Source organism: Pseudohongiella sp., from assembly GCF_011050365.1.
Taxonomy (GTDB): Bacteria; Pseudomonadota; Gammaproteobacteria; order Pseudomonadales; family Pseudohongiellaceae; genus Pseudohongiella.
In genome coordinates, this window is record NZ_DRFV01000011.1 from 114,046 (window position 1) to 165,784 (window position 51,739).

51 protein-coding genes (1 of these 51 cut by a window edge) are annotated in these 51,739 nt (G+C 56.8%); 31 read left to right on the plus strand and 20 right to left on the minus strand.

Annotated features, from left to right (window positions below):
- On the minus strand, positions 1–213 hold the beginning of the coding sequence (locus tag ENH71_RS10125) for a chemotaxis protein CheW (protein WP_294133919.1). The gene continues 273 nt to the left of window position 1, outside the view; the window shows 213 of its 486 coding nt (coding positions 1–213); it begins with the start codon at positions 211–213; its stop codon lies beyond the left edge, outside the window.
- Positions 214–390: 177 nt separating this feature from the next.
- Between ENH71_RS10125 and ENH71_RS10130 the strand changes: the two genes are divergently transcribed.
- Positions 391–573 (plus strand): hypothetical protein, encoded by a 183-nt coding sequence (locus tag ENH71_RS10130; protein ID WP_294133915.1) that lies wholly within the window; start codon positions 391–393, stop codon positions 571–573.
- A gap of 26 nt (positions 574–599) precedes the next feature.
- On the opposite strand, the gene ENH71_RS10135 is transcribed toward ENH71_RS10130, so the two are convergent.
- Positions 600–779, minus strand: a complete 180-nt coding sequence (locus ENH71_RS10135; protein WP_294133909.1) for a hypothetical protein — start codon at positions 777–779, stop codon at positions 600–602.
- An 87-nt stretch (positions 780–866) separates the two neighbouring features.
- On the opposite strand from ENH71_RS10135, the gene ENH71_RS10140 reads away from it, so the two are divergent.
- The 4 genes from ENH71_RS10140 to ENH71_RS10155 all read left to right on the plus strand — a co-directional run bounded on the left by ENH71_RS10140 (position 867) and on the right by ENH71_RS10155 (position 3,753).
- Positions 867–1,727 (plus strand): S1 family peptidase, encoded by an 861-nt coding sequence (locus ENH71_RS10140; RefSeq protein WP_294133906.1) that lies wholly within the window; start codon positions 867–869, stop codon positions 1,725–1,727.
- A gap of 99 nt (positions 1,728–1,826) precedes the next feature.
- Entirely contained in the window at positions 1,827–2,306 is a 480-nt protein-coding gene (locus ENH71_RS10145) for a peroxiredoxin (protein ID WP_294133904.1), read from the plus strand.
- A gap of 29 nt (positions 2,307–2,335) precedes the next feature.
- Positions 2,336–3,082 (plus strand): dienelactone hydrolase family protein, encoded by a 747-nt coding sequence (locus ENH71_RS10150; protein ID WP_294133902.1) that lies wholly within the window; start codon positions 2,336–2,338, stop codon positions 3,080–3,082.
- Positions 3,082–3,753 (plus strand): GGDEF domain-containing protein, encoded by a 672-nt coding sequence (locus tag ENH71_RS10155; protein ID WP_294133900.1) that lies wholly within the window; start codon positions 3,082–3,084, stop codon positions 3,751–3,753. The genes ENH71_RS10150 and ENH71_RS10155 overlap by 1 nt, the downstream gene beginning before the upstream one ends.
- Positions 3,754–3,776: 23 nt before the next feature.
- Here the strand turns inward: ENH71_RS10155 and ENH71_RS10160 are convergent, their stop codons facing one another.
- Both ENH71_RS10160 and ENH71_RS10165 read right to left on the minus strand, forming a co-directional pair.
- On the minus strand, positions 3,777–4,418 hold the full coding sequence (locus ENH71_RS10160) for a CoA pyrophosphatase (RefSeq protein WP_294133898.1): 642 nt from the start codon (positions 4,416–4,418) through the stop codon (positions 3,777–3,779).
- Positions 4,419–4,547: 129 nt separating this feature from the next.
- Positions 4,548–6,689: a TonB-dependent receptor family protein gene (locus ENH71_RS10165; RefSeq protein WP_294133895.1), complete on the minus strand. Its 2,142-nt coding sequence runs from the start codon at positions 6,687–6,689 to the stop codon at positions 4,548–4,550.
- Between the two features lie 165 nt (positions 6,690–6,854).
- On the opposite strand from ENH71_RS10165, the gene ENH71_RS10170 reads away from it, so the two are divergent.
- Both ENH71_RS10170 and ENH71_RS10175 read left to right on the plus strand, forming a co-directional pair.
- The gene (locus ENH71_RS10170) at positions 6,855–7,649 is read left to right on the plus strand and encodes an SDR family oxidoreductase (RefSeq protein WP_294133890.1); all 795 of its coding nucleotides are present in this window, start codon (positions 6,855–6,857) and stop codon (positions 7,647–7,649) included.
- A 120-nt stretch (positions 7,650–7,769) separates the two neighbouring features.
- Positions 7,770–8,255 (plus strand): FKBP-type peptidyl-prolyl cis-trans isomerase, encoded by a 486-nt coding sequence (locus ENH71_RS10175; protein ID WP_294133888.1) that lies wholly within the window; start codon positions 7,770–7,772, stop codon positions 8,253–8,255.
- Positions 8,256–8,608: 353 nt separating this feature from the next.
- Here ENH71_RS10175 and ENH71_RS10180 read toward each other — a convergent pair whose 3' ends face one another.
- The 3 genes from ENH71_RS10180 to ENH71_RS10190 form a co-directional block, all read right to left on the minus strand.
- Positions 8,609–9,013: a VOC family protein gene (locus ENH71_RS10180; RefSeq protein ID WP_294133887.1), complete on the minus strand. Its 405-nt coding sequence runs from the start codon at positions 9,011–9,013 to the stop codon at positions 8,609–8,611.
- On the minus strand, positions 9,010–10,437 hold the full coding sequence (locus ENH71_RS10185) for an aldehyde dehydrogenase family protein (protein WP_294133885.1): 1,428 nt from the start codon (positions 10,435–10,437) through the stop codon (positions 9,010–9,012). The genes ENH71_RS10180 and ENH71_RS10185 overlap by 4 nt, the downstream gene beginning before the upstream one ends.
- A gap of 173 nt (positions 10,438–10,610) precedes the next feature.
- Entirely contained in the window at positions 10,611–11,429 is an 819-nt protein-coding gene (locus ENH71_RS10190) for a UDP-2,3-diacylglucosamine diphosphatase (protein ID WP_294133883.1), read from the minus strand.
- Positions 11,430–11,672: 243 nt separating this feature from the next.
- Here ENH71_RS10190 and ENH71_RS10195 point away from each other — a divergent pair, with 243 nt between their 5' ends.
- The 5 genes from ENH71_RS10195 to trhO all read left to right on the plus strand — a co-directional run bounded on the left by ENH71_RS10195 (position 11,673) and on the right by trhO (position 17,274).
- Positions 11,673–12,806 carry a hypothetical protein gene (locus ENH71_RS10195; protein ID WP_294133881.1) on the plus strand — a complete coding sequence of 378 codons (1,134 nt, stop codon included), beginning with the start codon at positions 11,673–11,675 and terminating at the stop codon, positions 12,804–12,806.
- A gap of 42 nt (positions 12,807–12,848) precedes the next feature.
- Positions 12,849–13,400, plus strand: coding sequence for a peroxiredoxin (locus ENH71_RS10200; RefSeq protein WP_294133879.1), 552 nt, complete (start codon positions 12,849–12,851; stop codon positions 13,398–13,400).
- Between the two features lie 121 nt (positions 13,401–13,521).
- Entirely contained in the window at positions 13,522–14,376 is an 855-nt protein-coding gene (locus tag ENH71_RS10205) for a DUF3014 domain-containing protein (protein ID WP_294133878.1), read from the plus strand.
- A 6-nt stretch (positions 14,377–14,382) separates the two neighbouring features.
- Positions 14,383–16,203 carry a DNA helicase RecQ gene (recQ, locus tag ENH71_RS10210; protein WP_294133876.1) on the plus strand — a complete coding sequence of 607 codons (1,821 nt, stop codon included), beginning with the start codon at positions 14,383–14,385 and terminating at the stop codon, positions 16,201–16,203.
- Positions 16,204–16,278: 75 nt separating this feature from the next.
- Positions 16,279–17,274 (plus strand): oxygen-dependent tRNA uridine(34) hydroxylase TrhO, encoded by a 996-nt coding sequence (gene trhO / locus ENH71_RS10215; RefSeq protein ID WP_294133875.1) that lies wholly within the window; start codon positions 16,279–16,281, stop codon positions 17,272–17,274.
- On the opposite strand, the gene ENH71_RS10220 is transcribed toward trhO, so the two are convergent.
- Positions 17,271–17,486, minus strand: a complete 216-nt coding sequence (locus tag ENH71_RS10220) for a DUF1653 domain-containing protein (protein WP_294133873.1) — start codon at positions 17,484–17,486, stop codon at positions 17,271–17,273. The two genes, trhO and ENH71_RS10220, sit on opposite strands and share 4 nt — an antisense overlap.
- Positions 17,487–17,577: 91 nt before the next feature.
- Between ENH71_RS10220 and ENH71_RS10225 the strand changes: the two genes are divergently transcribed.
- Positions 17,578–17,928, plus strand: a complete 351-nt coding sequence (locus ENH71_RS10225; RefSeq protein WP_294133869.1) for a hypothetical protein — start codon at positions 17,578–17,580, stop codon at positions 17,926–17,928.
- A 101-nt stretch (positions 17,929–18,029) separates the two neighbouring features.
- Here ENH71_RS10225 and ENH71_RS10230 read toward each other — a convergent pair whose 3' ends face one another.
- Entirely contained in the window at positions 18,030–19,283 is a 1,254-nt protein-coding gene (locus ENH71_RS10230) for a hypothetical protein (protein ID WP_294133866.1), read from the minus strand.
- 334 nt (positions 19,284–19,617) lie between these two features.
- On the opposite strand from ENH71_RS10230, the gene ENH71_RS10235 reads away from it, so the two are divergent.
- The 11 genes from ENH71_RS10235 (at position 19,618) to ENH71_RS10285 (ending at position 32,719) form a co-directional block, all read left to right on the plus strand.
- Positions 19,618–21,336, plus strand: coding sequence for a peptide ABC transporter substrate-binding protein (locus tag ENH71_RS10235; RefSeq protein ID WP_294133864.1), 1,719 nt, complete (start codon positions 19,618–19,620; stop codon positions 21,334–21,336).
- A gap of 6 nt (positions 21,337–21,342) precedes the next feature.
- Positions 21,343–22,275: an ABC transporter permease gene (locus ENH71_RS10240; RefSeq protein WP_294133862.1), complete on the plus strand. Its 933-nt coding sequence runs from the start codon at positions 21,343–21,345 to the stop codon at positions 22,273–22,275.
- Between the two features lie 24 nt (positions 22,276–22,299).
- Positions 22,300–23,694 carry an ABC transporter permease gene (locus tag ENH71_RS10245; RefSeq protein ID WP_294137783.1) on the plus strand — a complete coding sequence of 465 codons (1,395 nt, stop codon included), beginning with the start codon at positions 22,300–22,302 and terminating at the stop codon, positions 23,692–23,694.
- On the plus strand, positions 23,691–24,722 hold the full coding sequence (locus ENH71_RS10250; RefSeq protein WP_294135592.1) for an ABC transporter ATP-binding protein: 1,032 nt from the start codon (positions 23,691–23,693) through the stop codon (positions 24,720–24,722). Before ENH71_RS10245 ends, ENH71_RS10250 begins: the two co-directional genes overlap by 4 nt.
- Positions 24,719–25,678: an ABC transporter ATP-binding protein gene (locus ENH71_RS10255; RefSeq protein WP_294135594.1), complete on the plus strand. Its 960-nt coding sequence runs from the start codon at positions 24,719–24,721 to the stop codon at positions 25,676–25,678. The genes ENH71_RS10250 and ENH71_RS10255 overlap by 4 nt, the downstream gene beginning before the upstream one ends.
- A 161-nt stretch (positions 25,679–25,839) precedes the next feature.
- The gene (locus tag ENH71_RS10260; protein ID WP_294135595.1) at positions 25,840–26,859 is read left to right on the plus strand and encodes an ABC transporter permease; all 1,020 of its coding nucleotides are present in this window, start codon (positions 25,840–25,842) and stop codon (positions 26,857–26,859) included.
- Between the two features lie 8 nt (positions 26,860–26,867).
- The gene (locus ENH71_RS10265) at positions 26,868–27,935 is read left to right on the plus strand and encodes an ABC transporter permease (protein ID WP_294135596.1); all 1,068 of its coding nucleotides are present in this window, start codon (positions 26,868–26,870) and stop codon (positions 27,933–27,935) included.
- 19 nt (positions 27,936–27,954) lie between these two features.
- The gene (locus ENH71_RS10270; RefSeq protein WP_294135597.1) at positions 27,955–29,904 is read left to right on the plus strand and encodes an extracellular solute-binding protein; all 1,950 of its coding nucleotides are present in this window, start codon (positions 27,955–27,957) and stop codon (positions 29,902–29,904) included.
- 5 nt (positions 29,905–29,909) lie between these two features.
- A complete protein-coding gene (locus ENH71_RS10275; RefSeq protein ID WP_294135598.1) occupies positions 29,910–30,911 on the plus strand; it encodes an ABC transporter ATP-binding protein in 1,002 nt (333 codons plus the stop codon).
- Positions 30,908–31,894: an ABC transporter ATP-binding protein gene (locus ENH71_RS10280; protein ID WP_294135599.1), complete on the plus strand. Its 987-nt coding sequence runs from the start codon at positions 30,908–30,910 to the stop codon at positions 31,892–31,894. The genes ENH71_RS10275 and ENH71_RS10280 overlap by 4 nt, the downstream gene beginning before the upstream one ends.
- Positions 31,895–32,002: 108 nt before the next feature.
- On the plus strand, positions 32,003–32,719 hold the full coding sequence (locus tag ENH71_RS10285; RefSeq protein WP_294135600.1) for a DUF3450 domain-containing protein: 717 nt from the start codon (positions 32,003–32,005) through the stop codon (positions 32,717–32,719).
- A 96-nt stretch (positions 32,720–32,815) separates the two neighbouring features.
- Here the strand turns inward: ENH71_RS10285 and rimK are convergent, their stop codons facing one another.
- Both rimK and ENH71_RS10295 read right to left on the minus strand, forming a co-directional pair.
- Positions 32,816–33,736: a 30S ribosomal protein S6--L-glutamate ligase gene (rimK, locus tag ENH71_RS10290; protein WP_294135601.1), complete on the minus strand. Its 921-nt coding sequence runs from the start codon at positions 33,734–33,736 to the stop codon at positions 32,816–32,818.
- 252 nt (positions 33,737–33,988) lie between these two features.
- Positions 33,989–34,210: a hypothetical protein gene (locus ENH71_RS10295; protein WP_294135602.1), complete on the minus strand. Its 222-nt coding sequence runs from the start codon at positions 34,208–34,210 to the stop codon at positions 33,989–33,991.
- A 245-nt stretch (positions 34,211–34,455) separates the two neighbouring features.
- Here ENH71_RS10295 and ENH71_RS10300 point away from each other — a divergent pair, with 245 nt between their 5' ends.
- Genes ENH71_RS10300 through ENH71_RS10330 form a run of 7 tightly spaced genes read left to right on the plus strand, consistent with a single transcriptional unit; the run spans position 34,456 to position 42,890 of the window.
- Positions 34,456–36,156 (plus strand): hypothetical protein, encoded by a 1,701-nt coding sequence (locus tag ENH71_RS10300; RefSeq protein ID WP_294135603.1) that lies wholly within the window; start codon positions 34,456–34,458, stop codon positions 36,154–36,156.
- Positions 36,157–36,162: 6 nt separating this feature from the next.
- Positions 36,163–37,170: a glycosyltransferase family 2 protein gene (locus ENH71_RS10305; protein WP_294137784.1), complete on the plus strand. Its 1,008-nt coding sequence runs from the start codon at positions 36,163–36,165 to the stop codon at positions 37,168–37,170.
- Positions 37,167–37,526: a DMT family transporter gene (locus tag ENH71_RS10310; RefSeq protein WP_294135028.1), complete on the plus strand. Its 360-nt coding sequence runs from the start codon at positions 37,167–37,169 to the stop codon at positions 37,524–37,526. Before ENH71_RS10305 ends, ENH71_RS10310 begins: the two co-directional genes overlap by 4 nt.
- Positions 37,527–37,581: 55 nt before the next feature.
- On the plus strand, positions 37,582–39,099 hold the full coding sequence (locus ENH71_RS10315; protein WP_294135025.1) for a M16 family metallopeptidase: 1,518 nt from the start codon (positions 37,582–37,584) through the stop codon (positions 39,097–39,099).
- Positions 39,096–40,526, plus strand: a complete 1,431-nt coding sequence (locus ENH71_RS10320; RefSeq protein ID WP_294135023.1) for a M16 family metallopeptidase — start codon at positions 39,096–39,098, stop codon at positions 40,524–40,526. Before ENH71_RS10315 ends, ENH71_RS10320 begins: the two co-directional genes overlap by 4 nt.
- A gap of 1 nt (position 40,527) precedes the next feature.
- On the plus strand, positions 40,528–41,313 hold the full coding sequence (locus ENH71_RS10325; protein ID WP_294135020.1) for an SURF1 family protein: 786 nt from the start codon (positions 40,528–40,530) through the stop codon (positions 41,311–41,313).
- Positions 41,314–41,351: 38 nt separating this feature from the next.
- On the plus strand, positions 41,352–42,890 hold the full coding sequence (locus ENH71_RS10330; RefSeq protein ID WP_294135017.1) for a RimK family ATP-grasp domain-containing protein: 1,539 nt from the start codon (positions 41,352–41,354) through the stop codon (positions 42,888–42,890).
- On the opposite strand, the gene ENH71_RS10335 is transcribed toward ENH71_RS10330, so the two are convergent.
- The 9 genes from ENH71_RS10335 to ENH71_RS10375 form a co-directional block, all read right to left on the minus strand.
- The gene (locus ENH71_RS10335) at positions 42,847–43,998 is read right to left on the minus strand and encodes a GNAT family N-acetyltransferase/peptidase C39 family protein (protein ID WP_294135015.1); all 1,152 of its coding nucleotides are present in this window, start codon (positions 43,996–43,998) and stop codon (positions 42,847–42,849) included. The genes ENH71_RS10330 and ENH71_RS10335 overlap by 44 nt on opposite strands.
- 45 nt (positions 43,999–44,043) lie before the next feature.
- Positions 44,044–44,688: a YiaD family glycine zipper/OmpA-like lipoprotein gene (locus ENH71_RS10340; RefSeq protein WP_294135012.1), complete on the minus strand. Its 645-nt coding sequence runs from the start codon at positions 44,686–44,688 to the stop codon at positions 44,044–44,046.
- 124 nt (positions 44,689–44,812) lie between these two features.
- Positions 44,813–45,814 carry an NAD(P)/FAD-dependent oxidoreductase gene (locus tag ENH71_RS10345; RefSeq protein ID WP_294135009.1) on the minus strand — a complete coding sequence of 334 codons (1,002 nt, stop codon included), beginning with the start codon at positions 45,812–45,814 and terminating at the stop codon, positions 44,813–44,815.
- A gap of 5 nt (positions 45,815–45,819) precedes the next feature.
- The gene (locus ENH71_RS10350) at positions 45,820–46,380 is read right to left on the minus strand and encodes a lipocalin family protein (RefSeq protein WP_294135005.1); all 561 of its coding nucleotides are present in this window, start codon (positions 46,378–46,380) and stop codon (positions 45,820–45,822) included.
- Between the two features lie 14 nt (positions 46,381–46,394).
- Positions 46,395–47,138, minus strand: coding sequence for an SDR family NAD(P)-dependent oxidoreductase (locus tag ENH71_RS10355; RefSeq protein WP_294135002.1), 744 nt, complete (start codon positions 47,136–47,138; stop codon positions 46,395–46,397).
- The gene (locus ENH71_RS10360; RefSeq protein ID WP_294134999.1) at positions 47,138–48,667 is read right to left on the minus strand and encodes a cryptochrome/photolyase family protein; all 1,530 of its coding nucleotides are present in this window, start codon (positions 48,665–48,667) and stop codon (positions 47,138–47,140) included. The genes ENH71_RS10355 and ENH71_RS10360 overlap by 1 nt, the downstream gene beginning before the upstream one ends.
- Entirely contained in the window at positions 48,664–49,047 is a 384-nt protein-coding gene (locus ENH71_RS10365; RefSeq protein WP_294134997.1) for a thiol-disulfide oxidoreductase DCC family protein, read from the minus strand. The genes ENH71_RS10360 and ENH71_RS10365 overlap by 4 nt, the downstream gene beginning before the upstream one ends.
- 42 nt (positions 49,048–49,089) lie before the next feature.
- Entirely contained in the window at positions 49,090–50,601 is a 1,512-nt protein-coding gene (locus ENH71_RS10370) for a methyl-accepting chemotaxis protein (RefSeq protein WP_294134995.1), read from the minus strand.
- Positions 50,602–50,790: 189 nt separating this feature from the next.
- A partial coding sequence (locus tag ENH71_RS10375; RefSeq protein WP_294137786.1) for a hypothetical protein occupies positions 50,791–51,739 on the minus strand: 949 nt, incomplete at its 5' end.

Consider the following 51,739-nt stretch of genomic DNA (forward strand, 5'->3'; position numbering starts at 1 on the left):
GACGACATTGCCGCGCAGGTTGATGATGCCCAGAATGAACGCTGGCGCCCCGGGCACTGGCGTAACCTCGGTATATCGCAGCACTTCGTTCACCCGCGCGGCATTGATGGCGTAGGTTTCATTGCCCAGAGTAAAACTGACATGTTTGATCAGATGCACGGAAACATCTTCCGCATCTGCGTGTTTGTGCTCTGCGACGAGTGCGTTTGTCATAAGGTGATTTCCTGTCCTGCTCACAACGGATCTTGCTGGTCTGTATGCTCTAGCGGCAGCTTTGGCAAAAAATTGAGCGTTGTCGCATTTGGTCGGTACTGGCCAATGTATCGGGCTTGCCGCATAATAATGGCAAATTGTTAACAGTCATCGAAAGCAGTAGCGGGAGGTTGTGAAATGTCGGAAGTGTGGACAAGCCCGGGCACCTGGACTCACGAGCAGTGGCTGGTGGTGAGCATTCTTGGATTCATTGTGCTCGCCGTTGTCGTTGTTGTCTATCGACTGGCCAAAATTCTTCGTAGCGTCAATACCAAGCGCGAGCTACCCAACCTGCGCCCGGGGCGCCGTCCGCGCCGCTGACGTTGTCCCTGTCTGCTGCGGCCCGATTACAGAAGTATCATATCCAGTATTGCCGCAGCGCCTGCCAGGCAAACCACAACGACGCCCAGCCAGCCAAGCAATGCCAGAATACGGAAAGGTTTTTCGTTTTCCGGGTACAGCCCGGATTTTTCGTATTCGCGCTCTTTTGCGTCTGGTGTCGGTTTCGATTGCTTGATATCGCTCATGACAAACTCCTGCCCGGTGCATTGGGCCCAGAAATGCTGGACCCAGAGGGTTTGGTTCAAGGTACGTAGAATGAAAAAGCTCCGCGAATGAAACAGCTCAGCCTCACCAGACCGTCCGCGCTCTGGCTCGCACTGATATATTTTGTGCTGGTGCCTGCTGACGCTATCGTTATCCGTCATGATACCGGATATACCCGTCATATCGCCAGTGAAGCAGACTATCCGGGTGTGTTTCCGCTGGCGCAACAAGGTCGTCGGAAAGTCTGCGTGGCGACACTGGTGGCGCCTCAGTGGGCCCTGACCGCAGCGCATTGCGTAGCCGAAACACCCATACGGGAAACGCTGGCAGACGGCAGGAACTATGCTGTCGAGATCAACCGTCAAGCCCATGCCATTGACGCGCTGCATCTGCACCCGGGCTGGCCCGGCGACACCCCGGCACGTCTGCAGCCGCAACAGATTGATCTGGCGCTGCTGCATCTGGCAACCCCGGCCAGCGCGGCAGCGGCGCTGGCGCCCTATCGCGGCGATAGCGAAATGGCGCAGGCCATGATCTTTCTTGGCTGGGGTTATACCGGAATAGGTACAACCGGGCCCTCGGTCGACGATGGCCGGCTGCGCTTTGCGCACAACACGGTCATGCGTGCCGACGAACGTCTGCGCTTTGAGTTCGACGATCCGCGCCACAGGGACAGTCAGGCGTTGGAGTTTGAAGGTATACCCGGGCTCGGTGACAGTGGCGGCCCGGCCTTGATCCGGGAAGACGGTGCTTTGTGGCTGGCGGGCATCGCTGTCGGTGAATTGTCGCAAGGGGCGGGCAATGCTGGCGGCAGTCGTTATGGTGCCGTTGTTGTGTATGAGCGTGTCAGCCGCCACCTGGACTGGATCGACTCCGTTATCAGTGCTCGCCAGCCGGACCCTGCCCGACCTGACTTGGCAGTGAATTGAACAAATTGCGATCCGGGAGCGTAAAGCATGGATGTATATTCGTGCAGTTTTGATACTATCGGGTAACTCAGTTAATCAGTTCAAATCAAAGGTGATTTCATGTCAATTAAAGTCGGCGATACTATTCCAGCAGCTACGTTCAAGATTATGGGCAAGGAAGGGCCGGAGAACATCACCACCGATGATATCTTTGTCGGCAAGAAAGTTGCGCTGTTTGCGGTGCCGGGTGCGTTTACTCCGGGCTGTTCGGTCACGCATCTGCCCGGTTTTGTAGTGAATGCGGATAAAATCAAAGCCAAAGGTGTGGATACCATTGCCTGCATGGCGGTCAATGATGCCTTTGTGATGTCTGCCTGGGGCAAGTCACAGAATGCAGAGGAACTGTTGATGCTGGCCGATGGTAACGCCGAATTCGCCGATGCCCTGGGCCTGGCCATGGATGCCAGTGGCTTCGGCATGGGCAAGCGTAGCCAGCGTTTCGCGATGATTGTGGATGACGGCAAGGTGACGTACCTGGGTGTTGAACCTGCCGGCGGCATTGACGTCAGCTCGGCTGACAATGTACTGGCGCAGCTTTAGTCGCCCCGCAGAATCAGGAGAAAGGTCCGATGTTGAAAACCGAATACCTTGAATACCGTGACGGTGACACTGTGCTGGAAGCCTACATCGCCTACGATGAGGATGCCACGGAGAAAAAACCATGTGTGCTGGTCGGTCACGATTGGACCGGTCGGCGCGATTATGCCTGCGCCGCCGCCGAACGGATGGCAGATCTGGGTTATGTCGGCTTTGCGGCGGACGTATACGGCAAAGGTGTATTTGGCAAGGAAGGTGATGCTGAGGGCAATACCGCTCTGATGATGCCTTTTGTTGAGGATCGCGCACTGTTGCGACGTCGCATGCAGGCAGCACTGACAGCGGCGCGCGCGTTGTCGCAAGTGGATGACAGCAACGTTGGTGCCATTGGCTACTGTTTTGGTGGCATGGCTGTGTTGGAGCTCGCCAGGTCCGGGGCTGATGTCAAAGGTGTGGCCAGCGTCCATGGATTATTGGGACAGGGCAGTGAGCCCGGTCAGCAGATCCGGGCCAGCGTCCTGTGTCTGCATGGTCACGATGACCCGATGGTGTCGCCGGAGCAGGTGCTGGCATTTGAAAGCGAAATGTCCGATGCGGGCGTTGACTGGCAAGTTCATGTCTACGGTGGCACCCAACATGCGTTTACCAATCCGGCAGCCAATAACCCCGACTTCGGTACGGTTTACAGCCAGACCGCCAACATCAGAGCGGAGCAGGCGCTGGCCAACTTTTTCCGTGAGTTGTTCGAAGATACGCCGCCATTGGATGTCGCGCCCTGATGAGTACGCCGGCGCGTTGTTCCGATTGCCCTGGTGATTGTCAGTATCTCGACGAGATTTGTGAGTTGCGGCAGAAAATCGGGGAGCTCAGCGAGCAGGTGCTCACTGATGCCCTGACCGGACTGTATAACTACCGGCATTTGTTGTGGGCGATGAATCAGGAGATGGAACGGGTCCATCGCAGTGGTGGAACGTTTTCCGTGATCGTGCTGGATTTTGATAACTTCAAGGGAATCAATGATCAGTATGGACACGAATTTGGTAATCAGGTTTTAAAGACAGCCGGCACCTTCTTTCAGCGCTCATTGCGCAAACTGGATGTGCCCTGTCGGTTTGGCGGCGAAGAGTTTGTATTGGTGTTGCCATCGACTGACTTGCGTGATGCAGTTCAGTTGGCAGAGCGTATCCGGGAAGGTGTCACCCGCATACAGCTGCGTGCGGGTGACCAATATGTGCCTTTATCGGTCAGCATGGGGGTTGATGTGTATCGCGCCAGCGATCGGATAACACCCGAAGTTTTCCTTGATCGCGCTGACCAGTATCTACTGCAAGCGAAGCAGGCAGGCAAGAATCGAGTGCATTATCCGCGCATGGCAGATCCGGTAGACGGCATGTCCTCGGACGAGCGCAGTGCCCTGATGGATGTTTTTGAAAGGGATCAGGGCGCGTAGCCCGGTACTTGTTGCCACCGGCGTCAGGCGGGATCTTCCAGTTCGTGTATCTGTTTCGCCAGATGGTGCAGGATGGCTGCGGTGGCGCCCCAAATACGGTAACCGTCAAAGTGCGTTTCCATAAACCGGCGTTCCCGGTTCTGAAACTCCATGCTGGCTATCCGGTAGTTTTTCGGATTCAGCAGAAACGCTGTGGGCACGTAGAAAATTTCAGCCACCTCAATGGGACAGGCTTTCAGTTCCACTTCGGCATGGACCAGGCCGACAACGGGGGTCACATGAAATGCGGATGGCATGATCAGCGCTGGCAAGGTGCCGATGACCTGAACGGCGTGTGACGGCAGGCAGGTTTCTTCTTCGGCCTCTCTCAAAGCGGTGCCGATGATATCGACATCCTGTGGTTCGGCACTGCCGCCGGGTAAGCTTACCTGTCCGGCGTGGCTGCGCAGATGTTTTGTGCGCAAGGTCAGCATGATGCGGCTTTCGCCAGGGGCGCCGCCCTGTATGACAGGAATCAGCACGCCGGCCCGGCGCATGTCCCTGCCATCTATTTGTTGATCAGGTTGGTAAGCGTGTTCTGCGGGATCGGGCGGCAGGATGAGACCCGCGGACGACGGTGACAGCCGGAAAAAGCTTTCCAGTCGCGCTATCAATCCGTCATTCATCGCGGTATCTCATACTGTCGGCCTGTCAAAACCCCGGGCGTTTGCTCAAGGTACTCCTTAAGGGTTCCTGTTGTTAAGGGTCCTTGCTGTTCAAGGTCCCTGTTGTTCAAGATCCCCTGGTCAGGACCTTTAGTTAAAGCGCCAGTCCAGTGCTACGAACGCCCGCAGCGGCTCACCCGGGAAGTAACGGTCGCCACCAAATGTGGTCCAGTCGGCACGTTCCGCGTACTTGCGATCGGTCAGGTTCAGGATGTTGACTGACAACGTCAGCGCATCCGAGGCCTGCCAGCGAGTGCGCAGGTTGAACACATTGTGGCCCTCGTAGCTGTTAACGTTTTCCGGATTGGTATAGTACTCCCCCATGGCAACCCATTGCAGCTCGGTGGTCAGCGAGCTTGTTGGTGTCCACTGTATCTGGGCGGCACCAAAGTTGCGGGGCGCGGATTCGACATCATTGCCATTGAGGTTGACGCCGCCTACCAGTTGGTCGTTCCGATAGGTATGACGGGCATGGTTGTAGGCTGCACTCAGACGCCAGTCATCGTTCAGCTCGTACCTGCCGCTTAGCTCCAGGCCTTTATGGCGGGTGTGAATGCCATTGAGATTGACGCGGTCAGCGTTGTTGATGATCTCATTGTCCTTGTCCATGTAGAACGCCACGGCTTCGTAGGTCCATTTGCCCGTGGTGCCCTGCAGTGCCAGTTCAACGCTGTCGATTTCCACCGGATCCAGATCGGCGACGGTCTGGTCGTTTTGCAGGCGATACAGCTCGGTAGCCTGCGGCGCCCGGTAACCGCGGGTAACCCTGAACTGGGCGTTGTGGGTATCGTTGATCTGGTAACGAATGCCCAGTTTGGGCGCCACATTGGCGAAGGTGTCGGAGCGGTCAGCCGGCCGGTTGTAACGGCAGCCGCCGAAACCACAAACGGTGCCGTCGTCACGTGTACGGCCACTGATCATGTTGTTGTCATAATCGTAGTTCATGCGCTCGAAACGCATGCCCAGAGTGATGTCAAAGCCGTTGTCCCAGTAATGCTGAAGCTGGACGAACGGTGCAATCTGCGTGGCGTCGACATCGTAATCATAATGTTTGCCGGCAGGTACCGTTGCAACCAGGAAAGGCGAACCCTGGGTCGGGCCATCCTGTCTCTGGGTCAGAGAGCCTTCGGTAAACTCCAGGTCCAGGCCGGCGGATAACAAGGTGTTCGTGCTCAGGTCTTTATACGACGCAAACTGCACACCTACGCTGCTGTGTTCATTGGTCTCGGTCGGGGTGCCGGGCAGGAAGTGTTGTTTGAAGTCCAGATCTGTTGTGCGGTAGTACGGTGTCATCACCACATCCCAGCCAGAATCCAGGGTGTAGCTGATGCGCGTCCAGACCCGGGTGCTGCGGTTGTCGCGATAGGCCTCGGGGTTTGCATTGGTGCGACGCAGATCGTCATCTTTGTAGGCGTCGGTACCATTGATATAGCCGGCGGTTTCCTGGTTCAGGTTGGTGGTGGTGAAACCACCGTCCAGCTCAGTACCATTGGCCAGCGTGGTCTGATAAAGCCAGGACAGTTTTTGTTGATCGAACCCGCTTTGTGGTCGGAAACCTTCCTCGCTGATGCCATTGACCAGAAAGGTGTGGCTGAAGTTGTCGTTTTCAAAACCAACGCGGGCATTGCCCCGCAGAGTTCCGCGCGGGCCCGCCTCAATAGAAATCTGACGACGGTCATCGGGCTGCGGTAACACCACGTTGATCATGCCGTGTACGGCGTTGGAGCCGTAAAAAGCACTGCCCGGGCCACGAATGACTTCGATTCGTTCGGCGTTTTCCGAATGCGAATCAAACAGCTCGTTGACGTTGCAGAAACCCGCTGCGCGCAAGGGGATGCCTTGCTCGGCCAGCAGGAATGCGCCACAGGCGCCGCCGCCGCTGAGCACAGGGGAGCGGATCGAGATCAGGCTTTCCTGACCATTGTTGCGATTGATATTGACGCCAGGCAGACGGTTGGCAGCTTCCTGGATGTGGGTGTGGGAAGTCAGGCGCAGTTCATCTTCGGACAGAATGGCGATGCTGGCATTCACATTGCTCAGATCTTCCGGTCGTCGCGACGAAGAGATCACCTGGATCTCTTCTATGGCGGGTGCTGTGTCTTGTGCATGTACGGGCGTCATCACGGCAGCGATGGCGGCGGCGCAGGAGGCGGCCAGTAACCTGCGTCCGTGCAGGGGGCTTGTTGTTATGGTTTTCATGCGGGTATCGGGCTTGATTGAATGGTATTCCACGTGAGCTCTCCCTTCGAGTCATTGGCGGGTGGCCTGTTTCAGCCGGTGCAAACGATAGCACATATCAGGCTGGTTTTCTGCTTGCGGCCGGACCGATCCGGTGGCTATGCTTGAGGGTCGGACAGATAACAATTTAATAAACCGGTAAAACAGGGGAAATTGCCCATGCAGGTGAAAGATAAAGTTGTGGTCGTTACTGGCGGTGCCAGAGGTATAGGTCGGGCATTGTGCCAGCGATTCGCTGCTGAGGGCGCCAGCGCAGTGGTGGTGGCCGACATCCAGCAGGCCGGCATTGATGAAGTGGTCGGACTGATCGGCGGGCAAACCCGGGCGCTGGGTGTGACCACGGATGTCAGCAAGGAAAGTGACGTGCAGGCGCTGGTGGCCAAAACCATCGACGCGTTCGGCCCCATTGACCTGTTTTGTGCCAATGCCGGTATCTTCACCGCCGGTGACGAGAATGTCGATAACGATGCCTGGCAGCGTATCTGGGATATCAATGTGATGGGCCATATTTACGCCGCCCGTGCCGTATTGCCTGGCATGCTGGCACGTGGCGAAGGTTATTTGTTGAATACCGCCTCTGCTGCCGGCCTGCTCAGCCAGATCGGCTCGGCGCCTTACGCGGTAACCAAACATGCAGCGGTCGGTTTCGCCGAATGGCTGTCGATCACCTATGGCAGTCGCGGCATCAAGGTGTCGGTGCTGTGTCCGCAGGCGGTGAAAACCGACATGACGGCTAATACCGGAGGCGGCGGAGTGGCCGGCGTAGACGGCATGCTGGAACCCGACGCGCTGGCGCAAACGGTGATCGAGACCCTGGCGGAAGAGCGTTTTCTGTGTCTGCCGCATGCGGAAGTGCTGACCTATATCCAGCGCAAGGCAGGCGACTATGATCGCTGGCTGGGCGGCATGCGCCGGCTGCAGGATCGCTTCGCAGATCAGTACAAAGATCGCTGATAAAGTGCGTATAACCAGAAAAATACGGGGAAAAGGGTGGTATTCGGGCTCTGGCCAAGACATCGCCGGTGATAAATGTTAGGGTGTCGCCCGTTAAAGTCTAAATACAGGAACTGAACAATGAGTTTAATGATCGGCAAGAATGCGGTAGTGAGTATCAACTACACCCTGACCAATGACGCAGGTGAAGTCATGGATACTTCCGAAGGCCGTGAGCCGCTGACCTATTTGCACGGCGCCAACAACCTGATACCGGGCCTGGAAAAGGAAATGGAAGGCAAGGCTTCAGGTCAAAGCTTTAAAGTGACCATTCCGCCTGCAGAAGCCTACGGCGAGAGCAACCCGGAGCTGGTGCAGACCCTGTCGAAAGAAATGTTCAAGGGCGTCGACAAGGTCGAGCCGGGCATGGGTTTCACAGCACAGGGCCCGCAGGGCGAGCAGCACATTGTGGTAACCGCAGTAGATGGTGACCAGGTCACGATTGATGCCAATCACCCAATGGCAGGTAAAACGTTACATTTCGCTGTCGAAATCGTGAATGTGCGCGATGCCAGCGAAGAAGAGATCGAGCACGGCCACGTGCACGACGGCAGCGAAAGCCACTAAAAACTATCTGCGTTGACATTGCTTCGTTAAAAAAAGGCTCAAAATGCTTATTTACTCCGTGTAAACTGCGCTTTTGAGCCTTTTTTTGCCTCGCACTGCCTGCCTCGATTACGTTTTTCAGAGGCTTTCGACGGCAGATCAAAGTCGCTAAATCAGAAGCTGTCACCAGCCCTGTCGAAGGGCATCGCCAACCAAATCAGCCGATTGACGCTGATGTTTGAATGTGGAAGTTGTAGTCTAAATACTGCACGCAGCGGTGCAGTGCTGGGGCGTGGCGGCTGCTTGCCAGCCCCCACCCCCAGTGCTGTGACGCGATCCGGATCGGAGCGAAAATAACTCCTGAGAAATGAGCGTCAATCGGCCTGCAACAGCTCCAGCCAATTGCCATCGGGATCAACAACGATGGCAATCGTCACCCCGGGCCGGATCACCTTCGGCTGCACCACCACCTTGTGGCCCGCCTGCTCACATACCTGAACCACGGCAGCCAGGTTGCTGATATGAATTGTCCAGTAGCGATAGCCGGTCGCCCCCGGGATGCCGCCCGGGGGCGCATCGGCTGGCGGGGCGCGATCCAGTTCAACGATCTTGACCACGCTGTCGCCCACTTTCAGACGATGCATGGTGCCGCCCGAGGGCATGGGAATCACGCCCTCAAGCTCCAGACCCAGCAGGTCCCGGTAAAACGCCAGCATGGGCCCGGCATCACGGGTAATGATGCCCAGATCAATGGCCGCTTTGTTGATCATCAGACTCATGCGTTGTAACCCAGCATGGACTTGATCTCCAGGAACTCGTGGAAGCCTTCGACGCCCCACTCACGGCCATTGCCGGACTGTTTGTAACCGCCGAACGGGGCCGCAAAGTCAGGGCCGGCACCATTGATATGCACCATGCCGGTACGCAGGCGGCGGGCGACGGCACGGGCATGCTCCGGTTCCCCCGACACATAACCCGACAGGCCGTAGTCGGTGTCGTTGGCAATGGCCACGGCATCATCTTCGTCCCTGTAGCCGAGGATGCTCAGCACCGGTCCGAAAATTTCTTCGCGGGCAATGGTCATGTTGTTGGTGACATTGGCAAACACGGTTGGTTTAACGTAATAACCGGTGCTCAGGCCGTCGGGTTTGCCGACGCCGCCGGCAATCAGCGTGGCGCCTTCATCAATGCCGGCCTGAATCAGGGTCTGGATCTTGTCGAACTGGGCCTGGCTGACGACAGGGCCGAGGCGGGTGTTTTCGTCCTGCGTATCGCCGGGTATTGCCTTGGCAGCTGCGGCCTTGGCAATTTCAATGGCTTCAGCCATGCGTGCCTGCGGCACCAGCATGCGCGTGGGCGCGTTGCAGGACTGGCCGCAATTGCCGAAACAGCCCATTACCCCGCCAGCGACCGCTTTGGCAAAGTCGGCGGCGTCATCGAGGATGATATTCGCCGACTTGCCACCCAGTTCCTGACAGACACGCTTGATACCATCGGCGGCGGCCTTGGCGACTTCGCGGCCGGCGCGCGTGGAGCCGGTGAATGACACCATATCGATTTCCGGATGTGACGAGATGGCGGCGCCCACGGTCGGGCCATCGCCATTGACCAGATTAAAGACGCCGTCGGGCAAGCCGGCCTCAGCGATTATCTCGGTCAGTATGATGGCGCTGACCGGCGACATTTCACTGGGCTTGATGACGATGGTGCAACCGGTCGCAATAGCCGGTGCGATCTTGCAGGTGACCTGGTTCAGCGGCCAGTTCCACGGCGTGATGAAACCACACACGCCCACCGGCTCTTTGATGACCTGGGTTTTACCGCGGGTTTCCTCAAATTCATAGTTTTCCAGGATGGCGCGGGCGGTGGCGAAGTGGCCTATGCCGGTGCCTACCTGAGCGGTGCGCGCAAAACTGATGGGCGCGCCCATTTCCTGAGAGATCGCCTGGGCCAGTTCTTCACTGCGGGCCTTGATGCCGCCAATGATCTTGTCCAGCACTGCCAGCCGCTCCTCGCGAGTGGACTGCGACCATGCCGGGAAGGCGGCGCGAGCGGCCTTGGCGGCAACATCAACGTCCCTGGCCGTGCCCATGGCGATTTTGGCGAAGGCCTGTTCAGTGGCCGGGTTGATAACATCAAGTGTTTCTCGGTCAGTTTCCCTGACCCACTGGCCGTTGATAAAAAAGGATAAGTGGTCTTGCATAACTGGCTCCCCCCGGGGTTTTGCTGGATAACATAAGATTCAGACAGGGACCGATTATCAGGGAAAATTGCGCAGACTGCCAGCCACGCCGTCCGGCGTTGCGGGTTTGCCCATGACGATGCCGCCGCACTGGTCTTATCAGCTGTCTGCCGCCACACGGCCGCCGGGGAATATCAGGCGGCTTTGGGCAGAGTCCGGGGATCGCTCTGTGTGCTGTGTCCCTGCGGTTCATCCACCCAGCGCAGGATTTCCAGCTCGCCGTCGGGCTTTTCAATCAGAGCCGTACAACTTTCCACCCAGTCGCCGGTATTGCAGTACAGAGTGTCACCGAAACGGGTGATTTCCGCGTGGTGGATATGACCACAAACCACACCGTCCAGTTGCTGTGACCGTGTCGAATTGATTACGGCTTCCTCGAAACGGCCAATGTAGCTGACAACATTTTTGACCTTGTTTTTCAGATGCGCCGCCAGTGACCAGTAGGGTTTGCCCATCAGTTTGCGGGTGGCGTTCACCAGTCGGTTGAGCAACAGCAGTTTGCCATACATGGTGGAGCCGATGTGCGCCAGTATCGGACTGACCTGAATCACGGTATCGAACTGGTCGCCGTGCAGCACCAGCAGTTTTTTGTCATCAGCCGTGGTGTGGATCGCCGTGTCACGCACCAGGATGTTGTCAAAGCTGTGGCCGCAGAAGTCGCGGGCACACTCATCATGGTTGCCCGGCGTATAGATGACCCGGGTGCCGTTGGCGGCCTTGTGCAGAATGAGTTTGACCACTTCCTGGTGCTGCGGCGGCCAATACGGGCGTTTTTTCATTTCCCAGCCATCAAAGATGTCGCCGGCCAGATAGAGGAACTCGGACTCTGTGCTGCGCAGGAAGTCGAGCAGTTTGTCAGCCTGACAGCCACGAAAGCCAAGGTGCAGGTCCGAGATGAAAATGGCGCGATACTTTTTTGCGGGTTTGGCCTGAAGTTTTGTAACACCGTTCATTGCGATCACCTCGCTATGGCAGAATTGGGCTTACCTTAACGCGATGATATGACGTTGGCGTAAAGCTTTTGTGAATTTTATGTGACAAAAAGCTCTTTATCATGTTGTTTATAAATAAGATTTTTTCTGAATTCGGGTTGTGTGCAGGATTTGCCAGCGCGCCGGTCAGATGGCGTATACTGGTTCTGATGAACGGTGTTGCCCAGGTCAGCGGTCTGGTTTTTGCAACCACAGGATAAAGTTATGCGTTTACAAGCTGTGATTATAGTGGCCCGGATTGTGGTCTTTCTGCTGCCAATGTCCTTTGCTGCTGCTCAGGAGGGCGGGCCCGGATCGATCCGGGTATCGCCGAACCAGATGTCACAGGAGGAGATGTCACAGGACGAGGTGTCACAGGACGAGGTGTCAACAGACGCAGCGTCACCGGGCGATGTCCCGGCAGAGGCTGAAGACGCGGTACTGGCGGCGCAACAGCAAGCCCTTCAGTTACGGGCGCAGGCCTTGCAGAATCAGATCAATGATCTGAGCTTTGAGCTGGACTCGTATAATCCGGCATTGATCGAGCTACAGGGCGATCTGGGGCGGACCTGGCTTGAGCTGGAACAGTTTGAGCTCGCTCACGGCGTGCTTGAGCAGGCCATGCAACTGGTGCGGGTGAACGATGGTCTGTACGGCGAGCGCCAGGTAGCGCTGCTGAAATCACTGGTGCAGGCCAACCTGGGACGACAGGCATGGGAGCAGGTCGATATTTACGCTCACCTGCTGTTCGACCTGCAGGACCGGCAGCATGAGGCGAGCAGTGTGGCATATGGCGAAGCCCTGCTTGCATTCAGTGACTGGCGCCTGGAGGCGTCGCGCCACAACCTGTTGATACGGCCCGGATCGACGCAGGCTGTGCAGATGCTGCAGGATTTGCAAAAGCAGCACGAAACGGCGCTGGCATTTGCGCGCGAGCGCCAGGATGTCGGGCAACAATGGTCACTGCTGTACGCCATGGCCGCAACCGAGGTGGAGATGGCGCGGCAGTACAATTACCAGAGTCTGTCCGACTTCAACACACCGGCACCACGTTATGTCAGTCAGACGGTCTGCCGGACGGTACCCAATGGCAATGGCGGGTTCCAGCGCGTGTGTTGGCAGGAGCGGGTCAGCAACCCGGATTATATGTACTCGGCCAACAACCAGCGCCGGACACAGGCCGAGCGTGCCCGCATTGATCTGCAGGCCATCGTTCGCGAGATGGAGGCCTTGCTCGCTGAGAACCCCGAATTTGCCAGTGCTCATGCCAATGAAACCGGACAGGGGTTACAAAATATCGAGCAGGCGTTAAAAGAGTTGCAGCGCAATGCCAGACGCTCTGTGCTACAACGATGGTAGGCGCCGAAGCATGGTCATTCTAAACAAGAGGCAGGCAGTATTATGAAAACAGGTTTGAAACAGGTTCTGACAATCGCGTTCGGCGCGTGTGTTCTGCTGCAGGCCGCATTGGCCGGGGCGCTGGAAGTTGGTGACAGGGCGCCGGATTTCGCCTTGCAGGCCTCTGACGGTAATACCTACCGCCTGTCCGATTTTGTTGGCAGGCAGCCGGTTATCCTGGCTTTTTTCCCCGCGGCGTTCACCGGTGGTTGCACCATACAGTGCAAAGCCATTCGCGACAGCAGTGACGAGATTAAAAGTTTTGATGTGGCCTACTTTATGGCCAGTGTCGATAGCGTAGTAAAAAATACCGACTTTGCCGAAGAATACGGTCTGGATTTTCCGGTGCTGTCGGATCCGGACAAGACCATGACTGCTGACTATGGCGTGTTGGGCGCCAGCGGTTTTGCCAATCGCTGGACCTATTACATTGATGCACAAGGCATTGTGGTACAGATAGACAAGTCCACCAATCCCAGTTCAGCCGGGACTGACCTGGCAAGAAGCATGGCGGAACTGGGATTCCCGCGCAGCAATCAGACCGCCGCGCGCTGAGCGGGCCCGGGCTGATGGCGAAAAGTTTGTGGCGAAATCATGATCATTGCAGGCATAACCATGATGCCTGCTGCGTTCGTCTTGCTCCTGTCATCAGGCCTGTGCAAGAATAGAAGGCACTATGGCACATAAGACACTGGCGATAATTGCGGTTCTATCCCTGATCGGGGTTCTGTTTCTGGTCTATCTGGGGATGACCTTTGAGCCCCCTGAAGCCACCCGGACGGTCGAGATCGAGCGTCCGGTGCCGCGTCCTGTCACGCCGGTGACAACGCCCGCTCCGGTCGACCCGGTCGACGCCGAGCCCATCGCCGTTCAGGAAGTGGAGCCAGTTCCGGAGCCGGCAGTATCGGAGCCTGAGCCTGAACAGCCCGATGTCGAGCCATTGCCCCCACTGAATGACAGCGACAGCGCGGTGATAGCCCGGCTGGCCAGTGTGGAAATGGGCGCCAGTCTGTTACGACTGCTGACGCCGGATGACATCATACGCAAATTTGTTGTCTTCACCTATAACGCATCCCAGGGCGAACTGCCGCAGGTTGACTATCCACTGCGCGGTGTTGAAGGTGATCTGGTGGTGACAGAAATCGACACCAACCTTTACCAGATGCAGCCGGCAACGCATCGCCGATTTGATACTCTGATTGATACCCTGGTGGCGCTGGAGCCCGGGCAGGCGATGTCGGTTTACCGCGCGTTGCGCCCTCTGTTTCAGGAAGCCTACGCCGAACTGGGCCTGGGTAGCGAAAATTTCGATGAAGTGCTGGTACGTGCCATCGATCAGGTCATGGCGGCAGATACTGCCAGCGGCCCCTTTCAATTGATCAAGCCCTCGGTGATGTATCTGTATGCGGAAGGTCGCATCGAAGATATGTCGCCGGTGGAAAAACAGCTTCTGCGTCTCGGCCCGGAAAACACCGAAAAACTCAAAGGCCGCCTGCCTGCTTATCGGGAGCGACTGCAGGCCGGACTGTAACAAACCATGTCGACACAATCTTCTGCGCTGACTGTCCTGCAGTCGGTTTTCGGGTATGACCAATTCCGTGGTGCCCAGACTGAAATCATTGATGAAGTGCTCGCTGGTCGCAACGCCCTGGTGTTGATGCCGACCGGGGGTGGTAAATCCCTGTGTTATCAGATTCCCTCCATCATCCGCCCGGGTGTCGGCGTGATTATCTCGCCTCTGATTGCCTTGATGCAGGATCAGGTGGACGCACTGCAGCAGCTTGGTGTGCGGGCAGGTTTTATCAATTCCTCATTGTCGTCTGAAGATTACGGTCAGGTCATGCGCGCCTTGCGGCAGGGTGAGCTGGATTTGTTGTACCTGGCGCCTGAGCGTCTGAATCAGCCCGGTACGCTGGACATGCTGGAAGGCCTGTCAATCGCGCTGTTTGCCATCGATGAAGCGCACTGTGTTTCCCAGTGGGGACATGATTTCCGTGCCGACTATTTGCAGTTATCCGTTTTGCAGCAGCGTTTTCCGCAAACGCCCCGGATAGCACTGACGGCCACCGCCGATGCCGCGACCCGCACGGAGATCATTGAGCGTCTTGGGCTGCAGGATGCGCGGCAATTTGTTACCGGTTTCGACCGGCCCAATATCCAGTATCGCATCACCCAGAAGCGGAACCCCCGTCAGCAGTTGCTGCAGTTTCTGCGTCAGGAGCACAGTGGTGATGCCGGAATCATCTATTGTCTGTCACGACGCAAGACCGAAGAGACCGCACTGTGGTTGCAACAGCAGGGCTTTACCGCGTTGCCATACCATGCGGGCCTGAGCGCGGCCCAGCGGCTTGAGCACCAGCAGCGTTTTCTGCGTGAAGACGGTGTCATTGTAGTGGCTACCATTGCCTTCGGCATGGGCATCGACAAGCCCGATGTACGGTTCATTGTGCATCTGGATCTGCCCAAAAGTATCGAATCCTATTACCAGGAAACGGGCCGGGCCGGACGCGATGGGGAACCTGCGACCGCCTGGATGGTCTATGGATTACAGGATGTGATCAAGTTGCGCCAGATGATGGACGGCTCGCAGGGCAATGAGCAGTTCAAGCGTCTGGAGCGTGTGCGTCTGGACGCCATGTTGGGGCTGTGCGAGATCACCAGCTGTCGTCGCCAGGCACTGCGCGAATACTTTGGTGAGCAGGCGCCCGATAGTTGCGGTAACTGTGATGCCTGCCTGAACCCGGCACCGACCTGGGATGGCACCGAAGCGGCGCAAAAGGCCCTGTCCTGTGTTTACCGTACCGGTCAGCGCTTTGGTGTGGCATACCAGATCGAAATACTGAGTGGTATTGAAAGTGAGCGGGTTTTGCACAATGGACATCACCGTGTCACGACCTTCGGGGTAGGCTCTGACATTGACAAGGCCCAGTGGCAGTCGGTGTACCGGCAACTGGTCGCGCGCGGGTATCTTGGCGTGGATCATGCCAGTTACGGCGGCCTGTTTCTCACCGAACGTGCGCGCCCGGTGCTGCGAGGTGAGGAAACAGTGCTGTTGCGTATTGATGTACAGGAGGTCTCCACCCGCGCCGGTCGCGGCAAACGTCACGACCAGAACATGTTGCCGGAAGACAGGCCATTGTGGGAGGCCCTGCGCCAGTGCCGAAAACGCCTGGCAGAAGAATTTGACGTACCGCCCTATGTGATCTTTCACGATGCGACATTGCTGGACATGGTTCAGCTACGTCCTCTTAACGGCCAGCAGTTGTTGGCTGTTAACGGGGTCGGACAAGGCAAGCTGGACAAGTATGGTGATGCATTTTTGCGCATTATCAATGAGCACGAGTTGGATCTGGTGTAGAATGCGCGCGCTTTTAGGTAATGACACCATGTAGCGCCGGATTTACGTTCCGGAGACAGCTCAGGAGAAAACGATATGCCAGAGATTCAATCAGATCCGATTGTGGTGGCGGCAATGTACCGCTTTGTGCGGGCGCCGGACTTTGCCGGGCTGCGCGGGCCGTTGCACCGCGTCATGCTGGATAACCAGGTCAAAGGCACATTGCTGCTGGCGCGTGAAGGTATCAACGGCACCATCGCCGGTTCGCGTCAGGGCATAGATGCTGTGTTGGCATGGTTGCGCACGGAAGAGCGTTTCGGCGCCGTCGAAGTCAAGGAATCCTACACTGACGAAAATCCGTTCTATCGCACCAAAGTCAAACTCAAAAACGAGATTGTCACCATGGGCGTGGATGATATTGACCCTTGTCATATTGTTGGCACCTATGTGCCCGCCAAAGACTGGAATGCACTGATCGCGGATCCCGAAGTGCTGGTCATCGACACCCGCAACCATTATGAATACGAAATAGGGACCTTTGAACACGCCGTTAACCCGGACACTGAGGCCTTCCGTGAATTCCCCGAATTTGTCGAGCGCACTCTGGATCCGGCCAAACACAAAAAGGTCGCCATGTTTTGCACCGGCGGTATTCGCTGCGAAAAATCCACTGCCTTTCTGAAGCAGCAGGGTTTTGACGAGGTGTACCACCTGCAGGGTGGCATTCTCAAGTATCTGGAAGAAGTGCCGGAGGAAGAGTCCCTGTGGCACGGTGAGTGTTTTGTGTTCGACAACCGCGTCACCGTCAACCACCAGCTTGAGCGCGGTTCCTACGACCAGTGCCATGCCTGCCGTATGCCGATCACCGAAGACGAAAAGCGTTCAGAGTTCTTCCGCCCCGGGGTCAGTTGCCCGCATTGCCACGATCGCCACAGTCAGGATCAGATCCAACGCTACGCCGAGCGCGAGCGGCAGATGCAGCTGGCGCGAGAGCGCGGAGAAAGCCATATCGGCGAGCCGATGTCGGTGATCATTCGGCGTCGCCGGCAGGAGAAGATTGCTGCCAAGGAAGAGCAGCGCAGGGCCGGTTAGTCCCGCAGCCACTCAAACCTTGCGACGGTGCGTCCATCGACAGTGACCTGCTCAGTGAACATGCTCAGCGGACGCACCCACAGCCCACGCTCGCCGTACTGAGGCCGGTATACAACCAGCAACTCTTCAGTTTCGCTATGACGGGCAGCGCCGATGACGTCGTATAGCGGGCCCTTGTAGTGGCGATAAACACCCGGTTTTATCTCATTCATGACTGACTTCCCATCTTGGGCATAGTGAAATTGTGCGTAGTCTATTACACTCGCGGTTGGAATCAACACAGCTATGAAGGGAGGCATGCCTATGCGTGCACAAATACGTGTACCGGTGCGTGCACAACGAATGGTGACAGTCGCAGCTATATGCCTGATGACGGTTGCCTGTGCCAGCAACAGGGAACCGTCCAAGCAGGTGCTCATCCAGGGTGCCTGGCAGGCCGAGTTCGAAGGCCAGGCGATGACGCTGGAGTACAGTGTGGCAGAGGTCACCGTGCGTGAGTTTGGCATCAGTTTCCCCTATGAATGGGAAGATGACGATCATATCCGTCTGAATGCCATGGGCCAGGAAGTGGTCAGCCATGTTGAGTTTGAGGGTACGGATATCATGCGGCAGACCACGGAGGGTGATACGCAGGAGATGCGCCGGGTGCCTTGAGCACAGATACCTGAACAGACAGTGCGTCAGGGCGCGGAGTCCGGAAACAAAAAAGTCGCCAGTTGGCGACTTTTTTGTTGGTCAGCATTATCAGTTTAATGTCACGCTGCCGGGCCCGGATCCTGTGGGCCGATTTCACAAAGTTCTACCTGGGTGCGCAGGGTAAAGGTACCGTCCGGCGTGGTGATGCTGGCAGGCTGGAACGATAACACTCCTTGCTTGAATTCGCCTTCAGCTGGCGCGTCAGCCCGGTACATGCCCAGTGACAGGTCGTCGACCCCACTTCGCAACACCGAAATATCCGCAAATGTCAGCGTGATATCCCGCGAGGTGTCGACAATTGCCACTGATGCAGCTGTAACTCCGGGGCCGCCCCGGCCGGATGTGGTTACCGAGAACGTGGTGGTTACACCGTCAATTACTGTCAGTGTCACATTGCCGCCCGCTGTCGAAGAGAAACTGGAGCTGACTTCGGCAAGCTCGCACACCTGCGGCTCGGGCTCCGGCTCAGGGTCTTCGCACGTTGGCACGATACCAAAGTAGGTGGCCCAGCTGCCGCGCTTGGTGAAACGTGTCTCGCCGGCCCAGGCTGATTCATGCTGCCCGTCTTTGGCAACTTCCCCGTGCGCGGCTACCAGTAGTGCGTAGTCATCGGTGCACAGCAGATCGGCATTCACGTTCAGCGATGTCACCGGAATCTCGAAGGTGTACATGTCTACGTCATTGACGTCTGCGTTGAACGGGAACTGACCAGGAATAGGCTTGCCTTTTCGTGTGGTCGGGACATTTGCCAGGGTGTCGCCAACCCACAGGTGCGGGTTGGTCAGCGTCCAGCCGCCTTCCATGATGTAGTCAACAAACACGGTATCGCCGCTGATGGTCAGGCAGACACTGCCCGCCACGGTGTGTTGTCCGGCATGGAAGACTGCGCAGTTACCTTCAATAATCGGGTTTACCGGCTCGTGTGAGTCATCGCCTTTGTCAGATTTACCCGATTTGCCGGACTTGTCTGATTTGCCCCACTTACCAGATTTGCCTGATTTGTCTGATTTGTCCGACTTGTCAGATTTGCCCCACTTACCGGACTTGTCAGATTTGTCTGATTTATTCGATTTGCCCCACTTACCGGACTTGTCAGATTTGTCTGATTTATTCGATTTGCCCCACTTGCCTGATTTATCTGATTTATCAGATTTGTCAGATTTGCCTTCATGCTGGTTGCTGGACGAGTGAGAGCTCCAGCTGCCCCAGCTGCCCCAGCCGTTGCTGCCGGCATAAACCACTGATGTGCTGACCAGCACAAGACTGATCACGGCAAGCAGTGCTGCGAGTTTGGCGATAAATGAATTACGCATGTTGGTGTCCTTTCTTTTTTGCAGTCTTATCCCCGGAACATGAGCTCGGTCCCGGCGCGAGAATACAGGCTGCCAGGGCGGCTTAGACAGCCTTGGCAATTTTGATGATTACATTTTACTCCTGCGGACGCGTATATCTACCCTCTTATTGGGTAAACAGGGGTAAAAAGTGGGACAAAAACGATATCAAGGCCGGGTTTCGGCTGTTTTGGTCTGGCAATAAACAGAATCTGAACCTGTTCAATTTCGCCGGCTGTATCTATCGACTCATGGCGCACGGCTGGGGTATGCTTGCCGTTTGGTGATTTTGACCCTACAGACAGACGGCAGACACATGAAGCAAGAGGATCCCAAAGACTTTGCCCAGGCCCCGGGCGACAGGCTGACCCGCGCCGCTGGCAAGCAGCTTGCTATTTATGCTTTGGCTGCCGTGGCCGTGCTGGTGGCGGTGATGTTTGTGCTCAATGCCCTGGCCGGGTTGACCAGCAGTGCCGCAGGCATGTCGCGCATGGCCGTTGATGTGGAAAACAATATCATCACCACATATCTGCGCGACGAGCCACCGCAGATGAACAGTATGCTTGCTTCCGATGCGGTCAGTGGCATGGTGCTGGCCCACGTCATGGAGGGCCTGCTGCGATACGGGCCGGATGATGAGCTGGTCGGTGGCGTGGCCGAGCGCTGGCAGCAGGAAGGTAACACAGTGACGTTCTGGCTGCGTGATGACGCTCGCTGGAGCAATGGCGAGCCGGTGACGGCACACGATTTCGAGTTTGCCTGGAAGAATGTGCTGGACCCGGCCGTGGGCTCCCAGTATGCCTTTATTCTGTACCCGATTCTCAATGCGGAACAGGCCAACAACGGCGAGGTCCCCGTGTCCGAGGTCGGTGTTGACGCGGTGGACGATCGTACCCTGGTCGTCACGCTGCAAACCCCGATTGCCTACTTTGAGCGCATGGTGGCGTATCACACCTACCTGCCCGTCAACGAAGAGTTCCATCGCCAGACCAATGGCCGTTACGGTGCCGACGCCGATGAGATGCTCTACAACGGCCCGTTCATGATGACCAGCTGGGTCCACGGCGCCAGTATGCAGCTGGAGAAAAACCCGTACTATTGGGATGCTGAGCGCATCAGGCTGGACGGGATCAACTATGCGCACATGACGTCGGACGCCAGCACGCTGCTGAATCTGTTCAAGGATGATCAGATTGTGATTGCGGATCTGGGCGCGGAGATGCTGGAAGAGGCCATGCTGCAGGGCTGGACACTCAATCAGTTCATGGAGGGCACGGTTTTTTACACCGACTTCAATCATCGCCCTGAACGCCTGACGTCAAACCTGAACCTGCGCAAAGCCATGGCGCTGGTGCATGACGCCGGGGAACTGGTCAATCGGGTTATCAAGTTGCCGGGTTATCTGCCGGGGAAAAGTCTGTTTCCGGTATGGTTGCCCGGTGCTGAAGAAACGTTTCGTGAGGAATATCCCGCGCAGGAATACCGGCGCGACATAACAAAAGCAAAAGAATACCTGCAGGCCGCGCTGGATGAGCTTGGACTGGATCGCCTGCCGCCCCTTGTGCTGCTAACCGGCGACACGCCTGTCTCGCGGATTCAGGCGGAGTACTATCAGGAGGTTTTCAAGCGGAACCTGGATATCGATCTGGTGATTGATGCGCAGATTTTCCGGCAGCGTCTGGAAAAGATGACCGCCGGCGATTTTGATCTGGTCGCTTCGGGCTGGGGGCCGGACTACAATGACCCGCTGACCTTCGGCGATCTGTTTGCCTCCTGGAACCTGAATAATCGCGGGCGTTACAGCAATCCGGCGCTTGATGCCCAGGTGCGCATTGCGCAAAGTTCACTGGATATGGAAGAGCGCATGCGTGCGTTTGGCGAAATCCAGCGGATCATTCATGACGATGTGATTATGCTGCCCGACTACGAACGCGGTTATGTGTATGTGACCCACCCGCAGGTCCGGGGTATTCGCCGCCATGTCATCGGCGCCGAGACCGATTTCACCAACGCGTGGATAGACGCAGGAGAATAGCAGCAAATGTGGTGGTATACCCTAAAACGTCTATTTCAGGGCGTGATAACAGTCTGGTTCATTGCCACCGCTACCTTTATTGGCATGCACAATGTGCCGGGTGATCCTCTGTCGGGGGACCGGGCAACCAACGCTACCATCCGTGCCAATCTTGAGGCCCGTTACGGCCTGGACCGGCCGGTAACCGAGCAGTACTTTATTTATATGCGCAATATGCTGCGCGGGGATTTTGGTATCTCTTACACGCAGCAGAACCGTGAAGTGAATGACATCATTCGCGAGCACTTCCCTGTCTCCGCTACGCTGGGGATACTGGCCGTTCTATTTGCCGCCATGGGCGGCATCCTGTTTGGCGCATTGACGGCGCTGTTTCGCAACCGGCTGCCTGATTACATCATCATGTTTCTGGTCATTCTGGGTATCTCGGTGCCCAGTTTTGTGTTCGCTGCACTCAGTCAACTGTCGCTGGTGAACATGAACAACGTGCTGGGCTTTTCCATACTGCCGGTTGCGGGTTGGGGCACGGTATCGCATATGTTATTGCCGGCGCTGGTGCTGGGACTGGGCACCATGGCCTACATGACGCGCCTGATGCGCTCCTCCATGCTGGAAGTGATGAGCTCCGATTACATCCGCACCGCCAGGGCCAAAGGCCTGTCCCCCACCCGAATTTTTTCCCGCCACCAGCTTCGCAACGCCGTCCTGCCGGTCATTACCGTGCTCGGGCCGGCGATTGCGGCCATTACCACCGGCGGTTTTGTGGTCGAACTGGTGTTCGCGATCCCCGGCCTGGGGCGTTACTTTGTGCAGGCAGTTCAGCAGCTCGACTATACCGTCATCATGGGGACAACGGTTTTCTACGGTGCCTTTCTGGTCTTCATGGTGATACTGGTTGACCTGGTGTACGGCTGGATCGATCCACGAGTCAGGTTGCAGTGATGCGAAAACAGGATAACAGTCAGCATGGAAAATAATCCGGTCATTCGTCGTTTGCGTCCTGCAGACCTGGAGCCGCTGTCATCGCAGTCGGCGGCGCCCTTGCTGGTGCGGCCATCACGCTCTTATTGGCAGGATGCATGGGGGCGGCTGAAGTCAAACAAGCGGGCGCTGGTGTCGCTGTATCTCATCATCGGTCTGCTGCTGTTCACCTTTGCCGGGCCTTTGGTTTGGCGGGTAGACCCGGCGCTTCAGGATATTGACCAGATAAGTGTTCCACCTGGCGCCGATAGAGGTGCCATGGTGGTCGACCCGTTTGTGGCCTGGGACAATGTCAGCCTGGATGATGGTTATCAGGGCGGCACTGGGCTCAGTCTGGCAGGTGACCCCACCACGCAAAGCGTCAGGTTGCACTGGGATGCCATACCGGGCGCTTCCGGTTACCGTGTTTACCGTAACAATTACCCGACGCAGGATGCAGATGCGCTGGGTTTGCCGCTGTTGCAGATCAACAATACGCAGCAGATGTACTACGAAGACAGGCTCGATCTGCGCGCCCAGACATATTATTACTCGGTTGCTGCCCTGGATGAGTCCGGGCAACTAACCGGCGACTATGAATCGCTGCAGGCTGACGTGGTGCGTGTCATCACCGTAAACGAAGTGCGCGCCCGGGATCTGTCCGATAACCCCGATGCTCTGCAGCCGGGCGATCAGGTCAGGTTGTCCTGGCATCCATTGGGAACCGACTACCTGGGCCGTGACATGCTGGCGCGCCTGATGGCCGGGGCGCGGGTGTCCCTGTTTATTGGTTTGCTGGCGCCGCTGTTTTTTGTTGCCTTTGGTGTGCTGTACGGCGCCACCTCCGGTTTCGTCGGTGGCCGGTTTGACTCGGTGATGATGCGCTTTGCCGACTTTGTGGTGGCATTGCCCTTCCTGCTGTTCATGATTCTGTTCCAGGTGGTATTTGGCATCGGACCGGGCGAAAGCGGTATTGTCCCCATGCTCATTGCCCTGATTATTCTGTCCTGGCCGGCCACGGCGCGCCTGGTCCGCGGGCAGATCCTGCAGATTCGCGAAGAAGCCTATGTCAGTGCCGCGCGTCTGTTGGGTGCCTCACAGAACTATCTGATTCTGCGTCACATGATTCCCAATACGCTGGGCGTCATCCTGGTGACGCTGACCTTCGCCGTGCCTGCCGCGATTTTTACCGAGGCTTTCCTGTCCTTTATCGGCATGGGCGTAGCGCCGCCGACCGCGAGCTGGGGCAGCATGTGTAACGAAGGTCTGAAGACCATGCTGACCCATCCGCACGAGCTGATATTCCCCGCAGCCATGATCAGCATCACGGTGCTGGCATTCAACCTGCTGGGCGATGGTCTGCGTGATGCGCTGGATGCAAAGATGAGGAACACGGAATGAGCGCGTTGTTGAGCGTTGATAATCTGCATGTCGAGTTTGCCACCTACGGCGGCATTGTGCAGGCCGTGCGCGGTATCAGCTTCAGTGTTGATGCCGGGCAGACACTGGCCATTGTCGGTGAGTCGGGGTGCGGCAAGTCGGTGTCCATGCAGGCCGTCATGGGTTTGATTCCCATGCCCCCGGGACGAATCCGAACCGGTTCTGCGCAGTTGCGGGGTCAGGACTTTCTGGGCAAAACGCACCTGGATGGCAAGGCGATCTGCGGCGATGAAATCGGCATGATTTTTCAGGATCCGATGTCGTCACTGAATCCGACCATGTGCATAGGTGACCAGATAGCCGAAACGCTGGAAGTACATCGTGGGTATTCTCGCACCCAGGCGTTTGCCAGGGCCATCGAGTTGCTGGAGCTGGTGAAGATCCCGGAAGCATCAAAACGGGCCAGACAGTACCCTTTCGAGTTTTCCGGCGGCATGCTGCAGCGTGCGATGATTGCCATGGCCATTGCCTGCAAGCCTTCCGTTCTGATTGCCGATGAGCCAACCACGGCGCTGGATGTCACCATTCAGGCGCAGATTCTGGATTTGCTGAAAGAGATACAGCAGGAAACCGGCATGGCCATCATCCTGATTACGCATGACCTGGCGGTGGTGGCACGCATGGCCGACAAGGTGGCAGTCATGTACGCGGGACAAATTGTGGAGTCGGCGTCGGTTGATGACCTTTTTTACAAATCCGCGCACCCATATACACTGGGTCTCAAGCTGGCCATGCCCAGCAACAAGTCTGATGCGGCTCACCAATTACAGCCGATTGCCGGCAGCCCGCCGGACCTGTTTTCGCCGCCCGCCGGCTGCGCCTATTGTGCGCGTTGTCCGTGGGCGATGCAGGTTTGTCAGGGTGACAACCCGCCCCCGTTTGTTATTGGTGACGGCCATTACGCCAAATGCTGGTTGCAACATCCGCAGCAGGAACGCGACATCGACGGGCTTTACCAGGCGGTGACAGTCACAGGAGCGCCAGCATGAGCGAGCTCGTCAAACTGGACCGGCTCACCAAGTATTTTGATCTGGGTCGTGGTCAGCGTGTGCATGCCGTCGATGGCATCAGTTTCAGTATCAAGGAAGGCGAAACCCTGGGTCTGGTTGGCGAGAGCGGCTCAGGCAAATCCACGTTGGGCAAAACGCTGCTGGGCCTGCACGACAAAACCTCAGGTACCTTGACCTACCGGGGTGAAGTGCTGCCGGCGCGCTATCGATCGGCGGACTTTCAACGCCTGGCGCACAAGATGCAGATGGTTTTTCAGGACCCATATTCGTCGCTGAACCCGCGCATGACCGTTGGCGAAATCATCGCTGAAGGCTTGCGCGGCAAGCCGATGAGCGCCACGCAAAAACAGGCGCTGGTCAGCCAGTGGCTTGATCGCGTTGGCCTGAATGCGGCCCATGCCTCAAGGTACCCGCATGAGTTTTCCGGTGGTCAGCGGCAGCGAATCGGCATTGCCCGCGCCCTGATCATGGAGCCCGAGTTTGTTGTCTGCGACGAACCGATTTCGGCACTGGATGTGTCGGTGCAGGCGCAGGTGGTCAATCTGTTGAATGACCTGAAAAAATCCATGGGCCTGACCATGCTGTTTATTGCGCATGACCTGTCCATGGTGCGCTACATCAGCGACCGTATGGCAGTAATGTACCTGGGGTCGCTGGTGGAGCTGGGCAAGGCCGGCGAGGTCTATTTTGAACCCAGACATCCCTACACCGAGGTGTTGATCGCCTCCAACCCCGAGCCCGATCCCGCCACTGAACGGCAGCGAGTGTCGACCGCGATTCAGGGCGAAATTCCAAGCCCGGTGAATGTGCCTGAGGGTTGCCGCTTTGCCGGACGCTGCCCGAAAGTGATGCCGGTTTGCCACCAGCAAACGCCACAGTTGCTTCCGCTGGTCGACGAGGATCGCCTGGTCGCGTGCCACCTGTACACCCGGTAATGCCAATTGGGGTGTGCGCTGGCATGGACATCGGACACGAAATTCACTACATTCGATGTTTAGGTGGGTCCGGATCGGGCCTCTGGCCGCAAAAAAGGCCAGCTGACACCGACAGGTAGGGATGATGTTTTCAGTTTTACTGCCAAAGATAAGTTACATGGATGCGTGATTATTTTCTCCGTCGTTTACTGCTGATACCGCCAACACTTATTGGTGTCACCATCATCGTATTTGTCATCACCCGACTGGTGCCCGGCGGGCCGCTTGAGCGCGCCATCATGGAAACCCAGCAGATGAGCCTGTCCAGTGGCAGCTCGGTGCAGGCGGGGCAGGGCATGGCTTTGTCGCAAGCGCAGCTGGACCGGTTGCGCGAGTACTACGGTTTCGACAAGCCGGTACTGATCAGCTATTTCGACTGGATGGGCAAGGTGGTGACCGGTGACCTGGGTACTTCCTATCGATACAGTCAGCCGGTGACCGAAGTTATCAGCAGTCGGTTTCCAGTGTCTCTTTACTACGGCCTGATCACGCTGTTCATCACCTATCTGGTGTGTATCCCGCTGGGTGTGCTTAAGGCCATCAAACATCGGACGGTGGTGGACAACGTCAGCTCAATTCTGATTTTTGTCGGGTATGCGATACCGGGCTACGCGCTGGGCTCGCTGTTGTTGTTGTATTTTTCGGTGAACCTTGAATGGCTGCCTATGGGTGGCTTCGTCAGCATGCAATTTGCTGAGAAAAGCCTGTGGGGTCAGATTGTTGATCTGGCACAACACTCGGTGCTGCCCCTGATCTGTTATCTGGTAGGCAGTTTTGCCCTGGTAACGTTGCTGCTGAAAAATCATTTGATGGATAATCTTGCTGCCGACTATATCCGCACCGCGATCGCCAAAGGCGTCCCTTTTCGCCGCGCGGTCACCCGCCACGCCATGCGCAACTCCATGATCCCTATTGCTACCACGTTCGGTCAGAACATCACGTTGCTGGTGTCCGGCTCCTTCCTGATTGAAACCGTCTTTGATATTGATGGCTTTGGCCTGCTGGGTCTCAATGCTATTCTCGACCGGGATTACCCGGTGGTTATGGGGGTGGTGCTGCTGGCCAGTGTGTTGCTGCTGATTGGCAATATTATCTCCGATATTCTGGTCGCGTTGGTTGATCCGCGTATTCGTTTCAATTAGGACTGACAATGCTGGCACTGAATCCGGAAACCCTGAAAAAAATACGTCGCTTTAGGCAGATCAAGCGCGGCTATTACAGTTTTCTGGCATTGATGTTTCTGGTGTTGTTGTTTGTCGTCGGTGAGCTGCTCATTAATAACCGCGCATTGATTGTCAGTTATGAGGGCGAGCTGTATTTCCCTACCTACACGGCGTTTCATCCGGGCACCGACTTTGGGCTGCCGTATTCATACGAGACCAATTACCGCGAGTTGAAAGCCCGGTTCGAAGAACAGGGCGGGGACAACTGGGTGCTGCTGCCGCTGGTGCCGTACAGTGCCAATGAGAACCATTCCACCACTGGTATTTTCCGGCCAGAACCGCCGGCACCTGAGTATCAGCATTATCTGGGCACGGACACCACCAGCCGTGACATCCTGGCACGTCTGTTTTATGGCACCCGCACCGCTCTGTTCTTTGCCATGGCGTTTACGTTTGCGGTCTACTTTATAGGTATCGCTATTGGCGCCGCGATGGGTTACTTCGGTGGCCTGTTTGATCTGTTGTTTCAGCGCGTGATTGAAATCTGGAGCAATGTGCCATTTCTGTATATGGTCATCATAATTTTCTCCGTTATTCCTGACACCTTTTCAATATTTTTCCGGATCATGGTGCTGCTCTCGGTTATGGTGTTGTTTTCGTGGACATCAATGACCTACTTTATGCGCACCGAAACCTACAAACAAAAAGCGCGTGACTATGTCGCCTCCGCCCGGATCATAGGGGCATCCAATACACGTATTATCTTCAAACATATACTGCCTAATGTGCTGGCAACACTGGTGACGTTCATGCCATTTACCGTGATCGCAGCCATTACCGCTATCACGGCACTGGATTTTCTGGGCTTCGGGCTGCCGCCACCCACACCCAGTCTGGGTGAATTATTAAAACAGGGTACCAGCAACCTGCGCACGGCCCCCTGGATTGTGATATCAGCATTCGGCACCCTGGTGGTATTGTTGACGCTGGTGACATTCATTGGAGAAGCGATTCGCGAGTCGTTTGATCCCAAAAAATTTACTGTCTACAAATGAGTTTGCGGAGGTTATCGAGATGAACAGACTGTGGCGTACCGGATTGGCAGGAGTGCTGCTGGCAGGTGTGTTGTCTGCCTGCGGCGGCGGCTCCGATGAGACGCAGGTGCTGGACAATACGCAGGAAGTGCTGGATTACTATGCGGCGTATCCTGAGCTTTTTCAGTTTAAAACACCTGCCGACCTGCCCTCAGACCTGGTGTGGGAGAGCGGCGAGGGCTTGCCCGATCTCGGCTCGCCCGATGCACAGAAGGGCGGTACGCAATATGGCTCCATTCAGGACTTCCCGCGCACGTTACGCACCGTAGGACCGGACTCCAATGGCGCGTTCCGAACCTGGTTGCTGGACGATGTCACCCTGCCATTGGCAAGTCTGCACCCCGATCGCGAGTTTGAATTTTACCCTGCGCTGGCATCGGAATGGGCCATTGACGAAGACACAGCGACCGTTTATGCGCGACTTGACCCCAATGCCCGCTGGTCCGATGGTGAGCCGATTACGACCGATGATTTTATGTTCATGTTTTTCTTCAACCGGTCTGAATACATCGTTGCGCCCTGGTACAACAATTATTACGAAAACACCTTCAGCAATATCACCAAGTATGACGATCTCACGTTGTCAGTGACGCTGAAAACCCAGAAACCGGATTTTCGCCATCACGCGCTGGATTTGCGCCCGGAGCCACAGCATTTCTACAAAGAGTTGGGCGATGATTTTGTTGAGCGCTATCAGTGGCGTTTCACGCCAACCACCGGGCCGTATGTGATTCGCGATGAAGACCTGGTGCAGGGACGATCGGTGGCGTTGACGCGTCTGGATAACTGGTGGGCAAAGGACAAGAAGTTCTTCCGCAACCGTTACAACGTGGATCGTGTTGTATTGAATGTTATTCGTGACAGCAACAATGTTTTTGAGTCGTTCAAACGCGGCGATATTGATCAGTTTGGTCTCAACCTGGCGGAACACTGGTATGAAAAGCTGCCCAACGATGACCCTGATGTTGCCAATGGTTATATCTACAAGTCAGTGTTCTACAATCAGCGGCCGCGACCAAACTATGGCCTGTGGATGAATACATCCCGGCCCCTGCTGAACGATCAGGACGTGCGCCAGGGGCTCCAGTATGCAACCAACTGGGACCTGGTGATCGAGAGCTTTTTTCGCGGTGACTATGCACGTATGAATTCGGTGAGTGACGGTTTCGGCGAATTCTCACATCCGGAGCTGCGGGCCAGACCATTCGATGTCGACCAGGCGCAGGCGCATTTTGCCGCAGCCGGTTTCACCCGCAGAGGCCCCGATGGCATTCTGGTCAATGAACAGGGGCAACGACTGGCATTTACCGTTACCACCGGTTATGAGAGTTTGAGCGATATTCTGACCATTTTGCGTGAGGAGGCTGCCAAGGCGGGGGTTGAATACCGGATCGAAGTGCTGGATCAGACTGCGGCGTGGCAGAAGGTGCAGGAAAAACAGCACGATATTGCCTTCGTCGCCCTGGGCGTTGGTGTGGAAATGTTCCCCCGATTCTGGGATACCATGCATTCTGACAACGCCTATGATGACGCGTTTCTGGATGACGGCAGCGTTAATCCGGACCGGCAAGTGAAAGTCCAGACCAACAACATGGAAGTGCTGGCCAGCTATGAGCTGGACCAGATGATCGATGTGTATACTCAATCCAGCAGCCGGGAAGAGATGCTCGCACTGTCGCATCAGATGCTCGAGTTCCACCACGACTATGCGTCGTTTGTGCCCGGGTTTGTGCAGGACTTTTATCGCATCGGGTATTGGCGTTGGGTCAAGTATCCCGAATTCTTCAATCACCGTACGCCATCACTGGCCACCGAACTTCATGTGCACTGGATTGACAGCGAGGCTAAAGAGCGGACGTTGGCGGCGCGCGCTGCCGGTGAGACTTTCGAACCGCAGATACGCGTATTCGATCAGTACCGCGAGCAGTGATATCGATGTCCGAGCCGATACTTCAGCTGAGCAATCTGGTCACAGAGTTTGACACCGATGAGGGGCGGGTGCGTGCTGTCGACGATGTCAGCTTTTCCGTCAATGCCGGGGAAACGTTGGGCATTGTGGGCGAGTCCGGTTGTGGCAAAAGCGTCACCGCGCAGTCCATCATGCGCCTGTTGCCGCAGCCCATGGGGCAGATCGTGTCCGGGGAGATTCGTTTTAACGGACAGAACCTGGCAGCGCTGACGCTGGAGCAAATGCGGGCAATCCGCGGCGCCGAAATCGGCATGGTATTTCAGGAGCCGATGACCGCATTGAACCCGGTACACACCATCGGTCGGCAATTGGCAGAAGTATTGCTGTTGCACAAAAAGATCAGCAAGCAGGACGCGTTGCGCCAGTCCATGGTCATGCTGGACCGGGTCGGCATCCCGGCCCCGGATATCCGCATGGGAGAATACCCGCATCAACTGTCCGGCGGCATGCGGCAGCGGGTGGTGATTGCCATGGCGCTGGCCTGTGGCCCCAAACTGCTGATTGCCGATGAGCCCACCACGGCGCTGGATGTCACCATCCAGGCACAGATTCTGGAACTGATCCGCGAATTGCAAAATGACATGGGTATGGCGGTAATGCTGATTACCCATGATCTGGGTGTCATCGCAGAAACCTCGCAGCAGGTCGTTGTCATGTATGCCGGCAAGGTGGCGGAAAAAGGCACGGTCTACGATATCTTTGATCACCCCACACATCCCTATACGCAAGGTTTGCTGTCCTCAATCCCACGCCTGAATACCGTGCCCAAATCCCGGCTTGCCATTATTCCCGGAATGGTCCCCGGTCTGCGTGATCTGCCGGCAGGCTGTCGCTTTGCCAACCGCTGCCGTCATTGCCTCGACAGTTGCACGCTGGCGTCACCAGCGGAAGAACAGGTCAGCGCCGGTCATTCGGTCAGCTGCTATCGCTGGCGAGATCTGCCACCGTTGACGGAGGTGCCTGCATGAGCCGTGATGCGCAAACGCCCATTTTGAAAGTGCGCGATCTGAAAATGCATTTCCCGGTCAAGGAAGGTGTGTTCATGCGTACCGGGAAATTCAATAAAGCTGTGGATGGCGTCAGCTTCGAGATAGCACCGGGTGAAACGCTGGGCCTGGTCGGTGAGTCGGGTTGCGGTAAATCCACTTTGGGTCGCTGTATTACCCGGCTGTATCAACCGACCAGCGGCGAGATACTGTTTCAGGGACACGATATCAGTACGCTGTCGCGCAAGAAGTTGATGCCGTTCCGGCGTGACATACAGATGATCTTTCAGGACCCGATGGAGTCGCTGAATTCTCGCCATACGGTGGGCGATATCATAGAGGAGCCGCTGATCGTGCAAGGGGTCGGCAACAGCGCCGAGCGCAAGCGCCGGGTACTGGCGCTGCTCGACCTGGTCGGTTTGCCGGCACGTTCGGTCACGCGCTATCCGTTCGAGTTTTCCGGCGGCCAGCGTCAACGTATCGGTATCGCCCGTTCGATTGCGCTGAATCCGAAATTGATCGTCTGTGATGAGCCGGTATCGGCGCTGGATGTGTCCATTCAGAGCCAGATCCTGAATTTGCTGATTGATCTGCAACAGGAACTGAAGCTGTCTTACCTGTTCATCGCGCATGATCTGGCAGTGGTGAAGCATATATCGGATCGAATCGCGATCATGTACCTGGGTAAAATTGTGGAAACCGGTGCCGGAGAGAATATTTACCATAACCCGAACCATCCCTACACGCAGTCACTGATCTCGGCAATACCGGTGCCGGATCCGCATCATCAGTCACAACGCATTATTCTGAGCGGCGATGTGCCGTCTCCGATTGACCCGCCATCGGGGTGCAGCTTCCATACCCGCTGCCCGCGTGCCACGGATTTGTGCCGTGAGCAGGCACCGGTACTGAAAGTGCACGGTGCTGGTGCAGCCCAGACGACAGCAGCCTGTCATCATATTTGAGCATTCCCCTGCTATAAGTGAAAAGACCACTGACCGGGGGCTGTCGATGGGTTGTTTTCGCCCCCGAATCTGTTTTAAGATGGTGCTCCCCAACGAGGAAGAATAATTATGAAGTCCCTGCAATACTTTTCCAGGTCATTGGCTTCCGTGCCAGCGGCCGCAGTTGCGGTAATATTCGCCGTACTGAGCGCTCCTTTGAGCGCACAATCCCTGCAAGAGCAGTTCGATCAGGCCAACAATCAGCTTGAGCAATTGACCGTGGCCAATGCGCAGCTGCGAAACCGCATAGCGCTGCAGGAACAACTGATTGAAGAGATGGCAGATTCCATTGAATACGCTGCCATGATCTCCAACGAAGAAACTTCGCCGCTGAACGACCTTGTTGAGCGCATGATGGCCAGCATGGAGCAGTTTATCGAATCCGATCTGCCTTTCAATCTGGAAGACCGTCGTGAAGAAGTCAGTCGCATCCGTGGCCTGGTGGACAACCCAGATGCACCGTTGTCGCAAAAGCTGATTTTGCTGATTGCCCTGTATCAGGCTGAGGGCGGTTACGGCCGGACACTGGACACCTACGAAACCATCATGGAAGTAGATGGCGTGGAGCAGGAAGTGACCATGACGCGTATTGGTCGTCTGATGCTGGCTTACCAGACCGAAGATCGCACCACCACAGCTGTCTGGGACAAGAGCACATCGTCCTGGCTTGAATTACCTGCCGGTGAGTATCGCTCTGCGATTACCACAGCAACCGACATTGCCAGCAGTCTGACAGCACCAGCGCTGATGGACATTCCTGTGCCGGCGCCGGTTACCGCGCAGTAAACAGCTGTTTGCAGGCGCAAACTATGAAAAAGCCGCCGCTACTTTGAGTAGCGGCGGCTTTTTTCGTTAAGCAGCGCTGTTATATGCGGCAGCGGTTCAGCCTTTGCCTTTCATCTTGTTCGGGCCTTTCAGTGAATCCTTTTCGATAAACTCGATGATGGCACCGGCGATATCCATGCCGGTGGCTTTTTCAATGCCTTCCAGACCTGGCGAAGAGTTGACCTCCAGCACCAGTGGGCCGTGAGCGGAGCGGATGATGTCAACACCGGAGACATACAGCCCCATGACCTGGGCTGCCTTGGTTGCCAGTTTACGTTCGTCCGGGCGCAATTTGATCACCTGGGCGGTACCGCCGCGATGTAGGTTGGAGCGGTATTCCCCGGGCTGGGCGGTGCGCTGCATGGCGGCGACGACTTTGTCGCCGACCACAAAACAGCGTATGTCCGAGCCGCTGGCTTCCTTGACAAATTCCTGCACCAGAAAGTCAGCTTCCAGGCCACGGAAGGCGTTAATCAGGCTCTCTGCCGCTTTGCGGGTCTCGGCCAGCACGACACCGTTACCCTGAGTGCTCTTTAACACCTTCACCAGCAGGGGCGCGCCGCCCACGGAATTGATCAGGTCAGACGTCGCATCAGCAGAATGCGCGTAGCTGGTCACCGGCTGACCAATACCCCGGCGTGCCAGCAACTGGTGGGCGCGAAGCTTGTCGCGCGACCGGGTAATGGCAATGGACTCATTGACGGAGTAAGTGCCCCCTACCTCGAACTGGCGCAGCACTGCGGCACCATACTGCGTAACACTGGCGCCAATGCGCGGGATGACGGCGTCAAATTCCAGCGCTTCGGGTTCGCCCTGGCCCTTGCCCTTGAAATATACAGACGGGTTGTTGGCGGTGATGTTCATGTAGCATTTGAGTACGTCAATCGCGCGTGCATCGTGGCCACGCTCACGGGCGGCCTCAAGCAGACGTCTTGTGGAATAAAGTTTAGCATTGCGCGACAAGACGCCGATTTTCATGGTGAGAATCCTTACGCCACGAGGTGCGCAAATGGGAGTGAATGACTGTATGTCCGCAAGTCACGTTAAGTGTTGGTGCCGGTTTTTTGCGGAGCGCTAAGATATCACAACATAATCGCTAAACAGGCGCATCGCAAGCGGGTAGAGCAAAAATCAGACGCTTTTGTGCTGCCGGCAGTCAGCGGCGCCAATCGCTCATGGCGGTCCGGGCGCACAATGTCGCGGTCGCGGCAATGAGTCTGCAGGAACAGCTCAGCCCTCACGAATCTTGCCGAATTCCTCATTCAGGTCGTAGTTTTTGTCGGTGACAATCCGTTCCAGCACGATCAGGCGCTGTTTGACGTTCTCCAGCTCTTTCTGTACCTGGCTGTCATTGGCTTCGCCGACTTTGGCATTGAGTTTGGCCATGCTTTTGCGGTATTCAAAAAACTGGGTAATCAGCACGATCAGCACGATAAAAGTAAAAACTTCCATAAGCACGACTCCGTCATTGTTATTGATTGGTACGATAATACAATTTGCGCTAATAAAAATTGAGCAATAATGGGGCCAAAAATAATAGTTAGTAAAATCATGCCAGTACCAGTACCATAAGGCTCGCCGATGGCCCGGATAACAACAAATTAGTCGATCTGGCCTATATTTCGGCACTTATCACGACACTTTACAGGGTCAACAGAAGGTGCGGCGGAGCAACGCGCCGCCAGAGGGAACGAGTCATGATGAACCTGCTGAAAATTGCCCTGGCTGCGCTTCTGTTGCTGGCACTGGTGTTGGTGGTCAATGCCGGTGTTTTTGATGCCAACTGGCGCTGGGATGACAGCCAGATTCTGCTGCACTCCCATCAATACTCTTTCTGGCAGGATTTCACGCGACCCGAGGTCTGGCAACAATTCTCGCCCGCCAACCTGACACCGTGGCTGATTTTTTCTTTCGAAGTCGACATGATCCTGTTTGGACTCTCGCCTGCTGCGTTCTACCTGCATCAGTTGCTGGCGATTGTGGCGGCCGGGTTGTTGCTGTTCATGTGCCTGAACCTGTGGTGTCGGGCGGTGTTCGCCCTCGCCGGCAGTGTATTGTTTGTGGTGGGTTTGCCGAGCATGCTGGTCGCCGAGCAATTGATGACGCGGCATTATGTTGAGGGCCTGGTTTTTGCGCTGGCGGCGCTGTACGGCTTTGTCATGTATCTGCGCACGGATCGGAAAGGTTTGCTGGCGGTGGCTGTGCTGATGTATGTGCTGGCGGTAACCGCCAAGGAAATCTATGTGCCCTTGCCGGCATTGCTGCTGCTGGTGCCTGACCGCGACTGGGGCGCGCGTATTAAAGCCAGCCTGCCGTTTTTTGCCGTGACCGTCCTGTACACACTCTGGCGCGGTTATATGTTGGGGTCATACAGCGGCGGTTATGTCGATAGCAGCGAGTACCTGAGCCTTGCCATTGTCGGCGAAGTGCTGGCCAGCTTTGTGCGCTTCCCGGCGTTATTGACGGGCATTGGCTGGCCGGTGTTGGTGTTGCTGTTTCTGGGTCTGTGGGCCGCGTATCTGGCCCGGTCTCGACGTGTCCCCTGGCGGGCGTTGCTGGTCGCGGCACTGGTGCTGCTGCCGTTGGTGCCGCTGGTGCGTTCCCCGGGTATTGTGCTGGCCGACCGTTATCTGCTGCTGCCATGGCTCATGGTGTGTTTTGCCTTGGCCTGGTGTGTGGACAAGGTCATGGTGGTCCGCAACAAGGCTGCTACCGGCAACACGCAGGCAGCTGCCGCCAATACTGCAACACCGCTGCCAGCAATGATTCTGGCGGGCACGGCCATGCCCATCATGGTGGCGATCACGTTATTGCATGCCATGCCCGTGCGCCAGGCGCTGGCATCGGTCGGTACCGAATTTGACGTGCAGGCGCAATTCCTGTGGCAGAATGAGGACACACATGCGTTTGTACCGTCGGGCAATGTGCTGCCGGCGTTCTGGTTTGTCACCGGGCTGGTCGATCTCAAAGCGCGCATCAGCGGGCAGGGCTCGCCCCTGCCCATGGTTGACGATATCTATCTGGCGCAGCAGCCTGACATCCGTCTGTTCACCTATGATGTTAACTGCCAGTGCATGCGCGATGTCACTGGCGCCATACCCGAACGCCTGGCTCAGCACCGCGCCCGCGTGCGTGCGGATGCGGCTCTGTCACTGTCGTACCGTTACCAGCAGGGCTACTTTAGCTGGCAGTTTGGTCCGTGGCAGGACGGCAGTTACCATGTGGTGTCCGATACGCTGGGTGTGTTGCCGTTACCACCGGCCGGGCAGCTTCGGGTCACGCTGGCGGACAATGCGCCGTTTTATTTGCGTTACACCTCGCCGGAAGGCTGGATAACGTATTCGGAACTTAATCGCGTGGTGCAAGATGGCGCCGCTGTCGAGTGGTCAAGGAATTAAAACTGAATGAAATCTGTTGCTGTTATTGTCCCGGCCCTCAATGAGGCGGCCAATATTGTCACCAATATGGCACACGTTCGCACTTGTCTTGATACGGTACCAGGTGTCACCTTTACACTGATTGTTGTCGATGATGGTTCCACTGATGACACCGCCAGGCTGGTGCGCGAAGCCGGTGCCAGTGACCCGCTGCTGAAAGTGCTGCGCCTCAATCGGCATTTTGGCAAAGAGTCAGCCATCTATGCCGGGCTGTGCGCAACGCGTGAATTTGATGCCTGTGTGGTCATGGACAGTGACCTGCAGCACCCGCCGGAGCTGATTGCACAGATGATCGAGCATTGGCAGGGTGGCGCCCGGGTGGTAGAAGCTGTCAAGCAGTCGCGTGGCAATGAAACCCGGGCGCGTCGTGCGCTGGTGCAGATCTACTATGGGCTGTTTCGTTATCTGACCAAGCTCAGTATTCGCGGCGAAAGTGATTTCAAACTGCTGGACAAGACCGTGGTCAGTGCTTACTGCCAATTGCCGGAACACGGGCGCTTTTTTCGCGGGCTGGTCAAGTGGATGGGGTACCACGCCGTGCAGATCCCGTTTGATGTGGCCGAATCAACGCGGCAGCGTTCGGCCTGGGGCAACACCGCGCTGTTTCGTTATGCCATCAACTCGATTACCTCTTTTACCGCCTATCCATTGCAGATAGTCACCCTGCTTGGCGGGCTGACGTTTTTTGTCAGCCTGTTGATTGGTGGCATGGCGCTGTTTGATAAATTGTCAGGCGCCGCCGTGGATGGGTTCACCACGGTCATTCTGTTGATTCTGATTATTGGCAGTGTGCTGATGTTCAGTGTGGGTCTGATCGGCATTTATGTTGGCCGTATTTATGAAGAAGTGAAACGGCGGCCGGGGTATCTGATTGATCAGGAAGGCAGCACGCTGGACACCGCTGCGGTGACCGGCAAAGCGGTCAGCAAAACCAGAACTGCCAAAGCAAAAACAAAGGGCGCGGATAAATCATGACCAAGTATCTTACACTGCTGATGCACGCAGCCATCCTGGCGTCCCTGCTGGCGACCTCGCATGCGGTGCTCAAATGGGTGTCGGTGCAGGCCCACGACAACTATGTAGAGCTGTTGCTGTCACAGTGGAAAGGCGTACTGCTGGCGCTGTCGCTGTACGGATTTATCTTCTTTTATTACATTGTTGTGTTACGCAGCAGCCCGGTGTCTATACTCTATCCAATATACACCGGACTGTCGGTGCTACTGGTGTTGCTGGTCGGGCGTTTTGCCTTTTCCGAACCCATCAGTTCAGCGCAGATGCTGGGCGCAGGTTTTATCCTGGCCGGTATTGTGCTGATGGGCGGCAATAGCTGAATCCGGTAGCATGTTGATGAACACAAGCCGCAGAGCAGGGGGAAGCAGTAACGCCATGAAAACGTTGATAAGCAGAATTGCACTGGGCCTGGCCGCACTCGCGATGTCACCGGCGCTGGTGTACGCACAGGACCTTGATGCCATAGCCGAGCGGGTCACCGAATTCACGCTGGACAATGGTCTGCACCTTATCATCATCGAAAGGCCGGTGGCGCCGGTGGCGACATTTGTCACTTTCGTTAATGTTGGTGGTGTTGATGAGCCGGTCAACAACACCGGTGTTGCGCATATTTTTGAGCATATGGCGTTCAAGGGTTCGCGCAATATCGGTACCCGCGACTGGGAAGCCGAGCAGGCAGCGCTGGAGAAAATGGATGCGGCCTATCAGGCCTGGCTGGAGGAGTCGTATAGCAGTCAGCCTGATGAAGCGCGGCTGGATGCGTTATGGCAGGAATTCGAACAATGGCAGCAGGCGGCCGGGGAATACATCAACAGCGAAGAATTCTCCCAGCTCATTGAGCGCGAAGGCGGCGTTGGCCTGAATGCGTTCACCAGCGCCGATGCCACCGGCTATTTTTATTCCCTGCCGCAGAACAAGGCCGAGCTGTGGTTCTATCTGGAAGCCGAGCGCTTTCGCAACCCGGTGTTCCGTGAATTCTATGTGGAAAAAGACGTAATCATGGAAGAGCGCCGCATGCGCACCGACTCCAGTCCGCAGGGCCGTCTGCTGGAAGAGTTCCTGAGTGTGGCCTATTCTGCGCATCCCTATCGCAATCCGGTGATAGGTTGGGCGTCGGATATTGCTGCAACCACCATGGCAGATACCCGCAAATTTTTTGAAACCTACTATGTGCCGTCCAACATGACCGTGGCCATTGCCGGGGATGTTGATCCGCAGGCCATGCGCGAGCTGGCAGAGACCTACCTGGGCGGGTTGCCGGCTGCTAAACATCCGCCCAGTGTGAAAACCATCGAGCCGCCGCAGCGGGGCGAGCGCCGTTTTGTCATCGAAGAACAAAGCCAGCCGCTGTTTATTGCCGGCTACAAAACCGTGGCAGCGGATCACCCGGACGCCGCTGCGCTGGAAATGCTAAGTACCATTCTGTCGTCAGGCCGCACCTCCAGACTGTACCGTCGCATGGTGCAGGATGAGCAACTGGCTCTGGCAGTGCAGGCCCTGACCGGGTTTCCCGGCTCGCGATATCCCTCGCTGTTTGTCACATTTGCGGTGCCCAATGCCGGCGTGGCATTGGCCGATATCGAACGCGTACTGAACGAAGAAATCGACAAAGCCAAGGCGGGCGAGATTGCGCAACAGGAGCTGGATCGCGCAGTGACCAACGCCCGCGCCGGCGCCGTGCGGGGTTTGAATTCCAACATGGGGCTGGCCCTGAACATGGCGCAGGCACACGCGCAGCGTGGCAGCTGGCAACAGGCGTTTACCTACCTCGATGACCTGTCCGCAGTCACGCTGGACGACCTGCAGCGGGTGGCACAAACCTATCTGGTCAAGAGCAATCGTACGGTCGGCAGCATTCAGAATGCTGCGATTCAGGGAGGGGCAGGTCAATGATTAAAACCATTCGTATCTGGGCAACAACAGCGCTGCTGGTTTGCTGTGCCGGTCTGGCCGTGGCACAGGACAGGCCCTGGGAAGATTTCGATTACCCGACCCTCAATAACTTCGACATGCCTTCGCTGGACATTTTTGAACTCGACAATGGCATTCGTTTTTATCTGGTTGAGGACAAGGAGCTGCCGCTGATAGACGTCAATGTCATGGTGCGCACCGGTGGCATTCTGGTGCCCGATAACAAGGTCGGTTTGCAGGCACTGACTGGTACGGTCATGCGCAGCGGTGGCACCCGCGAATACCCCGGTGATGTGCTCAATGAGTTGCTGGAGGATCGAGCGGCAATCATGGAAACCAGTATCGGCTTCACCTCCGGTTCGGCAAGCTTTAATGTGCTGTCCGAGGACTTCAGCGATCTGCTGCCGGTCTTTGTTGATCTGTTGCGCAACCCGGTGTTTCCGGAAGACAGAATCGAGCTGGCCCGGACACAGCAGGGCAGCAGCATCGCGCGTCGCAATGATGATCAGGGCGCGGTTGCCGGGCGCGAGTTTCAGCGCATGATCTACGGACAGGATTCCCCTTACAGTCGCCGCATTGAGTACGCCACACTGGATAACATTAGCCGGGACGACCTGATGGCTTTCCATCAGCAATCCTTCGTCGGGCGCAACATGATGATCGGTGTCACCGGTGACTTTGTCATGGACGAGATGAAAGCCCGGCTTCGCGATGCGTTCTCGGCGATCCCGGCCGGTGATGAGTTGACGCTGACCTTTCCGGAGGTTGATTACGAGTTTACCCCCGGTGTCTATTTTGTCGACAAACCCGACGTCAACCAGAGCTATGTATTGCTCGGACATATCGGTGGTATGCGCGACAATCCCGACTACGCTGCTTTACAGGTCATGAACCGGGTGCTGAGCGGCGGTTTCTCCAGTCGCCTGATGCAGGTCGTGCGCAGTGAACTGGGATTGGCGTATTCCGTGTTCGGCTCCTTTGGCAGCGGCGTGTATTTCCCGGGCACCTTTACTGCCGGGGTGATGACCCAAAGCGAGTCCACAGCGCAAGCCATCACCGCGATCATCGGTCAGATCGAACGACTGCAGGATGATGCCATCAGTGAGGAGGAACTGGCCCGCACCAAGGACCAGTTCCTCAACACCCTGGTGTTTCAGCACACCAGTATCGCCTCCGTATTACAGGAGCGTATGTCCAATGACTACGCCGGTCTGCCGCCGGACACCTTTGAACGTCTGGTCGAGGAGGTCAGCGCCGTGACCGTGGCAGATGTGCAGCGTGTCGCACGACAATACCTGCGCCCTGACGCCCTGCGCATACTGGTGGTGGGCAATAGCGCCGAGCTGGGCGACCAGCTTGAGGTGTTTGGTGATGTGGTCGAGGTTGATATTTCGATTCCGGGGAATTGAGATGCGTTTGGGTACAACCTTGCACGTTGGCAAACTTACGGTTCAGGTTGATGCCTTTATTCTGCTCTGCATCTTTTTGACGTGCGGCATGTTTATCAGTCTGGGTTTCTGGCAACTGGACCGTGCCGCCCAAAAACATGCCCGGGCTGAGGCCTGGCAGGCGGCGGCAGATGCCGCCCCGGTGGCATTTGCTTCCTTGCTGGCGGTAAATGATGATGGTAGCAGCGATGCCGTGACGGGCCTGAATCAGGCCTTGATATCCAACAATCGCCGGGTAGCGTTACAGGGAACCTTCCACAATGAAATCTCCTTCCTGGTGCTCTATCAATTTTTCCGGGGCCAGCCCGGTTACGAGCTGGTGACCCCGGTGCGGCCCGCGACAGGCGGCGACCTGGTGCTGGTCAGTCGGGGCTGGATTGCGCCGGACACCGCCGGTGGGCGCCCCGAGGTGCCTGTTGTTGACGGCGAACAATCCGTAACGGCCAGTTTATATGTGCCGGAAACGGTTGTGCTGCCGGGTGAGGTCAGCGATGACAGCTGGCCGGTGCGAATGCCGCGACTGAACATGGATCAGGCCAGCCAGCTGCTCGGGGAACCGGTGTTTCCGTATGTGCTGCGACTGGAAGCGGGGCAGTCCGGTGTGCAGGACCGGCACTGGTCGCAACCTGATTTCAGCACTCGCAGTCATTACGCTTATACGGCCCAATGGTTTGGTCTGGCGGTGCTGGTATTGCTCGCCTCATTTGCCTACGCCAGCAACGTTCTGACCCTGTTGCGCGAACGATAAAGCGCGTATAGTTGGCGTTTTTTCGGAGTCGCTAAAGCATGCCTCAGCTCTATCTGGTTGTTGATGACCTCAGTCAGTGGACGCACACGTTGCCCGGTGAAGCCGTCATCAGTTTTGAGACCTATCTTACCGAGCACCCCATCAAGGGACAGAAAAAAACCCGGATTATCAATCTGTGCAATACCGATCAGTATCTTAGTACCGGCTATTACTGTTCACTGCTGGCCGAGGCGCGCGGACACAAGGTGCTGCCGCCAGCCAATACGCTGACTGACCTGAGCAGTCAGCAGCTGACGCTGGTGCAGGCGGCTGAAGTGCTGGAAGACCTCGACCAGAAGGATCTCACGCGCACCGATGACGGTTACGCCTTCCGTATTTATTTTGGCCGCACCGCATTGCCGCAGCTCAAGATGCTGGCGCGACGATTGTTTGAACGTTTCCCCTGTCCCATCCTGGAGGTGCGACTGGCATTCCTGCCGGGCGTCCCGGCAAGTGCTGCCCCGGCAGAGGTGGTGGCGCCGGTCGACGCCGGTGGCGACACTATCATCGTCGATAGCTGGCAGATCCGATCGGTGCACGCGGTGGCCTACGCTGAACTGGATGCACAGGAAATGCCCGAATTCGTGTCGTCGCTGGAGAAATTTACCCAGAGCGTCTGGCGCAAACCCAGAAGCAGCAAGGCCAGTCGCTGGGATATGGCGATTCTGGTCAATCCCAAGGAAAAATTGCCACCCAGTGACGCCAAGGCATTAAAAAAGATGGAACGGGCAGCACAAAAAATGGGCTTTGCTGTCGAGTTTATCGGGCCGCAGGACTATGCGCGTCTGGGTGAGTTTGATGCCTTGTTTATCCGTGAGACGACGGCGATTGATCATCACACCTATCGCTTTGCGCGCAAAGCGGAAATCGAAGGCCTGGTGGTGATGGATGACCCCACCTCGATTCTTCGCTGCTGCAACAAGGTTTTTCTGCAGGATGCCTTTACCTACAACGATGTGCCGACACCGTTGACCCGTATTGTGTCCTCCAGTGACGACGCGTCGCTGGATACGCTGGAGTCGGTATTTTCCTATCCGATCGTTCTCAAAATTCCCAACAGTGCGTTCTCGGTAGGTGTCATGAAAGCCGAAGACCGTACCATGTTAAAGAAGATGCTCAGTGAGCTGCTGGTCAAGTCCGCCCTGATCCTGGCGCAGGAATACCTGTACACAGAGTTCGACTGGCGTGTCGGCGTACTGAACAATCGTCTGCTGTTTGCCTGCCGTTATTTTATGGCCAAAGGGCACTGGCAGATCTACAACCACGGCGAGGATCGCATTGGCAGCGGTGGCTGGGAAACGCTGCCGACCTATGAAGTACCCAAAGCCGTACTTGATGCAGCACTGAAATCAGCCAAAATCATTGGCGATGGTCTTTACGGCATCGATATCAAGCAACAGGGCAACAAGGTTTATGTGATCGAAGTGAATGACAACCCGAGCCTGGAAGAGGGCGTGGAAGATGCCTTTATCGGTGATGAACTGTATATGCAGATCATGAGCGAGTTCGCGCGGCGCCTGGAGAACCGGGGGCGCTGATCACCACTGCCGTGCGCAGTTTGTCTTTGCCAAACTGCGACATACGGCTGAAATCATTGCGCGCGATCGGCAGGTCCTCACAGTCCAGGCCGGTCTGTTCTTCCAGTGACGGGTCCGGGTCGTGCACAAAAAAGCAGGCGTCATCATACGCCGTGATGGTGACCCAGTGCGGCGCTTTCTTGCGGTCCAGTCGGTAGCTGCTCACCAGCGCCAGCACGATAGCGCCATCCTTGATCGCTTTCTCCAGGTCCAGCTGGGTAATGTCCTGATACAGCACCGGAATATTGTTGGCCTTGACCCGATCCAGAAACTGGTCATGCACCAATGCCATGATCAGTTTTTTCTCCGGATCGCGCACGCCTTCCAGAAACAGCGGGCCGGCCTGGTTGACATAGATTCTGGTGTCAAAGCCTCGCTTGTGCGCAGCCAATGCCAAACCGAAAGGGTGGCAGCCGCCGTGGCCGGAGGTCATGAAAATGGTGGTTGCTTCCCGCCAGATGTCCAGCTCGGTGGCCTGGTCAGGTTGCATGCGTGAATCCAGGGTCGCCATCGCCATCATCAGTGAGGCGGGACCGCAGGTAAAACCGGTGGTCTGTTGGTACCATGGCACGGTGTGGCCACGTTTACGTTTGGGGGCATCGCGGATGATCTTTTGCATGCGCAGGGCATCGCGATGGTCTTCGTAGTAGTCTTCGTAGGTGCCAAATGCCACATAACCTGCAGACTCATAGAGTCTGATGGCGGCGGTATTATCCTTGGCAACTTCCAGTCGCATAAAAAAGCGCTGCCGATCAACCGAGGCCGTCTCCAGCGCCTGCAGCAGTTTGGCAGCGATGCCTTTGCCGCGCGCATCCTGTGCGATCGCGATGGAGTATAGTCGTGCCAGTTTGGTGGCGCCGTGGAACAGCACAAGACCATAACCCAGCAGGCGGTCCTGTTCCACAGCTACCATGAATTCGCGATTGGAGGCCTGAATCCAGTGCCGCAAGCGTCGACGGCTCAGCCGATCGCTGTCAAAGCTGGCCTTTTCCAGGTCATGCAAGGCGTCCAGATCTTCCGGCACTGCCGGCCTGATCCGGACGCTAACCCTGGTTTTTACTTGCGGCATGGATATCGCGCTACGCTTTGATCAAAGACATGCAAATCAGCAGCATTACTGAATGGCAACAATCTGCAGTTCGACGCGTCGGTTCATGGCGCGGCCAGACTCGGTGTCATTGCTGGCGATGGGCTGGTCGGGTCCCATGCCCTGACTGATCAAACGGTTCTGGTCAATACCGGTGCTGGCCAGGAAGTTGGCAACACTGGTGGCGCGACGGTTAGACAGGTCGTAGTTATAGTCCCGTGAACCCGTAGAGTCGGTATGGCCGGTCACCCGCAGGCGTGTGTCGGTAAACTTGTACAGAACCGTGGATACCGAGTTCAGTACCGGCTCAAAATTCGACCGGATGTTGTAAGAGTCAGTGGCAAAAGTGATATTGCCCGGCATGATCAGGTCAAGCTGGTCACCATTGCGTCGCACCTGAACACCGGTGCCTTGCAGCTCTTCACGCAGCTCCGCTTCCTGAGCGTCCATATAGGCGCCTACGCCGGCGCCGATGGCACCACAACCCAGCGCCGCGTTACGCGCATGCTGGCTGCTGTCAGCTGATCCGATCAGGCCGCATACAACACCGCCAATGGCGCCGTAAGTCGCTGCCCGGCGCGCCTGCTGCTCGCCAGTGAAAGGGTTGGTGGTGCAGGCAGCCAGTGCCGCAGTTGCCAGAATCAGCAAGGGAAATTTTAATAGTTTAGACATAATCTTCACTCCTTTGGAAACACCACAGAATCGTCAGTCTATCATGCCGCACGGTGCATTAACGCAACATTAACGAACTTCATCTGATATGGGTCTCGATTTGCGGTCGGTCGCAGTAACGTCGTTATTCGACTGAGGTGAGGGTGCGCGCCAATGCTCGGCCACTGAGCCAGGCGCCTTCCACGCGGCCTGCGTTCAGCCAGTCACCGCAAACACCCAGCTTGAGATTGGCATCCCACAGAAAGTTGTCCGCTTTTGCGCCGGCTACCGGTTCGGCGTAACGCCAGCGATGTGCGCCGGCGTTGTCCGGCACGGGGCCGCCAAGCACGGCGAACGCCTCTGTCAGGGCCCGTATGACGTCATCGGCACTGTCTTCCAGGTGTTGTGTGCTCCAGTCGGTATTGGCATGCAGGACCCAGGTTTCACTGCCGGGCCGGCCCGGTTTACTGTTGTCGCGGGCAATCCAGCGCAAAGGCCCGGCGTTAACGAAGGCGGCATCGAAGGGCAGCGCTACCGGTGTGCTGAAATGCATCATCGCGGCCCAACACGGCCGCATGGCGCTGGCTTCGCACTGCGCTGTCAGGCCGGGGGCATGAGTGCGGCTCAGTTCGGCTGCCTGCGCTGATGGAAGTGCCAGCACCACGGCGTCATAGTCAGTGTTTTTAATCAATTCGCGCTCAGGCATTGATTCGTCAAAGCGCAGGCGCCAGCGATGTTGGTGACGGATCAGTGCAGTCACTCGCGCCGAGGTGGACACCGACAGTTCATTGGCGAGCCAGCGGGCCGGTGACGACATGCGCGGTACACCAACGTAGCGCAGGGTGTTGCCGTCGTTTCGATGTGGCGAACCATCGCCCAGCACCGCTATTGTGGTTTGCCACAGATCGGCGACGCCTGCCTGTTGCCAGCGCGCCAGTTCCTGCACAAACAGAGGGTCACGGGCAGTGAAATACTGAGCGCCGTGATCTGCCTGCCAGTTGTCGCCGCGACGTGTGCTCATGCGCCCACCGGTGCCGCGTGATTTGTCGAATATGCTGACGCGCATGCCCAGTTGTTCCAGCTGCGTGGCGCATGACAGCCCGGCCAGTCCGGCGCCGATCACCGCAATGTGGGGGGTGTTAAGCATACAGCTCATGGCAAGTGCCGTTGCTGGTCAACCACAATCAGCTCGTCCATGGCAAAGCCGCTGCTGCGCGCCTGGTCAGTCAACGACTGGTAAACAGCGTCGTCCAGAACCGGCTCGCGCGCCAGTATCCACAGGTAGTCGCGCGACGGGCCGCTGATCATGGCCCACTGATAATCAGTCTTGTCCAGCGCAATGATATGGTAACCGCCATAGAACGGCCCGAAAAAGCTGACTTTGAGTGAGCCCTGGTCTGGGTCGCCGACGAATTTGGCGCGGCCGTCAGCCTCTTCCCATTGCTGCTCTTCGTCGTTGTAACCGCGATTGAGTACACTGACGCTGTTGTCGTCCCGCAATTCGTATTCGGCAGTGACGTTGCTGAGACCGCGCTCAAACCGGTGATCAAGGCGCGCGATCTCATACCAGCGACCGGTGTAGCGGTTGATGTCAAAACCATCTACGACAGTCAGGCCGTCGGGTGGTGAAGAAGAGCAGGCTGCCAATGTGCCGGCTAACAATACGGCGGTCAGCAAGCGGCCAAAAATCGATGCTTTGAATATTGTGTTCATTAAAGAGATACCTGTCACCATGAAATGGTTTCGGCTGCCCAGTCCAGATAGCTGGCGTCACCATCGACGGGCAGGTCTGACGAAATCGTCAGTAGGCGTTCGGCGACAAAATCGGCGCTGAACAACTTTCCCTCCGGTACATTGCGCTGAAACGGTTTTGACAGCGCAGTGTCAACAGTGCCCGGATGGAATGCCACCAGTTTAACATTGGGCGCCCGGCGCGCGTATTCAATGGCTGCGGTCTTTACCACCATGTTCAGCGCGGCCTTGGAAGCCCGATAGCTGTACCAGCCGCCTTTGTGGTTGTCGGAAATGCTGCCGACGCGAGCGCTGAGGGTGAGCATCCGGCAAGGCGTGGAACCACCTAAAGCGGGTAACAATGTCATCAGCCACAGCGACGGAATAACGGTATTGATGCGCAGCACTTCCAGCATGCTGCTCATGCTCAGGTCCTCAGCGCGCTTTTCTGGCCTGATAGTGTCCGTGTGCAGGACGCCGGTGCTGATCACAACCAGCCTGATCTGGCCGTACCAGGGCGTCAGTTGCTGCACCAGATCTTTGATGCCGGCTTCGGAATAATCACAGGTGAATGTCTGCACACGTTGTGCCAGCTCGTCGGGCAACATCGGGGGGTGGCGGCTCACCGCCAGAATGTCAGCATCGGGCTGGTCATCGACCAGACGCTTGATTACAGCGCCGCCAATGCCGCTGCCGGCGCCGATGATCAGGTTGGCCTGTCGTTGCTGGGTGGTGCTCATCACAACACGTCCAGATTTTCCAGCAAATGGCTGGCGCGCTGCATCAGTGCCTGTTTCTTGTCGTCTGCCATTTTGTCGAAACTGCGATAGATCATGGTCATTCTCGGGTTGCTGCTGAAGGTCTCACGATGGCTGCTCATAAAGTGCCAGTACAGGCTGTTGAACGGGCAGCTGTCATGATCGGTGCTGGTCTTCACCGAGTACCGGCAGTGTTTGCAGTAGTCTGACATTTTATTGATGTAATTGCCCGATGCGGCATAGGGTTTGCTGCCCAGCAAACCATCGTCAGCATGCATGACCATGCCCAGGGTATTGGGCAACTCCACCCAGTCATAGGCATCGGCGTATACCGCGAGGTACCAGTCGCAGATCTCTGTCGGGGTGACGCCCGCCAGCAGTGCGAAGTTGCCGGTGACCATCAGGCGTTGAATATGATGGGCGTAGGCATGCTCAAAGGTGTTGTGGAAAGCTTCACGCATGCAGTTCATGCCGGTGTCGCCGCTCCAGTAATAGGCGGGCAGGCTGCGTGTGTTGCCCAGACCATTGCTGCGGGCATAAGCCGGCATCTTCAACCAGTACAGGCCGCGCACATATTCACGCCAGCCCAGAATCTGACGGACAAACCCCTCGGTGGCATTCAGCGGCGCCTTGCCCGCCCGGTAGACGTCCACAGCGGCGTCGATGACTTCGCGCGGGCTCAGCAACCCACAGTTGATGCTGGTCGACAGCAGGCTGTGAAACATGAACGACTCGCCCTGGGTCATGGCATCCTGGAAGTCACCAAACCATGGCAGACGATATTGCACAAAGTCTTCCAGTGCCTGCCGGGCCTGGGTGCGGGTGACCGGCCAGTTGAAGCGGGTCAGGGTGCCCGGGTGGTCGGCAAAATGCTCCTCTACCAGGGCAAACACGGCCTTGTCATCGTGGGTGTAGGAAAACCCTGGCAGTGCCGGCAACGGTGGGTCACCCCGGTAGGCCCGTCGGTTGCTGCTGTCAAAATTCCACTCGCCGCCTTCAGGCTGGTTGCCGTCCATCAGCAGGTTGTGGTCGCGGCGCATCTCACGGTAGAAATACTCCATGCGCAGCTGTTTGCGACCGTGGACCCAATCCGCAAACCGCGTTTTGCTGCACAGAAATCGATCATCAGTCAGCAGGGTCACTGGTATGCTCAGTGACTTGTGCCAGTTGCTGACAATATCATGATGTAAACGGTATTCACCGCATTCGGTCATGACCAGTTCGTTTGCACCGTGCTTGTCCGCAACTGCGGCGACAACGTCCAGCAGGCTGCGTTGAGTGCTTTCAGGGTCAAAGGCATGATAGTGCAGTTGCCAGCCATCGTCCTGCAGCTGCCTGGCAAAGTGCCGCATGGCACAGAATATCAGGGCAATTTTTTGCTTGTGGTGTTTGACGTAGCGGGCTTCGGTGTTGACTTCGGCCATGACGATCAGGTCAGTGCGCTTGTCAAGTTCATGCAGGCACGACAGCTCGGCGCTTAGCTGGTCGCCCAGAATCAGCGCCAGTTTCATCGGCAATTGTCGTCGCACACGGAGCGACGGCCGAATATGGCGGAGATGCGATGACGGTGGCGGGCGAAAAAACGATAAACCAGATCAGCGACGGGCCGGATAAAAGGCCAGCGCAAAAAGGCGAACCAGTGGCCCTTGCCAACCAGGTGCCAGGCCTCGCAGGTGACATCAAGACCGTAGATCATGGCGCCATCGGCACGCTCACCGTGCAACATATTGTCGGCGGCCACCACATCAATGTACGGGAATCGCTGCGCGAAATCCGCGGCGTTGATATCCTGCAGGTCCAGTGCCGAGGTTCTGTCCAGGCGCCGAAGATGGTTGATCTCCGTCAGGCACAATGGACACTGGCCGTCGTAGAATACCCGCAGTTGAGACATGATGTAGTGGTGTTCCCTCGTCTGGTTTAGTGAGCTTTGGTGTCAGCGCTTTGACCGGGTCTTGAAGCGATGCAGCTGAGTTTCCAGTTCGCCGCTGAGCGCCTGCAGTTCGGCAGACAGCCCTGACAGGTCGACTGCCTGCGCAGCATTGCTGCGGGCGATGCCATCGACTTCGCCCAGATGACTGGCAACATCGTCACCGACCGCCGTCTGTTCCTGGGTGGCGGCGGCGATCATGTCATTGAGGCGTGAGATCTGCGTGACTTCTGTTGCCATCTCCGACAATGTCCCGACGCTGGCATCGGCAGCATCCAGACAGCGTTTGACGGCATTCTGGCTGCGACCCATGGCATCGTGGGCAGATTCGGAAGCCGTTTGCAGGCTTTCGATAAAGCGCTGGATCTCGGCGGTCGATTGCGCGGTGCGTTTTGACAGGTTGCGTACCTCGTCGGCGACGACCGCAAAACCACGGCCGTGATCACCGGCACGTGCCGCTTCGATGGCCGCGTTCAGTGCGAGCAGGTTGGTCTGTTCGGCAACGCCTTTGATGACATCCACCACCTGGTAAATGTCACCGGCCAGTTTGGCGGTGCCCGATACCGCATCCCCGGTCAGTGCAATGTCCTTGTTCAGCGCGGTGATCTCATGCTTGATGTTTTGCATGGCGCGGTTGCCCTGATCGGCGTGATTGTCGGCTTTGCGGGCGGCCGTGGCTGCCTGTTCGGCGTTACGCGCGACCTCTGCGGTAGCGCTGCTCATTTCCCGCATGGCCTGCACCATGTGTTCGCTCTCACTGGCCTGGCGCTCCGCACTTTCACTGACCTTGGATGATTTATCAGTCAGGGATTCGCCCATCTCGCGCAGACTCCCCAGTTGCTGATTGACGCCAATGACCAGGGATTCCAGTTGATCGATGAATCCATTAAACGCTTCGGCCACCGGCGTTTTCATCTCGACACGGTATGACAGGTCAATGCCCTGACCGCTTTGCGACATGGCCCCGGTGGCGTTGGCGATGGACTCGCCTTCCAGCGCATCGCGGTAGGCCAGCACGGCCAGGTAAATCAGCACGCCGGCTTCAGCAATAACGTAGCCTGCATGGATAAATATCATGGTCCAGGACGCGTGTTCGGTGACCCAGACGCCAACGCCACTGATCTGCAGGTAAAAGAACAGAAAGTGGTGAATGGCAATGGTGACGGTGGCAACAACAATAGGCAGCCAGTCACGGTAGTAGATCAGCAGGGCCAGCAGCACAAAAATGGAGAAGTGCATCTCGATGGTGCCGTGGCTTTGATGGATGTGCAGTCCTGACATCACCATGAACGCCACTGCCATTAAGCATCGGTATAAGCGTGAGCCGCGAATGGTCTGCAGCAGTGCCGTCATGATTGCCAGCGTACCGCCGCCCACAATCAGGGCGCTGCCCCAGGTACCGTGCCAGGGGGCCAGTGCCAGGGAATAGAGCAGACAGACGGCAAGCACGCCCGCCATGATGACATCGGCGCGTTTGTGATGTTCGGAGGATTGATAGGTCTGCATTAAAGTATTCAAGGGTAGCGACTCTAGAAAAGTGGGCTCACCTTTGGTATCGGCAGCATGGGCCGGAGCTTTAAGCGGCCCATGCTGTTGTCAAGGCGATTGCAGGCGTTTATACGCGCCAGGTCTGCGTCCGGTTCAACCCGGCGGGATGCAGTGGTAATGCCACAGAAATGCTGCCGAAAATGTACCCGATATCAGGCGTTACTCCTGAACCTGCTCCTGGCGGCGCTTGCCCGCCAGGATGCCGGGCAGGGCGTAGTTGCCTTCGTGGCAGGCATATTCGTATATCTGTTCACCCTCGGCGCGGGCATACAACACCATCTCCGCCGTCCACGGCTGCGTGTAAGCCACCGGATCGTTCATGGTGAAGCTGTAGACGATTTCCCCCGGCGACACCATGCGCAGTCTCTCGGTGACTTCCAGACCCGGGCCGGAACCGTAATGTGACTGCTGCGGGTGCATATTGCGCGTGCTGACCACCAGTGTGTCCCCTTCCCAGCGCCCTACCGAATCGCCCATCCATTTATGCACTGCGGGCGGCAGGTGCTCGCCGTGCAAGCGGATAATACGGGCGTCATGCATCATTTCCGCCATGATCACCACGTAATCTGCGGTCTGCACAATCTGGTAATTGTTGTTGTAGATGATAGGCATCATGGGCGGGCCGGCGCTGGAGTTGGATGTGCGGAAGTCATAGAACAACAGGCAGCGTTCTCCGATGGTTGCCATTTCCGGACCCAGGAAGGCGTCGTCACCGTGCAGGTCGCGCCAGTGCTCCATCAGGTTCTGCTCCGGCGCACCTTCGCGAAAGGGGATCTGTCCGTCGGGCGGGTCTATGATCATCGAGGTACGGTATTCACCGTCAATGTTCACCACCTGAGTGCCACGGTCCAGCCAGAAGGTGTTGTAAGCCGCTGCGGTGTTGCCATCAGTAGGCGGAGCCCGGTCCGGGTCGCTGGGGGCAAATGACTGTTGCTCGCGCTGCTGAGCATTTTGCTGCAGACGTTCGGCTTCCGCGGCACTCAGCGCGCGCTGCTCGCCATAGCGTTCGGGGCGTTGCAGTGGTGTTTGTGTACCATTGGTCCAGATACCCTGCAAATCGGGTCTGCCATCAGTGGTGCGGGGTAGTTGCTGTCTCTTATACACATCT

Coding starts and splice junctions, on each gene's coding strand:
- ENH71_RS10130 (WP_294133915.1), top strand. CDS start 391: ATGTCGGAAGTGTGGACAAGCCCGGGCACCTGGACTCACGAGCAGTGG.
- ENH71_RS10135 (WP_294133909.1), bottom strand. CDS start 779: ATGAGCGATATCAAGCAATCGAAACCGACACCAGACGCAAAAGAGCGC.
- ENH71_RS10140 (WP_294133906.1), top strand. CDS start 867: ATGAAACAGCTCAGCCTCACCAGACCGTCCGCGCTCTGGCTCGCACTG.
- ENH71_RS10145 (WP_294133904.1), top strand. CDS start 1,827: ATGTCAATTAAAGTCGGCGATACTATTCCAGCAGCTACGTTCAAGATT.
- ENH71_RS10150 (WP_294133902.1), top strand. CDS start 2,336: ATGTTGAAAACCGAATACCTTGAATACCGTGACGGTGACACTGTGCTG.
- ENH71_RS10155 (WP_294133900.1), top strand. CDS start 3,082: ATGAGTACGCCGGCGCGTTGTTCCGATTGCCCTGGTGATTGTCAGTAT.
- ENH71_RS10160 (WP_294133898.1), bottom strand. CDS start 4,418: ATGAATGACGGATTGATAGCGCGACTGGAAAGCTTTTTCCGGCTGTCA.
- ENH71_RS10170 (WP_294133890.1), top strand. CDS start 6,855: ATGCAGGTGAAAGATAAAGTTGTGGTCGTTACTGGCGGTGCCAGAGGT.
- ENH71_RS10175 (WP_294133888.1), top strand. CDS start 7,770: ATGAGTTTAATGATCGGCAAGAATGCGGTAGTGAGTATCAACTACACC.
- ENH71_RS10180 (WP_294133887.1), bottom strand. CDS start 9,013: ATGAGTCTGATGATCAACAAAGCGGCCATTGATCTGGGCATCATTACC.
- ENH71_RS10185 (WP_294133885.1), bottom strand. CDS start 10,437: ATGCAAGACCACTTATCCTTTTTTATCAACGGCCAGTGGGTCAGGGAA.
- ENH71_RS10190 (WP_294133883.1), bottom strand. CDS start 11,429: ATGAACGGTGTTACAAAACTTCAGGCCAAACCCGCAAAAAAGTATCGC.
- ENH71_RS10195 (WP_294133881.1), top strand. CDS start 11,673: ATGCGTTTACAAGCTGTGATTATAGTGGCCCGGATTGTGGTCTTTCTG.
- ENH71_RS10200 (WP_294133879.1), top strand. CDS start 12,849: ATGAAAACAGGTTTGAAACAGGTTCTGACAATCGCGTTCGGCGCGTGT.
- ENH71_RS10205 (WP_294133878.1), top strand. CDS start 13,522: ATGGCACATAAGACACTGGCGATAATTGCGGTTCTATCCCTGATCGGG.
- recQ (WP_294133876.1), top strand. CDS start 14,383: ATGTCGACACAATCTTCTGCGCTGACTGTCCTGCAGTCGGTTTTCGGG.
- trhO (WP_294133875.1), top strand. CDS start 16,279: ATGCCAGAGATTCAATCAGATCCGATTGTGGTGGCGGCAATGTACCGC.
- ENH71_RS10220 (WP_294133873.1), bottom strand. CDS start 17,486: ATGAATGAGATAAAACCGGGTGTTTATCGCCACTACAAGGGCCCGCTA.
- ENH71_RS10225 (WP_294133869.1), top strand. CDS start 17,578: ATGCGTGCACAAATACGTGTACCGGTGCGTGCACAACGAATGGTGACA.
- ENH71_RS10230 (WP_294133866.1), bottom strand. CDS start 19,283: ATGCGTAATTCATTTATCGCCAAACTCGCAGCACTGCTTGCCGTGATC.
- ENH71_RS10235 (WP_294133864.1), top strand. CDS start 19,618: ATGAAGCAAGAGGATCCCAAAGACTTTGCCCAGGCCCCGGGCGACAGG.
- ENH71_RS10240 (WP_294133862.1), top strand. CDS start 21,343: ATGTGGTGGTATACCCTAAAACGTCTATTTCAGGGCGTGATAACAGTC.
- ENH71_RS10245 (WP_294137783.1), top strand. CDS start 22,300: ATGGAAAATAATCCGGTCATTCGTCGTTTGCGTCCTGCAGACCTGGAG.
- ENH71_RS10250 (WP_294135592.1), top strand. CDS start 23,691: ATGAGCGCGTTGTTGAGCGTTGATAATCTGCATGTCGAGTTTGCCACC.
- ENH71_RS10255 (WP_294135594.1), top strand. CDS start 24,719: ATGAGCGAGCTCGTCAAACTGGACCGGCTCACCAAGTATTTTGATCTG.
- ENH71_RS10260 (WP_294135595.1), top strand. CDS start 25,840: ATGCGTGATTATTTTCTCCGTCGTTTACTGCTGATACCGCCAACACTT.
- ENH71_RS10265 (WP_294135596.1), top strand. CDS start 26,868: ATGCTGGCACTGAATCCGGAAACCCTGAAAAAAATACGTCGCTTTAGG.
- ENH71_RS10270 (WP_294135597.1), top strand. CDS start 27,955: ATGAACAGACTGTGGCGTACCGGATTGGCAGGAGTGCTGCTGGCAGGT.
- ENH71_RS10275 (WP_294135598.1), top strand. CDS start 29,910: ATGTCCGAGCCGATACTTCAGCTGAGCAATCTGGTCACAGAGTTTGAC.
- ENH71_RS10280 (WP_294135599.1), top strand. CDS start 30,908: ATGAGCCGTGATGCGCAAACGCCCATTTTGAAAGTGCGCGATCTGAAA.
- ENH71_RS10285 (WP_294135600.1), top strand. CDS start 32,003: ATGAAGTCCCTGCAATACTTTTCCAGGTCATTGGCTTCCGTGCCAGCG.
- rimK (WP_294135601.1), bottom strand. CDS start 33,736: ATGAAAATCGGCGTCTTGTCGCGCAATGCTAAACTTTATTCCACAAGA.
- ENH71_RS10295 (WP_294135602.1), bottom strand. CDS start 34,210: ATGGAAGTTTTTACTTTTATCGTGCTGATCGTGCTGATTACCCAGTTT.
- ENH71_RS10300 (WP_294135603.1), top strand. CDS start 34,456: ATGATGAACCTGCTGAAAATTGCCCTGGCTGCGCTTCTGTTGCTGGCA.
- ENH71_RS10305 (WP_294137784.1), top strand. CDS start 36,163: ATGAAATCTGTTGCTGTTATTGTCCCGGCCCTCAATGAGGCGGCCAAT.
- ENH71_RS10310 (WP_294135028.1), top strand. CDS start 37,167: ATGACCAAGTATCTTACACTGCTGATGCACGCAGCCATCCTGGCGTCC.
- ENH71_RS10315 (WP_294135025.1), top strand. CDS start 37,582: ATGAAAACGTTGATAAGCAGAATTGCACTGGGCCTGGCCGCACTCGCG.
- ENH71_RS10320 (WP_294135023.1), top strand. CDS start 39,096: ATGATTAAAACCATTCGTATCTGGGCAACAACAGCGCTGCTGGTTTGC.
- ENH71_RS10325 (WP_294135020.1), top strand. CDS start 40,528: ATGCGTTTGGGTACAACCTTGCACGTTGGCAAACTTACGGTTCAGGTT.
- ENH71_RS10330 (WP_294135017.1), top strand. CDS start 41,352: ATGCCTCAGCTCTATCTGGTTGTTGATGACCTCAGTCAGTGGACGCAC.
- ENH71_RS10335 (WP_294135015.1), bottom strand. CDS start 43,998: ATGCCGCAAGTAAAAACCAGGGTTAGCGTCCGGATCAGGCCGGCAGTG.
- ENH71_RS10340 (WP_294135012.1), bottom strand. CDS start 44,688: ATGTCTAAACTATTAAAATTTCCCTTGCTGATTCTGGCAACTGCGGCA.
- ENH71_RS10345 (WP_294135009.1), bottom strand. CDS start 45,814: ATGCTTAACACCCCCCACATTGCGGTGATCGGCGCCGGACTGGCCGGG.
- ENH71_RS10350 (WP_294135005.1), bottom strand. CDS start 46,380: ATGAACACAATATTCAAAGCATCGATTTTTGGCCGCTTGCTGACCGCC.
- ENH71_RS10355 (WP_294135002.1), bottom strand. CDS start 47,138: ATGAGCACCACCCAGCAACGACAGGCCAACCTGATCATCGGCGCCGGC.
- ENH71_RS10360 (WP_294134999.1), bottom strand. CDS start 48,667: ATGAAACTGGCGCTGATTCTGGGCGACCAGCTAAGCGCCGAGCTGTCG.
- ENH71_RS10365 (WP_294134997.1), bottom strand. CDS start 49,047: ATGTCTCAACTGCGGGTATTCTACGACGGCCAGTGTCCATTGTGCCTG.